This is a genomic window from Geothrix fermentans DSM 14018 (assembly GCF_000428885.1).
Taxonomy (GTDB): Bacteria; Acidobacteriota; Holophagae; order Holophagales; family Holophagaceae; genus Geothrix; species Geothrix fermentans.
Window position 1 is genome coordinate 1 of record NZ_AUAU01000006.1, and the last position, 56,440, is coordinate 56,440.

General features: G+C 69.0%; 49 protein-coding genes (1 of these 49 cut by a window edge). 24 read left to right on the forward strand and 25 right to left on the reverse strand.

Features of this window, described 5'->3' with window-relative positions; genetic code table 11:
* Positions 1-151 precede the first annotated feature (151 nt).
* The 3 genes from G398_RS20575 to G398_RS22150 form a co-directional block, all read right to left on the reverse strand.
* The gene (locus G398_RS20575) at positions 152-571 is read right to left on the reverse strand and encodes a DUF2147 domain-containing protein (protein WP_157492231.1); all 420 of its coding nucleotides are present in this window, start codon (positions 569-571) and stop codon (positions 152-154) included.
* Positions 572-742: 171 nt separating this feature from the next.
* Positions 743-1,030: a hypothetical protein gene (locus tag G398_RS0101030; RefSeq protein WP_026852203.1), complete on the reverse strand. Its 288-nt coding sequence runs from the start codon at positions 1,028-1,030 to the stop codon at positions 743-745.
* Between the two features lie 162 nt (positions 1,031-1,192).
* Positions 1,193-1,579 carry a pentapeptide repeat-containing protein gene (locus G398_RS22150; RefSeq protein ID WP_084511809.1) on the reverse strand — a complete coding sequence of 129 codons (387 nt, stop codon included), beginning with the start codon at positions 1,577-1,579 and terminating at the stop codon, positions 1,193-1,195.
* 1,115 nt (positions 1,580-2,694) lie between these two features.
* Here G398_RS22150 and G398_RS0101035 point away from each other — a divergent pair.
* The 3 genes from G398_RS0101035 (at position 2,695) to G398_RS15270 (ending at position 5,457) form a co-directional block, all read left to right on the forward strand.
* Positions 2,695-3,696, forward strand: a complete 1,002-nt coding sequence (locus G398_RS0101035) for an integron integrase (RefSeq protein WP_052571063.1) — start codon at positions 2,695-2,697, stop codon at positions 3,694-3,696.
* A 386-nt stretch (positions 3,697-4,082) separates the two neighbouring features.
* Entirely contained in the window at positions 4,083-4,475 is a 393-nt protein-coding gene (locus G398_RS0101045) for a metallopeptidase family protein (RefSeq protein ID WP_211229021.1), read from the forward strand.
* A gap of 85 nt (positions 4,476-4,560) precedes the next feature.
* Positions 4,561-5,457 (forward strand): acyltransferase, encoded by an 897-nt coding sequence (locus G398_RS15270; RefSeq protein ID WP_043482981.1) that lies wholly within the window; start codon positions 4,561-4,563, stop codon positions 5,455-5,457.
* Positions 5,458-5,509: 52 nt separating this feature from the next.
* Here G398_RS15270 and serC read toward each other — a convergent pair whose 3' ends face one another.
* From serC to G398_RS0101100, 10 genes are all read right to left on the reverse strand, one after another.
* Entirely contained in the window at positions 5,510-6,610 is a 1,101-nt protein-coding gene (gene serC, locus G398_RS0101055; RefSeq protein ID WP_026852207.1) for a 3-phosphoserine/phosphohydroxythreonine transaminase, read from the reverse strand.
* Between the two features lie 117 nt (positions 6,611-6,727).
* Positions 6,728-7,600 (reverse strand): NAD(P)-dependent oxidoreductase, encoded by an 873-nt coding sequence (locus tag G398_RS0101060; protein WP_026852208.1) that lies wholly within the window; start codon positions 7,598-7,600, stop codon positions 6,728-6,730.
* A gap of 147 nt (positions 7,601-7,747) precedes the next feature.
* A complete protein-coding gene (locus tag G398_RS0101065; protein ID WP_026852209.1) occupies positions 7,748-8,989 on the reverse strand; it encodes a DUF1015 domain-containing protein in 1,242 nt (413 codons plus the stop codon).
* 189 nt (positions 8,990-9,178) lie between these two features.
* Positions 9,179-10,108 carry an SGNH/GDSL hydrolase family protein gene (locus G398_RS21785; protein WP_026852210.1) on the reverse strand — a complete coding sequence of 310 codons (930 nt, stop codon included), beginning with the start codon at positions 10,106-10,108 and terminating at the stop codon, positions 9,179-9,181.
* Between the two features lie 19 nt (positions 10,109-10,127).
* Positions 10,128-11,471: an MBOAT family O-acyltransferase gene (locus G398_RS15275; protein ID WP_052571065.1), complete on the reverse strand. Its 1,344-nt coding sequence runs from the start codon at positions 11,469-11,471 to the stop codon at positions 10,128-10,130.
* A 54-nt stretch (positions 11,472-11,525) separates the two neighbouring features.
* Positions 11,526-12,251, reverse strand: a complete 726-nt coding sequence (locus G398_RS0101080) for a response regulator (protein WP_026852211.1) — start codon at positions 12,249-12,251, stop codon at positions 11,526-11,528.
* Between the two features lie 22 nt (positions 12,252-12,273).
* A complete protein-coding gene (locus G398_RS0101085) occupies positions 12,274-13,548 on the reverse strand; it encodes a glycoside hydrolase family 113 (protein WP_026852212.1) in 1,275 nt (424 codons plus the stop codon).
* A 381-nt stretch (positions 13,549-13,929) separates the two neighbouring features.
* Positions 13,930-15,174 carry a hemolysin family protein gene (locus G398_RS19040; protein WP_052571067.1) on the reverse strand — a complete coding sequence of 415 codons (1,245 nt, stop codon included), beginning with the start codon at positions 15,172-15,174 and terminating at the stop codon, positions 13,930-13,932.
* Positions 15,175-15,207: 33 nt separating this feature from the next.
* Positions 15,208-16,674: a heparan-alpha-glucosaminide N-acetyltransferase domain-containing protein gene (locus G398_RS0101095; RefSeq protein ID WP_026852213.1), complete on the reverse strand. Its 1,467-nt coding sequence runs from the start codon at positions 16,672-16,674 to the stop codon at positions 15,208-15,210.
* A 139-nt stretch (positions 16,675-16,813) separates the two neighbouring features.
* Complete coding sequence (locus G398_RS0101100; RefSeq protein ID WP_043482987.1) at positions 16,814-18,322, reverse strand: amino acid permease; 1,509 nt, start codon at positions 18,320-18,322, stop codon at positions 16,814-16,816.
* 112 nt (positions 18,323-18,434) lie between these two features.
* On the opposite strand from G398_RS0101100, the gene G398_RS19045 reads away from it, so the two are divergent.
* The gene (locus tag G398_RS19045; protein WP_052571070.1) at positions 18,435-19,139 is read left to right on the forward strand and encodes a ComFC family protein; all 705 of its coding nucleotides are present in this window, start codon (positions 18,435-18,437) and stop codon (positions 19,137-19,139) included.
* 23 nt (positions 19,140-19,162) lie between these two features.
* Here G398_RS19045 and G398_RS0101110 read toward each other — a convergent pair whose 3' ends face one another.
* The gene (locus G398_RS0101110) at positions 19,163-20,269 is read right to left on the reverse strand and encodes an NADH:flavin oxidoreductase/NADH oxidase (RefSeq protein ID WP_026852215.1); all 1,107 of its coding nucleotides are present in this window, start codon (positions 20,267-20,269) and stop codon (positions 19,163-19,165) included.
* 65 nt (positions 20,270-20,334) lie between these two features.
* On the opposite strand from G398_RS0101110, the gene G398_RS0101115 reads away from it, so the two are divergent.
* Complete coding sequence (locus tag G398_RS0101115) at positions 20,335-20,739, forward strand: helix-hairpin-helix domain-containing protein (RefSeq protein ID WP_084511811.1); 405 nt, start codon at positions 20,335-20,337, stop codon at positions 20,737-20,739.
* Positions 20,740-20,784: 45 nt separating this feature from the next.
* Here the strand turns inward: G398_RS0101115 and G398_RS0101120 are convergent, their stop codons facing one another.
* Positions 20,785-22,104 carry a cyclic 2,3-diphosphoglycerate synthase gene (locus G398_RS0101120; RefSeq protein WP_026852217.1) on the reverse strand — a complete coding sequence of 440 codons (1,320 nt, stop codon included), beginning with the start codon at positions 22,102-22,104 and terminating at the stop codon, positions 20,785-20,787.
* A gap of 154 nt (positions 22,105-22,258) precedes the next feature.
* Between G398_RS0101120 and G398_RS0101125 the strand changes: the two genes are divergently transcribed.
* Positions 22,259-25,129, forward strand: a complete 2,871-nt coding sequence (locus tag G398_RS0101125; RefSeq protein WP_026852218.1) for a DUF748 domain-containing protein — start codon at positions 22,259-22,261, stop codon at positions 25,127-25,129.
* Here the strand turns inward: G398_RS0101125 and G398_RS15290 are convergent.
* Entirely contained in the window at positions 25,116-25,730 is a 615-nt protein-coding gene (locus G398_RS15290; RefSeq protein ID WP_052571072.1) for a 1-acyl-sn-glycerol-3-phosphate acyltransferase, read from the reverse strand. The two genes, G398_RS0101125 and G398_RS15290, sit on opposite strands and share 14 nt — an antisense overlap.
* 561 nt (positions 25,731-26,291) lie before the next feature.
* Positions 26,292-26,873 (reverse strand): peroxiredoxin, encoded by a 582-nt coding sequence (locus tag G398_RS0101135; protein ID WP_026852219.1) that lies wholly within the window; start codon positions 26,871-26,873, stop codon positions 26,292-26,294.
* 196 nt (positions 26,874-27,069) lie between these two features.
* Between G398_RS0101135 and G398_RS0101140 the strand changes: the two genes are divergently transcribed.
* From G398_RS0101140 to G398_RS0101175, 8 genes are all read left to right on the forward strand, one after another.
* Complete coding sequence (locus tag G398_RS0101140; RefSeq protein ID WP_026852220.1) at positions 27,070-28,371, forward strand: arginine deiminase; 1,302 nt, start codon at positions 27,070-27,072, stop codon at positions 28,369-28,371.
* Between the two features lie 44 nt (positions 28,372-28,415).
* Complete coding sequence (locus G398_RS19050) at positions 28,416-29,510, forward strand: glycosyltransferase family 9 protein (RefSeq protein ID WP_026852221.1); 1,095 nt, start codon at positions 28,416-28,418, stop codon at positions 29,508-29,510.
* 58 nt (positions 29,511-29,568) lie between these two features.
* Complete coding sequence (locus G398_RS15300) at positions 29,569-30,552, forward strand: lysophospholipid acyltransferase family protein (RefSeq protein ID WP_043482990.1); 984 nt, start codon at positions 29,569-29,571, stop codon at positions 30,550-30,552.
* A 51-nt stretch (positions 30,553-30,603) separates the two neighbouring features.
* On the forward strand, positions 30,604-31,074 hold the full coding sequence (locus G398_RS0101155) for a GreA/GreB family elongation factor (RefSeq protein ID WP_026852222.1): 471 nt from the start codon (positions 30,604-30,606) through the stop codon (positions 31,072-31,074).
* Between the two features lie 19 nt (positions 31,075-31,093).
* Positions 31,094-32,338 carry an ATP-dependent Clp protease ATP-binding subunit ClpX gene (clpX, locus tag G398_RS0101160; protein WP_026852223.1) on the forward strand — a complete coding sequence of 415 codons (1,245 nt, stop codon included), beginning with the start codon at positions 31,094-31,096 and terminating at the stop codon, positions 32,336-32,338.
* A 152-nt stretch (positions 32,339-32,490) separates the two neighbouring features.
* Positions 32,491-35,007: an endopeptidase La gene (gene lon, locus G398_RS15305; protein ID WP_043482993.1), complete on the forward strand. Its 2,517-nt coding sequence runs from the start codon at positions 32,491-32,493 to the stop codon at positions 35,005-35,007.
* A 70-nt stretch (positions 35,008-35,077) separates the two neighbouring features.
* A complete protein-coding gene (locus G398_RS0101170; RefSeq protein WP_026852224.1) occupies positions 35,078-35,278 on the forward strand; it encodes a hypothetical protein in 201 nt (66 codons plus the stop codon).
* Positions 35,279-35,286: 8 nt separating this feature from the next.
* Complete coding sequence (locus G398_RS0101175) at positions 35,287-36,225, forward strand: YihY/virulence factor BrkB family protein (RefSeq protein ID WP_026852225.1); 939 nt, start codon at positions 35,287-35,289, stop codon at positions 36,223-36,225.
* Here G398_RS0101175 and G398_RS0101180 read toward each other — a convergent pair.
* A complete protein-coding gene (locus G398_RS0101180) occupies positions 36,222-36,542 on the reverse strand; it encodes a hypothetical protein (protein ID WP_026852226.1) in 321 nt (106 codons plus the stop codon). The genes G398_RS0101175 and G398_RS0101180 overlap by 4 nt on opposite strands.
* Positions 36,543-36,743: 201 nt before the next feature.
* Between G398_RS0101180 and G398_RS0101185 the strand changes: the two genes are divergently transcribed.
* The 4 genes from G398_RS0101185 (at position 36,744) to G398_RS19055 (ending at position 40,941) form a co-directional block, all read left to right on the forward strand.
* Positions 36,744-36,989 (forward strand): ArsR/SmtB family transcription factor, encoded by a 246-nt coding sequence (locus tag G398_RS0101185; protein ID WP_211229022.1) that lies wholly within the window; start codon positions 36,744-36,746, stop codon positions 36,987-36,989.
* Between the two features lie 82 nt (positions 36,990-37,071).
* Complete coding sequence (locus tag G398_RS15310) at positions 37,072-38,889, forward strand: DUF885 domain-containing protein (protein WP_084511817.1); 1,818 nt, start codon at positions 37,072-37,074, stop codon at positions 38,887-38,889.
* A gap of 70 nt (positions 38,890-38,959) precedes the next feature.
* The gene (locus tag G398_RS15315) at positions 38,960-40,147 is read left to right on the forward strand and encodes a transglutaminase-like domain-containing protein (RefSeq protein ID WP_052571076.1); all 1,188 of its coding nucleotides are present in this window, start codon (positions 38,960-38,962) and stop codon (positions 40,145-40,147) included.
* Positions 40,144-40,941, forward strand: a complete 798-nt coding sequence (locus G398_RS19055) for a transglutaminase-like domain-containing protein (RefSeq protein ID WP_052571078.1) — start codon at positions 40,144-40,146, stop codon at positions 40,939-40,941. The genes G398_RS15315 and G398_RS19055 overlap by 4 nt, the downstream gene beginning before the upstream one ends.
* Positions 40,942-40,948: 7 nt before the next feature.
* Here G398_RS19055 and G398_RS0101205 read toward each other — a convergent pair whose 3' ends face one another.
* The 5 genes from G398_RS0101205 to G398_RS15340 all read right to left on the reverse strand — a co-directional run bounded on the left by G398_RS0101205 (position 40,949) and on the right by G398_RS15340 (position 48,735).
* The gene (locus G398_RS0101205) at positions 40,949-41,518 is read right to left on the reverse strand and encodes a hypothetical protein (protein WP_026852228.1); all 570 of its coding nucleotides are present in this window, start codon (positions 41,516-41,518) and stop codon (positions 40,949-40,951) included.
* 23 nt (positions 41,519-41,541) lie between these two features.
* Positions 41,542-43,044: a sigma-54-dependent transcriptional regulator gene (locus G398_RS15325; protein ID WP_052571080.1), complete on the reverse strand. Its 1,503-nt coding sequence runs from the start codon at positions 43,042-43,044 to the stop codon at positions 41,542-41,544.
* A 39-nt stretch (positions 43,045-43,083) separates the two neighbouring features.
* Positions 43,084-43,803: a helix-turn-helix domain-containing protein gene (locus G398_RS19060; RefSeq protein ID WP_026852229.1), complete on the reverse strand. Its 720-nt coding sequence runs from the start codon at positions 43,801-43,803 to the stop codon at positions 43,084-43,086.
* A 14-nt stretch (positions 43,804-43,817) separates the two neighbouring features.
* A complete protein-coding gene (dnaE, locus tag G398_RS15335; protein WP_052571082.1) occupies positions 43,818-47,450 on the reverse strand; it encodes a DNA polymerase III subunit alpha in 3,633 nt (1,210 codons plus the stop codon).
* A 70-nt stretch (positions 47,451-47,520) separates the two neighbouring features.
* Complete coding sequence (locus tag G398_RS15340; protein ID WP_043482998.1) at positions 47,521-48,735, reverse strand: 7TM diverse intracellular signaling domain-containing protein; 1,215 nt, start codon at positions 48,733-48,735, stop codon at positions 47,521-47,523.
* Positions 48,736-48,848: 113 nt separating this feature from the next.
* On the opposite strand from G398_RS15340, the gene G398_RS15345 reads away from it, so the two are divergent.
* The 4 genes from G398_RS15345 to G398_RS0101245 all read left to right on the forward strand — a co-directional run bounded on the left by G398_RS15345 (position 48,849) and on the right by G398_RS0101245 (position 52,511).
* Positions 48,849-49,772, forward strand: a complete 924-nt coding sequence (locus G398_RS15345) for an ABC transporter ATP-binding protein (RefSeq protein ID WP_052571085.1) — start codon at positions 48,849-48,851, stop codon at positions 49,770-49,772.
* Positions 49,773-49,775: 3 nt separating this feature from the next.
* A complete protein-coding gene (locus G398_RS0101235) occupies positions 49,776-50,636 on the forward strand; it encodes a hypothetical protein (protein ID WP_026852230.1) in 861 nt (286 codons plus the stop codon).
* Positions 50,636-51,556: an ABC transporter ATP-binding protein gene (locus tag G398_RS0101240; protein WP_026852231.1), complete on the forward strand. Its 921-nt coding sequence runs from the start codon at positions 50,636-50,638 to the stop codon at positions 51,554-51,556. Before G398_RS0101235 ends, G398_RS0101240 begins: the two co-directional genes overlap by 1 nt.
* A gap of 166 nt (positions 51,557-51,722) precedes the next feature.
* Positions 51,723-52,511 carry an ABC-2 transporter permease gene (locus G398_RS0101245; RefSeq protein WP_026852232.1) on the forward strand — a complete coding sequence of 263 codons (789 nt, stop codon included), beginning with the start codon at positions 51,723-51,725 and terminating at the stop codon, positions 52,509-52,511.
* A 39-nt stretch (positions 52,512-52,550) separates the two neighbouring features.
* Here the strand turns inward: G398_RS0101245 and G398_RS0101250 are convergent, their stop codons facing one another.
* The gene (locus G398_RS0101250) at positions 52,551-53,537 is read right to left on the reverse strand and encodes a quinone oxidoreductase family protein (RefSeq protein ID WP_026852233.1); all 987 of its coding nucleotides are present in this window, start codon (positions 53,535-53,537) and stop codon (positions 52,551-52,553) included.
* Between the two features lie 133 nt (positions 53,538-53,670).
* On the opposite strand from G398_RS0101250, the gene G398_RS0101255 reads away from it, so the two are divergent.
* On the forward strand, positions 53,671-53,979 hold the full coding sequence (locus G398_RS0101255) for an ArsR/SmtB family transcription factor (RefSeq protein ID WP_026852234.1): 309 nt from the start codon (positions 53,671-53,673) through the stop codon (positions 53,977-53,979).
* 38 nt (positions 53,980-54,017) lie between these two features.
* The gene (locus G398_RS15350; protein ID WP_052571086.1) at positions 54,018-55,286 is read left to right on the forward strand and encodes a M16 family metallopeptidase; all 1,269 of its coding nucleotides are present in this window, start codon (positions 54,018-54,020) and stop codon (positions 55,284-55,286) included.
* A gap of 7 nt (positions 55,287-55,293) precedes the next feature.
* Here the strand turns inward: G398_RS15350 and pdxR are convergent, their stop codons facing one another.
* Positions 55,294-56,440: the 3' portion of a MocR-like pyridoxine biosynthesis transcription factor PdxR gene (pdxR, locus tag G398_RS0101265; protein WP_026852235.1), read on the reverse strand. The gene runs 302 nt beyond the window's last position; 1,147 of the gene's 1,449 nt are visible here — the last part of the coding sequence; the start codon falls outside the window, past its right edge; it ends in the stop codon at positions 55,294-55,296.

The window sequence follows — 56,440 nt, forward strand, 5'->3', positions numbered from 1 at the left end:
TCGGCACCATCCCCCCGTTTGAAACACGGACCTCCTTCCGGCCGTCAGATCCATCTGATGATCAGAAGGCGCCGGACGTGGGGGAAACATACAAGAGCGGGAGACAATGCAGGCGGGGTCCGAGTTGAGCGGAGGGTTAGACCGCGTGGGCTCACGATTTTTTGGCCACAACTTCGAAGTCAGAGAATGCTGGTGTGGAATCGAGAAAACGACGGACACCGCGCAGCGTGCCATTTTCATCGAGGACCAGTTTGTACCAGCAAGCGGTGCGACCACCGAGGGTTACAGCTTGACCTTTCAGAATCAAAGTTCGAGTGGCAGGGCGCCACTTGCCGTGGAGTTTTGGGAATGAGGTTTCGCCCTGAACGCTCACGGTGATATCACCATTGGCTGAGGCACTCACAATCCAGATGTAGGCCATGGCACCGGCTTTCGGTGGAACATCAAAATTGGTGTCGGCGGCCTGAGTAGACGTGACATTCCAGGTTCCAACCAGTTGTGCTGGTTGCTGTGCCATGGATATTTGAGAGAAGACAGCCGCGAGGAGAGTGAACAGCAATGCTCGTTTCATTTCCGCACTCCTTTGAAGTTTGGTTGGAAGAACATTCAGCGGGCTAACGAATGAAGCTAACCGGCCACGCCTGCACCGAGGCGACGAACGAAGCCGAGGAAGCGAGAAGAAGAGAAAGAGCGGAAGACAGGGCAGGCGGGGTCCGAGTTGAGCTAAGGGTTAGGCGCCCACTCAGGGATGTCGAAGTTTGCGCACGACCCATGGAATTGCGATGAACCACTGCCAGTACCCCAGGGCCACCACCACCACCCAGATTGGGATTAGGTCTGCGAAGGGATGGTAGGAGAGGCCGAACAGTGACGAAATGCCACCCCATAGTAAGCCGACCAGCGTTGAGCCAAAGAAACCGATGGGAAAGGTGAGCATGATGAGCAGCCAGATGAAGGCTTCGGGCATATCGTGAATATGCCGTTGCTTGAACGCGAAGACCAGGAGAACAACACAAGCCAGAAGCCACATGGCAGCTACGATGCGACCGATTAGGCTTTTGGGAACCATGGGCGACCTAACGAAGGAAGCTAACCGGCCACGCCTGCACCGAGGCGACGAGCGGAGCCGAGGAAGCGGGATGCTGAGAGAGAACGGAAGGCAATGCAGGCGGGGTCCGAGTTGAGCTAGGGGTTAGGCCGATGAAGGAAGCCATGGATTATTTTCTAAGCCCTTGCAATTTACCAGGTGACACTCGACCCACTTTGAGTCTTCAAAATGGCAAGGGGAACCAAGACCACTCTCGGTGAACGTGCAAGATTCGAAGGAACAGTCGATCAACCGGCAACCACGGAAAGATGAACCAGCGAAGGTGCATTGCTCAAATTTGCAATTGTAGAGAAATGGAACCATGAAATCTGACCAATAGAAGACGCAATTTTCGAAGAGGCACGAGAGGAATGTTGCATCAAGAAAGGTTAGGTTCTCTAGGTTTTCGAAAGTGCACGAGGAGAAGATGTGGCCATTGGATAGATCAGGCCCATCGATTATCGAGGTGTAGGTTTCAGCTTCGAAGAGCATTGAGAGGCCTAACGAATGAAGCTAACCGGACCCGCCTGTACCGAGGCGCTGAGCGGAGCCGAGGAAGCGGGAAGCTGAGAGAGAGCGGAAGGCAATGCAGGCGGGGTCCGAGTTGAGCTAGGGGTTAGGTGGCCCAGGTTGTGGATTCGACCCGACAGCCCAAGGAAACAGGCTGGGCCCCTGGTTGAATGCGGTGAAGCGCAACAGTGAGTTGCCATTGTTCACCTTGCCTGGATGGTAGTGCGTGGAGAAGGCATTGGGATTCTCGTTCGATTAGCTCGTAGGGTTCATCGTCAATTGGTGATGTTTGATAGCAATGAATGGTTACTGCCCATGAATTGACCTCAACCGAGGCTGTCACCAAACGAAACGGAAGCTTCGGAAGAATCCGGGAAGCAAACTCTTTCGCGAGGAGCTGTTCTGCCTGGGCGCTGTTCATTGGAGTGGAAGGACACCTAACGAATGAAGCTAACCGGCCCCGCCTGCACCGAGGCAATGAGCGGAGCCGAGGAAGCGAGAAGCTGAGAGAGAGCGGGAGGCAATGCAGGCGGGGTCCGAGTTGAGCTGAAGGTTAGGCCGAGCCCTAAGCATTGGCACCCCGAGCACACGGCGCGCCTGGGTTTGAGCCTGCTTGAGTGGGAGCGGAAATTCATGCCGACGACCCCAAAGGGGAAATGCCGGAGTTATCGCGTGAGAGTGAGGGCCGAAGCGGTGAAGTGACATCGATGATGGCAGAAATCCATGGGCCGACGGTTGATGAGTAAGCGATAACCCTATTCTGGAAAAGCTGAAGACTGAGAACTGGTAAGGCTTTGCCCTGAAGCAGTGGACCAACGATCGAACCTGCGGACCCCCACGCACACCCAGCAGACAGAAAGGGAAGGGCGAACGAGGCCTAACTTTAAATTGGGCGATTGGGAAAAAGAGGGTGGGATTACGTCTAGTTCGTAGGGGGGTGCCCGGGGGTGGTTGGGTCTTGGGGAGATGGGCGTACTGGGGATGGGGCTTGCGAGGCGAAAAAAAGGCGATAGATTGTGATATCCCCTGGGATGGTGGCGTGAGTGGCTGGGCAAGGTTAGCGCAATAGGCGGCCGGGGGCGATGGGAGTGTGGGCCATGGCCGGGTGGATTAGGCAGACGGGTGGCGAGCGGATCGGGGGGGCGCCGCGGTTCCTGGATCAGCTGCGGGAGTGCCTGCGGGCCCGGCACTACAGCCTGCGGACCGAGGACGCCTATGTGGACTGGGTGCGGCGGTTCATCCTCTTCCATGGCAAGCGCCATCCCCAGGAGATGGGGGCGCCGGAGGTGCAGGCTTTCCTCAGCCACCTGGCCGTGGACCGGCGGGTGTCGCCCTCCACCCAGAACCAGGCCAAGGCGGCCCTGCTGTTCCTCTACCGGCACCTGCTGGAGGTGGACCTGCCGTGGCTGTCCGAGGTGGTCCAGGCCAAGCGGCCGCCCAGGCTGCCGGTGGTGCTCACGCCGGGGGAGGTGCGGGCCCTGCTGGATCAGATGGAAGGCGGCATGAGCCTGGTGGCGCAGGTGCTCTACGGCACAGGCCTGCGCCTGATGGAGGGGCTGCGGCTGCGGGTGAAGGATCTGGAGTTCGAGCGCCGGGAGGTGGTGGTCCGGGACGGCAAGGGAGGCAAGGACCGGGTGACCATGCTGCCGGACCGCCTGGTCGCCCCACTCCACACGCACCTGGTGGCCGTGCGCGCCCTGCACGAGGCGGATCTGGCGGAGGGCTTCGGCGAGGTCTGGCTGCCGGATGCCCTGGGGGTGAAGGCAGCCTCCACCGCCCGGGCCTGGGGCTGGCAGTGGGTGTTCCCCTCGGTCCAGCGCTCGGCGGATCCCCGCACCGGGCGGATGCGGCGGCACCACCTCCATGCCGAGAGCGTCCAGAAGGCGGTGCGCCTGGCGGCCCGGGCCGCGGAGCTGGTGAAGCCCGTCACGCCGCACGTGCTGCGGCACAGCTTCGCCACGCATCTGCTGGCGGCGGGCCACGACATCCGTACGGTGCAGGAGCTGCTGGGGCACAGGGATGTGGCCACCACCATGATCTACACCCACGTGCTGAACCGGGGCGGGCGGGGCGTACCGAGCCCGCTGGACGGGCTGTGACGGCGCGTCCGGGCTGAACTGAAAGCTTTTCCTGCTCATCGGCCAAGCTCAGCCTGAGCGCTTCACGAGCCGACGCAAGGCGCGGGAAGGAAAAGCTGGTTTAGCCGGAGATGAACGGAGAGGGCAGAGATGGCCTCGGCGGCACCCACAGGGAGCCCACGCTTGCGAAGCGGCACCTCCAAACCAGCCACAGCCCCGTTCTCAATCGGCGTGAATCTGTGGATCTGAAGCCGTTTCTCCGCCATCTCCGGCTCCGCCTTTCATTTTGCGAACCCTGGGCTGAGCCAAGTCGATAAGCCGGGAGCCGCCTCTGGCGGGCCATGCGGAAGCCTTCGTCGCTTCATCACCGTCCATCACTGAAATCGGCGGCTGAAGGTTTCTGAGCCATGCGGCGGTACGATGGGGCCATGAACATCTCCCACCCGAGGTTCCGGCAGCTGGTGGACGAGGCGCTGGCCTTGGTGCCGGCGGAGTTCCGCCCTTACCTGGAGGGGGTGGCGGTGGTCGTCGAGGAGTGGGCGCCGGATGCGCTGCTGGACGACCTGGGCGTGCCCGAGGACGAGACGCTCTACGGCCTCTATTCGGGCCGGGCCCTGACGGAGGGGCCGGAGCAGTCCGGCGACCTGCCCCCCCGCATCACGATCTACCGGGGGCCGCTGCTGGAGGACTGCCGGGACGAGGAAGAGCTGCGGCGGGAGATCGCCACCACGGTCATCCACGAGATCGCGCACCACTTCGGCATCGGCGAGGACCGCTTGGAGGAGCTGGGCTGGGGCTAGGCTGGTTTTGCCTTCCGCGGGTTCAGGGGACCTTCCGATAAACTGGCTGGTCGGGCGCCCGGCGCCCGGCGGGTCGGAGTCGGGAATGTTCAAGCGTCTGTGGTCCACGGTCAAGGGAAGCGTCGCCGGTTCCATGCTGGTGGCCAACGTGCTGGCCATCTTCTCGGGCATGATCCCCGTGGCCCTGGTGAAGCTGGCCCTGCCCTTCGGGGCGGTCCGCCGGGGCACGGACCGGCTGCTGAACGGCATGGCGGAGGGCTGGATCGCCGTGAACGGCTGGTGGATGGCCCTGATGCACCGCATCCGGTGGGATGTGGCAGGCCACGAGAACCTGCGGCGCAAGGGGTGGTACCTGGTGAGCAGCAACCACCAGAGCTGGGTGGACATCCTGGTGCTGCAGAAGGTCTTCCATCGGAAGGTGCCCTTCCTGAAGTTCTTCCTCAAGCGGCAGCTGCTCTATGTTCCGGTGATGGGCCTGGCCTGGTGGGCGCTGGACTTCCCCTTCATGCGCCGCCGCAGCGGCAGCCGGTCGAAGGACCTGGCCACGGCGCGCCGGGCCTGCGAGAAGTTCCGGCAGATCCCCACCTCCGTGATGAACTTCCTGGAGGGAACGCGGTTCAGCCATGCGAAGAAGGCGGCCCAGCAGTCGCCCTACCGCCACCTGCTGAAGCCCAAGACCGGCGGCCTGGCGACGGCGCTGAGCGCCATGGGCGAGCGCTTCGACGCCCTGCTGGACGTCACCATCGTCTACCCCGAGGGCGTGCCCAGCTTCTGGGACTTCCTCTCGGGCAAGGTGAAGCAGGTGGTGGTGCGGGTGCGGGAGCTGGAGATCCCCAAGGATCTGCTGGGCGGCGACTACGAGGGCGACCCCGCCTTCCGTGCCCGCATGCAGGCCTGGCTGCACGAGGTCTGGGCCGAGAAGGACCGGAAGATCGAGGAGATCGTGGTGGGCATGCAGACTCGCTCGGAGGTCCGCTCCTGACGAAAAAGAGGCGCCGGAGCGCCTCTTTTTCGCAGAGGGGCTTCGCCCCGGACTACCCGTTCACCTTGACGAACTGCTCCATGAAGTCCACGAGGGTCTTCACATTGTCGACGGTGACGGCGTTGTAGGTGCTGACGCGGATGCCGCCGATGTCGCGGTAGCCCTTGAGGCCCACCATGCCGGCCTTCTTCGCCTCCTTCACGAACTGGTCGTCCAGCTCGGGGGTGGGCAGGAAGAAGTCCACGTTCATGACGCTGCGGTGGGCCTTCTCGGTGACGAAGCCCCGGTAGAAGCCGCTGTGCTTGTCGATGCAGCCGTAGAGCAGCTCGGCCTTCTTGAGGTTGGCCTGCTCGATGGCCTTGAGGCCGCCGATGCTCTTGTTGTAGGCCAGCACGTTCCGCAGGATGTAGATGCCAAACGTCGGCGGGGTGTTGTAGAGGCTGTTCTTCTCGGCATGGATCTTGTAGCGCAGGTAGCTGGGCAGGTCCTGGGCCTCGCACATCTCGAGGAAGTCCTCGCGGATGATGGTGAGGGTGACGCCGCTGGGGCCGAGGTTCTTCTGGGCGCCGCCGTAGATGAGGCCGAAGGGGCTCACATCAAACGGGCGCCACATGAAGTCCGAGCTCATGTCGCAGATGTAGGGCACGTTCCCGACCTTGGGGAACTCGTGCCACTGGGTGCCTTCGACCGTGTTGTTCGACGTGAAGTGCACGAAGGCGCTGTCGGGGCCGACCTTGATCTCGTCGGCGTGGGGCAGGCGGCTGAACTTCTGCTCCTTGGTGCTGGCGGCCACGCGCACGCGGTCCCCGGCGACCAGCTTGGCCTCCTTGGTGGCCTTCTCCGCCCAGTTGCCGGTGACGAGGTAGTCGGCCTTCTTGTCATTGCGCAGCAGGTTCAGGGGGATCATGCCGAAGCTGAGGTGCGCGCCGCCCTGGAGCAGCAGCACCTTGTAGTTGCTGGGCAGGCCCATCAGCTCCTTGGTGAGGGCGATGGCCTCCTCGTGCACCGCGTCGTACTCCTTCGACCGGTGGCTGACCTCCATGACGGACATGCCGGTGCCGGCGAAGTCCAGCAGCTCCTCCTGGGCGCGCTCGAGGGCCGGCAGGGGCAGCCCCGCGGGGCCGGCGTAGAAGTTGATCACGCGATGGGTCATGATGCGCTCCGTTGAAAAGAAAACCGATCACCACCAAGGCACCAAGGCACCAAGAACTGCAAAAGACGTTTTTCTTGGTGTCCTTTCTTGGTGACTTGGTGCCTTGGTGGTGAGATTTTACGCTTTGAAATCCTGAAGAATCGAAACGACTTCGTCGCCGATGCGGCCGAGGTTCTCCTTGGAGCTGGCGCCGAGGTGGGGGGCCATGAAGACGTTGGGGGCGTGGAGCAGGGGGCAGTCGGCGGGCGGGGGGTCGCTGGGCCACACGTCCGTGCCGTAGGCCCGCACTTTGCCGCTGTGCAGGGCGGCGGCGAGGTCGGCGTCCACCACGCACTTGCCGCGGCCCGTGTTGATGAGGATGACGCCGTCCTTCACCTTGGCCAGGAAGGCGGCGTTCACCATGCCGCGGGTCTCGTCCGTCAGGGGCAGATGGAAGCTGATGACGTCGGCCCTGGCGGCCAGCTCGTCCAGGCTCACCAGCTTGGCGATGGGGTGCTCCTTGAGGTAGGGATCGTAGGCGATCACCTCCATGCCGAAGGCCTGGGCGCGCTTGGCCACTTCGGTGGCGATGTTGCCGGCGCCGACGAGGCCCAGGGTCTTCTTGAAGAGCTCCGTGCGCTTCAGCTCGCTCTTGAGGAACTTGCCCTCCTTCATGGAGGTGTGGGCCTCGATGAGCCGGGCGGGGATGGCCACCATGAAGGCCATGGCCATCTCGGCCACGGCCACGCTGCTGGCCCTGGGCGTGTTCATGGCCTTCACGCCCTTCTCCGCGCAGAGCTTCTTGTCCACGTTGTCCATGCCCACGCCGCCGCGGATGACGAGCTTGAGGGCAGGGGCCTTGGCGAGGAGGTCGGCGTCCACCTTGGTCTTGGAGCGGACGAGGAGGACGTTGGCCTCTCCGAGGGTGGCCATGTCGGAGCTGACGGTGCCGAAGGGCGCGAGGCGCTCCGGCAGCTTGGCGTCGAAGGCGTCGGCGATGAGGGTGTGCATGGGTACTCCAGAGATTAAAGATTCACCACGGAGGCACGGAGATCACGGAGGAAGAACACGGAGAAAACACGAGGGAAAGCAGGTGAGGGAAACCGGGAGGCCTCCGTGTGCTTTTCTCAGTGCCCTCCGTGTCTCCGTGGTGGATCCCTAGCCTTCGTACATCCGCACCAGCAGGCCGGAGCGCAGCTTGGGTTCGAACCAGGTGGACTTGGGGGGCATCACTTCACCGGCGTCAGCCACGCTCATGAGCTGGTCGAGCGAGGTGGGGAAGAGGGAGAAGGCCACGGCGTAGCCGTTCTTCACGCGGCGCTCCAGCTCGTCCATGCCGCGGATGCCGCCCACGAAGTCGATGCGGGTGTTGGTGCGGGGATCGTCGATGCCGAGGATGGGCCCCAGCAGGTTCTCCTGGAGGATGCTCACGTCCAGGCCGCGCACGGGATCACTGGCGGGGTAGGTGCCGGGCTTGGCCTTCAGCTCGTACCAGGCGCCGCCCAGATACATGCCGAAGGTGGTGGGGGCCTTGGGGCTGCGGTGGGCGGCGGGGGCCACGTCGAACTTGTCGCGCACCTTGGCGAGGAAGGCGTCCGGGCTGAGGCCGTTGAGATCCTTCACCACGCGGTTGTAGTCCATGATCTTGAGCTGATCGTGGGGGAAGACCACGGCCATGAAGCTCTCGAAGGGCTCGTCGCCTGTGGCGGCTGCGCCCGCGGCGGTGCGGCGGGCCTGGCCGTAGCGGATGGCGGCGGCGGTGCGGTGGTGGCCGTCGGCGATGTAGAGGGCGGGCACGCCGTTGAAGAGGTTCACCAGCTCGCAGATCACGGGCTCGCCGGTGACGACCCACACGGTGTGGCCGATGCCGTCCGGCGTGACCACGTCGTAGACCGGCGGCAGCTTCCGGATGTCGTTGACGATGTGATCGATGTAGGGGACGGCCTTGTAGGTGAGGAAGACGGGCTCGGCGTTGGCGTTCTGCTCGGTGACGTGCCGGGTGCGGTCATCCTCCTTGTCCTTGCGGGTGAACTCGTGGCGCTTGATGGTGCCGTTCTCGTATTCCTGCACAGAGCAGAGGCCCACCAGGCCCGCCTGGACGTGGTCGCCCATGCGCTGCTGGTAGACGTAGAGGCTGGGCAGGCCCTCCTGCATGAGGGTGCCCGTCTCGATCATGCGCATGAGGTTCGCCACGCCCTTGGCGTACACCTCGTCGGCGTGGACGTCCGTGCCCGCGGGCAGGTCGATCTCGGGGCGGCCCACGTGGAGGAAGGAGTGGGGATTCCCCTTGGCCAGCTCGGCGGCCTCCTGGGTGTTCACCACGTCGTAGGGCACGGCGGCCACCTGGGCGGCGAGCTCGGGCCGCGGGCGGTAGGCGCGGAAGGGCTTCAGCTGGGACATGGACACCTGCCTGGGAAGGGGGCCCCTCGGGGCCGCACACGCGCCATTATTCCCCGGCGGGTGCCCTTTGGTGACCCCCTCGGGCCGGTTTTGACGAAAGTCCCAGACCTGCCCGCCAACGGGCACGAAGTGTCAAAGCCGGGAGGGGACCGCAGACGGGTCAGACCGGCCCGTCCCCGTGCCGGCCAGCTAGGGGGCCAGGTAGGGGGCCAGGCGCTCCGCCACGCGCCGCGAGAAGGCCGCGGCTCCGTCGGCGTTCAGGTGGGTGGCGTCGTAGTAGTCCGCGGCGGGCAGGGGGGTGCTCAGGTCGAGGACGCGGCCGTGGAAGATCCGTTCCACCTGGGCGCGGTAGAAGGCCAGGTCCGGGGCGAAGCGGGCCTCGTAGGCCGGCGCCAGCTCCGGGTGGAGGGGCAGGACGAGGTAGACCACCCGCGTGCCCCGGGCCTCCCAGTGGCGCACGAAGGTCTCTAGGGGGGCCAGGCGGGCGGCATCCAGGTAGCCCGGCTGGCTGGCCATGAAGCCCGGCAGCTTGGGGGGGGCGCCGGGGTTCTGGGCGCTGTGGCCGTAGAGCAGGGCCCCGTCGCTGTCGATGCGGAAGGAGCGGTCCCGGTCCTGGCGGGCCACCAGGGCGTCCAGGTGGTACTTCACCACCCGGGTGCCGGGGAAGAAGGCGATCTGGCTCAGGTTCAGGCGGTCATAGTAGCTCCGGAGGACGTCGCCCGGGCTGGGCCTGGGGGAGTCCAGGAAGGCCAGGTCCGATTCCGTGGGGCGGAACTGCTCGGGCAGCATGCTCAGGACGATGAGACGCGGGTGGCTGATGCCCAGCTGCCCGAGCTTGAGGTCCAGCTCCGGCAGCTCCACGCCCTGGAGGCCGGAGCGGGCCAGGTTCTGGGCCCGGGGGGCGATCAGGGAGGGGCGCAGGTCCCGGCTCATGGTGGAGTCGCCCAGGAAGAGGATCTCGGGGGGGGCGGGCAGGCGCCGGGCCGCGGCCTGCTTGTCGCGCCACTCCTGGTAGGCCCAGCGGCCGGTGTTGGCGGTGTGGAGGGACTCCCGGCGGCTGAAGGCCAGCCGGTCGAGGGCGAGGGCCGTGCCGAGCCCCAGGGCCAGCAGGAGCGCCACGCGGAGGAGCCGCAGGGGCCTAGAAGCGCTGGTAGATGAAGGTCGTGGCATTGCCGGCTCCGATGAGCACGATGAAGATCAGGATGCCGTAGGCGACGGCGAAGGCGGGGGCGGGGATCCTCGCGGTCCGTTTGACCAGGCCCGTGAAGCGCCGCTCCAGCGCCTGCTCCAGGTGGGCGAACAGGAGGATGGCCGCGAAGTACTTCAGGGCGTGGTCCGTGGCGGAGCCGAACCAGGCCGAGGACCGGGGCAGGGCGTGCCAGATGGCGGCCATGCTCGGCTCGCGGAAAGGGATCCAGGTGAGCATCACCAGCAGCTGGAAGAGGATGTACTTGGGCCAGCGGGCCCAGGCGCCCTGGGGGCTGGGCATCACCCGCTCCCAGATCAGGTAGGCCCCGTGCATGGCGCCCCAGAGGACGAAGTTCCAGCCCGCGCCGTGCCAGAGGCCGCCCACCAGCATCACCAGGAACAGGTTCACCAGGGTGCGCAGGTAGGTGCCCCGGTTGCCGCCCAGGGGGATGTAGACGAAGTCGCGCAGCCACTGGGAGAGCGTGACGTGCCAGCGCCGCCAGAACTCCGAGGCCCCGCGGGAGACGTAGGGCTGGTGGAAGTTGCGGTCGAACTTGAAGCCGAAGAAGCGGCCCATGCCCACGGCCATGTCCGAGTAGCCGGAGAAGTCGCCGTAGATCTGGATGCCGTACATCACCGCCAGGAAGACCAGGCTGCCCTCGCGGCCGCCGGAGTTGTGGAAGGTGAGGTAGGCCTCGTCCACCTTCGGCGCGATGAGGTCGGCGATCCAGACCTTCTTGAACAGGCCCCAAAGGAAGATGAGGAGGCCCGTCAGCATCCGCGACCGGAAGAAGGTGCGGGCCTGGTGGAAGCAGATGAGGAAGGCGTGGGGCCGCATGATGGGGCCCGCCTGGTGGTGCGGGAAGAAGAAGATGTAGAGGAAGAACTCCCAGAAGGAGCCGGTGCCCGTCACCTGGCCGCGCCGGATCTCCACCTGGTACGAGATCATCTGGAAGATGTAGAAGCTGATGCCCAGCGGGATCACCAGGGCGTAGCCGGGGTGCAGGCCCACCAGGCCGGACAGGAAGAGCCGGTACTTGAACCAGGCCAGGAAGCCGATGTTGGCCACCACCATGACGGCGGCGGCGCGGCGCCGGTCCGGCGCGGCGTAGGGCACCGCCCAGTTGGCGAAGACCGCGCCGAAGAGCAGGAGGAAGTCCGGGAGGCCCGCGGCCATGTAGACGATGAAGCTGAGGAGGATCAGCCAGTACTTCTGCAGGCCCTTCGGCATGAGCCAGAACGTCAGGACGAAGAGGGGCAGGGACAGGATGAAGTTGAAACTGCTGAAGGACATGGATCTCCTGGAACTGGGCGGACATCTCCAGCGCGAGCCGGCGACGGGTCAGGATCAGAGGGCTTCGGGCCCCAGCGAGTCGGTGATCATGGCCACGTTCAACAGGAGTTCCGTGAGGGGGAGGTCCATGGTCCGCTCGACCCGGCAGGTTTCCACGAACTCGATGTCCGGCCGGTCCCAAGTCAGGATCTCATAAACCGCCGGGAACCCCTCCTGGTCGCGGAAGGCGGCGTGGATCACCTCGCCCCGGCTGAGGTAGAGCAGGCCCATGCCGGCCTCGGACTTGACCGTGAGCGTGCAGGACTTCCGCTCCCAGGCCAGGAGCTGGAGGATGCTGCCGAGGCTCAGCCCGCGGATGACGCCCGGGGATTCCGCCTGCACCGTGGCCCGGATCACCTCCACGAGGAAGCCCAGGCGCAGAGGCTTGCTGAGGATGCGGATGGCCCCCAGGTCCAGCGGCGTGTTCAGGTGCTGGCTCTCGTCCAGACCGGTCATGACGATCACCGGGATCTGGGGGTAGAGGCGGCGCACCTTGGTGATCAGGTTGAAGCCGTCCATGACGGGCATGTCCAGATCCGTGATGAGCACATGGACGGGCTCCTGCCGGAGCACCTCCAGGGCCTCGCGGCCGTTGGAGGCCGAGAGGATGCGGAAGCCCTGGAGGCTCTTCAGGCCCGCCCGGTAGAGGCTGAGGGTGGCCCGGTCGTCCTCCACCACGAGCAGGGTGCGGGCGGGTGCCTCGGCATCGGGAAGGGCGCGGGGACGGGTGGGCGGGTTCATGGGGTCGCTCCCGAGGATACCGTCAGCGGGCCTCGCCCTTGGGGATTTTCCGTGCCGGGGCGGGTTCCCGGGCGAGGATGGCCCGGGCCTCGGCGGCGTCCCCGGGGTGCCGGGCCTCCCAGTCCAGCACCCAGGGGGGCAGCTCGGCGTCCTCGTAGTCCCGCACCTTGCGGTGCCAGCTCACGAGGGACTGCACCATGGCCTCGTGGAGGTTCTCGGCCTTGGGGGGGATGTGCCCCTCCCAGATGGGCTCCTTGAAGTACTTCCTCAGCGTGGCCTCGACGGGCTTGCCCCACACGGCATAGGTGCGGTCCAGGGGACCGCCGATGGGCTTCTGGTTGAGGTTCTCGCCGTAGAGGTAGTAGAAGACCGCGTCGCCGTCACTCCAGTGGCGCAGGACGCCGAAGGCCCCCTTCAGCAGCAGGTCCTGGAGGGCCAGGTCCACGGGCTTGTCCGTGCGGAAGTCCCAGGGCCCCACATGGGCGTGGGCCACGCTGGGATAGCCCACCTCGGTGATCATCACGGGCTTGGGCCCCTTGGCATCGGCGAACCGGGCCGAGAGCGTACGGGCCTTGTAGACGATCCACCACCAGGCGTCGCGGATCTGATCCGGCGTGGGGTACTCGTCGTACTTGGCGATGGGATCGTAGGTGTTGATGCCGATGACATCGAGGCAGTCGCCGAAGGTGAAGCTGTCGTGGCTGTCGAAGTTCACGCTGTAGACCAGCTTGCCCTTGAAGACCTTGCGGACCTCCGCGGCCAGCGCCCGCCAGCGGTCCGGGAAGGGGTGCGTGGAAGCCATCTCGGTGCCGAGGCTGTACCACTCTACGCCGCCCTCCTGGGCCAGGGCCGCCAGGCGGACGTTGAAGTCCGTGTAGTTCCGCCACCACAGGTCCCAGTCAGAAGGCTCGATGTTGCCCCGCCACCAGTCGGCGTTGTCGGCCTCGTCCCGCAGGTTGATGGTGGGGAAGAACATCATGCGCAGGCCCCGGTCCCGGGCCTGGCGGAAGGTGCGCCGCAGGCTCTCCTCCGTGGGGCTGGAGGTGGGATGGCGGCGGATCTCGGTGCTGTGGCCCGTGTCCATGCGGTAGATGGCCTGGAGGCTCACGCAGGTGGCGCCCGTGGCTGCGATGCGGTCCAGCTCCTCGTGATAGTCGTAGTCCGGCACCCCGGCATACAGCCCCAGCACCATGCCCCGGGGCTGAGGCACCAGGGCCTTCCGCTGCATGCGGCGGACGAGCAGCAGGGTGACCGGCAGGCCGAGGATGGCCAGGACGATGAGGATGCGACGGATCATGCGGTTGCTCCAATCTCCAGCCTAGCGGCGAGGAAGTCATAACAAAACCCGACGGGGCCGCGATGAAGCCAGGCGGGATGCACCGTAAGGAAGGGCCCACAGGGCAACGTGGTTCGTTGTTCAAGGGGCCTGACGCCACGGGGCGCCCGCCTGGTTTCATCCCTCCGGGCGAGGGGTGGCGGGCGTCGCGATGCCGCGTCGCGCTCGTCGCGCGTAGTACCCGCTACGCTTCGACTCGCGTTCCTCGCCTCGCTCGCCCGGCACCCCTCGCGCGGCGCCGTGGGGTTTTGTTATGGCTTCCACGATTGAAGTAAGGAACTGCTTCGCAGTTCCAAGTCTTTCCCCTACTCGCGGGGCGCAGCCCCGCGAGCCCGCCGCGGCCTAGGTCCGCTCGATCCGTACCTGCACGATCCGCGTGCCCTCCATCTTCAGCACCGTGAGGCGGGCGCCTTCGACGTCCACGGATTCCTGGGGACGGGGCACGCGGCCCAGGCGGGCCAGGACGAGGCCGGCCAGCGTGTCGAAGCCGTCCCGCTCCCAGGTGAGCTCCAGGCGCTGGGCCACGTCGTCCACATGGGCCTGGCCTGAGACGACGTAGACGCCCGGGGCCTGCACCACCAGGCCGGCGGGGGCCTCGTGCTCGTCCTGGATCTCGCCGAAGATCTCCTCCAGCAGGTCCTCCATGGAGGCCAGGCCCGAGAGGCCGCCGAACTCGTCCACCACGATGGCCAGCTGGGTGCGGGTCCGCTGCATCTCGCGCAGGAGATCCATCACGGGCTTGCTCTCGGGCACGAAGCGGGCGGGCTTCATGAGGGTGGACAGGGGCGGGCGGTCGCCGTCCGGCAGCTGGATGAGGTCCTTGAGCAGGAGGACGCCGCGGATGTGGTCGATGCTGCCTTCAAAGATGGGCAGGCGCGAGTGGCGGGTGCGCGTGAAGGCCTGCCAGGCTTCCGGGATGGAGGCGTCGAGCGACAGGGCGGCGATGCGGGTGCGGGGGGTCATGACCTCGCGCACGAGGATGTCGCGGAAGGTCACCACGTTCCGGATGAGCTCCCGGTCGCCGGCCTCCAGGATGCCCTCGGCCTCGCCCTCCTCCAGCAGGGCGGTGACGGCCTCCTCCGTGGCCTCCTCGGGCTCGGCCTCCTTGGCCCGCTCCTGGGTGTGGCGGTCGATGAGCCGCGCGATCGGATCCACCAGGGGGGCGAGCAGGGGCCGGACAGGGGCGTAGAGGGGGAAGAGGCGGATGAGCCAGGCGCCGGGATCGCCGGAGGTGAGGAGGGCCGGCAGGGCCAGGTCCAGGAACCAGAGCCCCGCCAGCACCAGGAGGCCCAGGCTCCAGCCGCCGCCCGGCAGGGCCAGGCGGAAGGGCCAGAGCAGGCCCAGGAGGATCAGCAGGAGGCCCTTGTTCCAGAACTCCAGGCCCATGCCCAGGGTCCGGGGCCGCTCCAGCAGGGCCGCCAGCTGTGGATCCCGGACGGTGTCCTCCTCCAGGAGCCGCCGGCGCTGAAGGGAGGGCAGGGCGTGGAAGGCCGAGAGCAGGGCCACGGTCGTGCCCCGGTAGAGGAGCAGCGCCAAGGCGGCGAGGAGGAGCCAGGATGGGGGGGCGCTGCCGCCGGGATCAGCCATGATCGGATTGATTCTACCGGGTTTCGCCCATCTCTAGTGGCTCCCGCCGCCGCGGGCCAGGATCTGGCGGGTCAGCTCCGCCTTCGCCTCGGCGCTGAGGTGCAGCTTCCGGCGCTCGGCCTCGCGGAAATACTCCTCCGGGTCCCGGCAGAGGCCGTCGGGCGTGGGGGGCAGGCCCTTGCGGACCCGGGCGGCGTTCAGGAAGCCGTAGGGCTCCTTGGCCAGCTCGGGGCTCTGGAGGAAGTGGCGGAACGTCCACCAGCCGCCCACCACGAACCAGAGGCCGAGGAGGACCACGGCCCGGTGCTGGAGGCGGCGCATGAGATCCGGCGTCTTCCGCACGGACTGCCACCAGACGCCCACGGCCAGGTTGAGGGCGATGATGGTGGCCGTCATCAGCAGGGTGCCGGTCCAGCCCAGGTCCCCCCAGCCCCAGCCAGTGAGGGCGACGACGGCGGGGGCCAGCAGCACGCTGAAGATCAGGTTGAGGTGCAGCATGTAGAGCAGCAGGGATTCGCGGCTGGCGGCGTCGATGGGGTTGGGGCCCTTCCAGCGGGGGCGGACGAGATCCACGGCGCCCATGAGCGCGCCGCCCAGCAGGATCCAGCCCAGGCGGGCCGCCACGCTGGGCAGGGTGGCGTTGGAGATGGCGCCCAGCTCGGCATAGGTGAAGGCGCCGGACTTGCTGTGCAGCAGCCATGTGCCGTTCTCCTGGACCCAGGTGCCGCCCCAGAGCCAGGCATGCTGGGCGGAGGCGCCCCAGGCCAGCAGGAGGGCGCCGAGGACCGCCAACCCGGCGAGGAAGCGGGCCTCGCTCCAGCGGGCGCTCCCCTCCACCGGCATGACGCGGAAGTGCCGGTACACCCCTCCCAGGAAGGCGCCGAAGGCCGGGAAGGCGAACCAGGGGAAGAGTGGGAACAGGGCCTGGACGCCCCGGTCGGGGTTGCCGTTGAAGAGGCCGCGGAGGGGCAGCCACAGGCCGTCGGCCACGCCCGTGGCCCAGAGGGAGGGCGCGATCAGGGGCACGAAGACGGCCAGGGCCAGCGCCAGGCCGGTGAACACCCGCGGGTTCCGCACCAGACGGGCCAGGCCCTGGAGGATGAGCAGGGAGAAGACGATGCACTGGAGCACGTCGATCTTGAACAGCTCCCGGGCCTTCTGGGCGGTGTTGAGCACCGTCCAGTCCGCGGCGGTGATGCCCGGGGCGTGCAGGGCGTAGGCGCACAGGAGGATGAAGCCCAGGCGCCGGGCCGTGTCCGGCCAGAAGGGGCGCAGGGTGCCGTCCGTGCGGAAGGTGGAGATCACCAGGCTGTAGCCCGCGGCCATGGTGAAGCTGGGCGCCACCAGGCCGTTGAGGTAGTTCAGCCAGTCCGGCCGGAGCCCCGCGTGCAGCCACACATTGACCGCATGCACCTCGATCATCACGATCACCGCCCACCCCCGAAGCTGGTCGATCCAGTCGCAGCGCTTCGAAGGCGTGAAGTCATTCCAGGCGGACATCGGAAACCTCAGGTACGGGAATGGGGCCAAACAGAAATGATCACCACCAAGGCACCAAGACACCAAGGAAAGAAGGAAGCCGTTCTTGGTGTCTTGGTGCCTTGGTGGTGAGTCTTTGCTTCTTGAGCCTCGGAGCGGCTCAGGCGCCCTGTTGGCGCATGACGCTGTGCTTCTTGCCGTAGAGGAAGTAGATGACGAAGCCGAGGGCCAGCCAGGCGATGAGGCGCCACCAGTTGGCCGTGGGCAGGGAGAACATCAGCAGCAGGCAGCTGAGGACGCCCATGACGGGCACGAAGGGCACCCAGGGGCAGCGGAAGGGCCGCTCGGCCTCGGGGTGCTTCTTGCGCATGATGAGCACGGCCGCGCAGACGATGACGAAGGCCAGCAGGGTGCCGATGTTGGCCAGGTGCAGCAGGGCGTCGATGGGCAGGAAGCCCGCCAGCGTGCCCACGAAGACGCCGATGAGGATGGTGGACTTCCAGGGCGTGCGGAACTTCGGGTGCACGTCGCCGAAGGTGGCCTTGGGGAGCAGGCCGTCCCGGGCCATGGCCAGGAACACACGCGGGCCGCTGAGCATCATCACCAACAGCACCGAGGTGATGCCGGCGACGCCCGCGGTGGCGATGATGCCCTCGGCCCAGCCCATGCCCTTCTGCCTGAAGGCGATGGAGACCGGCGCGTTGATGTCGAGCTGGTCGTACTTCACCATGCCCGTCAGCACGGCCACCACGGCGATGTAGAGCACCGTGCAGAGGATCAGCGAGACCACGATGCCGATGGGCACGTCGCGCTGGGGGTTCTTGGCCTCCTCGGTGTGGGTGGAGACGGAGTCGAAGCCGATGTAGGCGAAGAAGATGATGGCCGCGCCCGCCAGGGTCCCCAGCGGGGCTCCCGCAGGATCCGTCTGGCCTGCCACGTGGTGGCCGAAGAAGCTGAGGCCGGTCCAGCCGTAGGGCGCGAAGGGATGCCAGTTGGCCGTGTTGATGAAGAAGACACCCACGCCGATGACGAAGAGCACGGCGGCCACCTTGATGGCTACCATGGCGGCGTTGAAGTTGGCGCTCTCGTGGATGCCCTTCACCAGCACCGCCGTGACGATGGCCACGATGATGAGGGCCGGCAGGTTCATCACGGCGCCCGTGGAGGCGAAGTGGCCCGTGGCCGAGTCGTACTTCCAGGGGCTCTCGCTCAGCAGCTTGGGGATGTGGATGCCGACCTTGCTGATGGCGCTCTGGAAGTAGGCGGACCAGCCCGTGGCCACGGCGGCGCTGGACACGCCGTACTCGAGGATGAGGTCCCAGCCGATGATCCAGGCGAACAGCTCGCCCAGGGTGGCGTAGGCGTAGGTGTAGGCCGACCCCGCCACGGGCACCATGGAGGCGAACTCGGCGTAGCACAGCGCGGCGAAGATGCAGGTGATCCCCGCCACCACGTAGGAGAGCATCAGCGAGGGGCCCGCGATGTTGTGGGCGGCGGCGCCGGTGGCCACGAAGATGCCCGCGCCGATGATGGCGCCCACGCCCAGCGCCGTGAGTTGCACGGGGCCGAGGATGCGGCGGAGGCGGTTCTCGCCCCGGGCTTCCTCGAGCAGGAGGGCCAGGGGTTTGCGGGCGAAGATCTGGGAGGCGGGACGCGGGTCGTTCGACATGAACAAGACTCCATGCAGTCCGGGAACGGGGACCCGGAAGGGGATTCCAGGGGATGGCGGGCCAGGGGCTTCCGGCGATGCTACCACCAGGGACGGCTGGCTATGATTCCCCATGCTTCCGGCCGACCTCCTCCCCCGCCTCCGGGCGATCCGCGGGGACCTGCTGCCCTGCAGGGGCTGCCTGGGCCCCGTGGGCGAGGGGGCCCAGGCCGGGCTCTGCGCCCGCTGCTGGGAGGGCCTGCGGCCGCTCCAGGAGGGTCGCTGCCCCCGCTGCGCGCTGACGCATGCGGAGGAAGCCTGCCCCGAGGCCGTCGCCTGGGAGCGGGGGGATGCCCTCTGGGACTACCACGGCGGCCGGCCGCCCCTGGGGGCCCTGCTGGTGCCGGGCATCAAGCGGGGGGAGACCGGATGGCGGACGGCCCTCCTGGGCCGTCTGGCCCAGGCGCCCCTTCCGGAGTGGGCCCTGGAAGCGGACTGCGTGACCGCCGCCCCCAGCGCCCTCCCGCGCCGCCTGCTGCGGGGCTTCGACCTGGCTGCCGAGGCCGGCCGGGTGGTGGCAGGCCGGATCGAGCGCCCCTTCGCGCCCCTGCTGGCCAAGGACTGGCGCAGCGGCCGCCAGGCCTCCCGCACGGAGAGCGCCCGCCGCCGCCTGCCCCGGACGGCCATCGGTCTCCGCCGGGGCGCCCGGCCCGGGGGGATCGTGCTGCTGGTGGATGATGTCTGGACCACCGGCACCACCCTCCTCCGCTGCGCCCAGGCCCTGAAGGAGGGCGGAGCGGAGGAGGTTCGGGTGCTGGCGCTGTTCAGGGCGTTGTAGCTGTAGCTGTTGGCTATCAGCTGTCAGCGGCTGGTGGGCGGCAGGGGCTGGCGCGTGGGGACCTGGCCCTGGGCGGCGCGCAGGTACGAGGCGGGCCAGGAGATCTCGGCTCCCAGGGCCTGGGCGGCGTGCAGGGGCCAGCGGGGGTCGCGCAGCAGCTCGCGGCCCAGGAGCACCAGGTCCGCCGATCCCTGCGCCAGGATCTGCTCGGCCTGCTCGGCCCCGGTGATGAGGCCCACGGCGCCCGTGGGGAGGCCGGCCTCGGCCCGGATGCGGGCCGCGAAGGGCACCTGGTAGCCGGGGCCCAGGGGGATCTGGGCCCGGGGCACCAGGCCGCCGGAGGAACAGTCCACCAGATCCACGCCCAGGGCCCCGAGCTCCTTGGCCAGCGCCACGGACTCATCGGGGGTCCACCCTCCCTCCATCCAATCCGAGGCGGAGATCCTGACGAGGAGGGGCAGGTCCTCGGGCAGGATGTTGCGCAGGGCGCCCACCACCTCGCGGACCAGGCGCGTGCGGTTCTCGAAGGACCCGCCGTAGGCATCGGCGCGGTGGTTCGACAGGGGCGACAGGAACTGGTGCAGCAGGTACCCGTGGGCGGCGTGGACCTCGATGACGCGGAAGCCCGCGGCCACGGCACGGCGGGCCGCGTCCATGAAGGCCTCGATGACCGCCAGGATTCCGGGCTCATCCAGGGCCGTGGGCACGGTCCAGCCCTCGTCGAAGGGCAGGGCGCTGGGGGCCACGGGCGTCCAGCCGCCCGCGGCAAGGGGGATGCTGCCGCCGCCCTTCCAGGGCGCCGGGTTCGAGGCCTTGCGGCCGGCGTGGGCCAGCTGGATCCCGGGCACGGCGCCCTGGGAGGCGATGAAGTGCGCGATGCGGGCCAGGGCCTTGGCCTGGGCCTCGTTCCAGAGGCCCAGGTCATCCGGGCTGATGCGGCCCTCCGGAACCACCGCCGTGGCCTCCGTAATCACCAGCCCCGCGCCGCCCTGGGCCAGGCCGCCCAGGTGGACCAGGTGCCAGTCGTTGGCCAGCCCGTCCGTGGCCTGGTACTGGCACATGGGCGAGACCGCGATGCGGTTGGGCAGCGTGAGGCCGCGGAGGGGGAGGGGTTGGAAGAGGTGGGTCATGGCGGCACTCGGGTCGGAATGGGGCTCCTGCCCCATTCCGAGTAGGGTAGGGCGCAGGGTGGGTCATGGGCGAGGCAATTCGGATCTGGGTGGATGACCGGGAGAGTCGTTCCTCGGATCTCGGGAGAAGGCTTTCCGAGGTGGAGGGTGTGTCGGTGGTCGTGAAGCGGCTGCGGACGGGGGACTACCTCATCGAAGGCAAGGTGGTCCTGGAGCGGAAGCGGGTGCGGGATTTCCTTGAGAGTCTCAAGGAGGGCCGCCTGTTCGCCCAGGCGAGCATGCACATCCTGACCGGCATCCCGAAGGTCGGTCCCACCCGGGCGCGGCGGATGCTCGAGCATTTCGGTTCCATCGAGGCCATCGTGACAGCGACCCCGGAGGTCCTGGCCGCTGTGGAAGGCATCGGGCGCCGGACGGCCCAGCACATCCACTGGGCCGTCCACGAATCACCCGAGCCGTACCGCGCCTGATCCTTATCCCTACTCGGAACGCGCAGCATTCCGAGCCCGTCCAGGCTACATCCCCAGGACCTTCCGCACCTCGGCCTCCAGCACCCCCTCCCGGATCTCCGCCAGGTCGTAGCGGACGCGGGTCATGGGCTTGGTGACCTTGAGGACGCGGGTGAGGTCGATGGGGGTGCCGCTGAGGACCACGTCGCAGGGGGTGGCCTCGATGGTGGCCTCCAGGTCCTTCACCTGCTGGTCGCCGTAGCCCATGGCGGGCAGGATGCCCTGGGCGTTGGGGTACTTGCGGTAGGTGGCGGCGATGGAGGCCACGGCGTAGGGTGTGGGGTCCACGATCTCGTGGGCGCCCACGGCCTTGGCGGCCACCACGCCGGCGCCGTAGGTCATGGAGCCGTGGGTGAGCGTGGGCCCGTCCTCGATGACGAGGGCGCGCTTGCCCTTCACCCACTCGGGCTTGTCGCAGGTGACGGGGCTGTTCGCGCGGATGATGCGGGCCTTGGGGTTCACCCGGGCGGCGTTGTCCTCGATGGCCTTGATGTCGGCCTCCTTGGCGCTGTCGCACTTGTTGATGAGGATGATGTCGGCCATGCGGAAGTTGGCCTCGCCCGGATGGTAGGCCATCTCGTGACCGGAGCGCAGGGGATCGGCCACGCAGAGGTGCAGGTCGCTCTTGTAGAAGGGCAGGTCGTTGTTGCCGCCGTCCCAGAGGATGACGTCGGCCTCCTGCTCGGCGCTGCGGATGATCTGCTCGTAGTCCACGCCGGCGTAGACGATGAAGCCGTTGTCGATGTGCGGCTCGTACTCCTCGCGCTCCTCGATGGTGCACTCGTGCTTGTCCAGGTCGCTGTAGTCCGCGAAGCGCTGGCAGGCCTGCTTCGCCAGGTCGCCGTAGGGCATGGGGTGGCGGATGGCCACGACCTTCTTGCCGAGCTTCTTCAGGATGTTGCTGATGTAGCGGGTGGTCTGGCTCTTGCCCGCGCCCGTGCGCACGGCCGTGATGCCGATGACGGGCCTGGTGGAGCGGATCATGGTCTTGTCCGCCCCCAGCAGTTCGAAGTCGCAGCCGTTCGCGATGCACAGGCTGGCCAGGTGCATGACCGTGGCGTGGGTGACGTCGGAATACGAGAAGACGGCCACCTCCACCTTCTCGCGGTGGATGAGGTCCACCAGCTCCGATTCGTCGAAGATGGGGATGCCCTCGGGGTAGAGCTTCCCGGCGAGGACGGCCGGGTAGCGGCGGCCCTCGATGCCGGGGATCTGGGTGGCGGTGAAGGCCACCACCTGGTACGCGGGGTTGTCCCGGTACACGGTGTTGAAGTTGTGGAAGTCGCGTCCCGCGGCTCCCAGGATCACCACGCGTCGGATCGGCATGGTCCTATGCCTTTCGGTCCAGCGATGCGCCGACACGCTCGGGGGTGGCAGTCCTGGCGGCACCGCGACCCAGGGAGGATAGCCGTCCTCGCGGGTCCGTGAGAACCGGGAAGTGGCTTGAATCACACCACCGGGTCGGGACTATGCTTCTTCCATGCCCATTCCAGCCTCCCTCTCGGCCTTCCTCCGCCGGTGGCGCAGGACGCTCCTGGCGCTGGCGGCCCTTTACGGGCTCTGGATCCTGGCGGGCTTCTTCCTCGTTCCGGCCCTGGCCAGGCCCCGCCTCGAGCGCGAGGTTTCGGCCGCCCTGAAGCGCCCCGCCACCGTGGCGAAGGTGCGCTTCAACCCCTTCACCTTCGGCGCCACGGTCGAAGGGCTGCGCGTGGCCGAGCGGGGCGGCGGCGACTGGATCACCCTCCGGCGCCTCTACGTGAACCCCGATGTGCTGCGCCTCCTGCGCCGCACCGTGGGCTTCTCCCTCATCGAGGTGGATGGCCTCACGGTCCGCGCGGCCCTGGATCCCGAGGGGCGCCTCAACTTCCAGGACCTCCTGGAAGAGGACAAGACCGCTCCCGCCCAGGAGGCCGCGCCCTCGGCCTGGGTCCTGGACGTCCGCCGCTTCCAGCTGCAGGAGGGTCGGGTGGAGTTCACGGACCGCTCGGCGGGCTCGCCCTTCCACACCGTGCTGGGCCCCATCGCCTTCAGGCTGGAGAGCCTGCGGACGGAGGTGGGCCACCGCAGCGGCGTGGCCCTGGAGGCCTGGACCGAGGCCAAGGAGCATGTGGCCTGGAAGGGCGACCTGGGCTTCCAGCCCTTCGCCTCCAAGGGGACCCTGCTGGTGGAGAACCTCTCGCTGCCCAAGTACCGGCCCTACGAGCAGGAGCAGGTGTCCAGCGAGATCCGCAGCGGCACGGGCGCGGCCCGGGCCCAGTACCGGTTCGAGTGGTCCAAGGCCCGCCACCTGCTGGAGCTGTCAGGTCTGGAGCTGAGCGTGAAGGACCTGAAGGTGGCCGAGCGCGGGGCGGCCGAGCCCGCCATCGAGCTGCCCACCCTCGATCTCAAGGATGGAAAGGCGGACCTGCTGGTGCCGTCGGTGGAGCTGGGTTCCATCACGGCGGAGCAGGGCGTGGTCCGCGTCCAGGCCGCCAAGGACGGGGCCCTGAACCTGGCACGGCTCTTCGCGCCGCCCAGGCCCAAGGAGAAGAAGCCCGACGAGAAGCCCCTCCAGCTCCTGGTCCGGAACCTGGACCTGCGGGGCTTCCGCCTGGGCTGGGAGGACCTGGGCCCGGCCCGCCCCGTGAAGGTGGAGGCCACGGACGTGAACCTGCACTGGAAGGACCTGAGCCTGGATCCCAAGGCCTCCAGCCAGGCCTCCCTGGACCTGAAGCTGGGGACCGGCTCGCTGAAGGTCGAGGGCAGCCTGGCCCCCCTCCGGGCCACGGGCGACCTCCAGCTGAAGGCGGAGGGGCTGGAGCTGGCCCCCTGGGACCCCTACCTGGACACGGCCCTGGACCTGCGCCTCGCCTCGGGCAAGCTGGGGGCCGACGGCCGCATGCGCTTCGCCTTCGAGGGGCGGAGGACCGATGGCGTCACCTACCGGGGCGCCGCCTCGGTACTGGGGCTGGAGGCCCGGGACGCGGCCCTCAACGAGCCCTTCGTGCGCTGGAAGGCCCTGCGCCTGACCGGGGCGGACATCCGCACGGCGCCGATGACCGTGGCCGTCCAGGCCGTGGACTGGACCGAGCCCGAGGGCCGCCTGGTCATGCAGCCCGACGGCAGTACCAACGTGGCCCGGGCCCTGCGCCTGGCGGCCGAGGGCAAGCCCCCGGCCGTCACGGCCGCCGCAGTGCCGGCCACCCCCGCCGCCGCGCCGGACCTGGCCATCGAGAAGCTGGCCATCGCCGGCGGCCGCCTCAGCTTCATCGACCGCTCCGTGCAGCCCAATGCGGCCCTGGTGCTGAGCGATCTCGAAGGCAGCTACCTGGGCCTCTCCGGGCGCCCCGACGCCGTCTCGAAGGTGGACTTCAAGGGCCGGGCCGGCGGCCTGGCGCCCATCACCATCACGGGCCACGCCATGCCCCTTCGCCACGACCTGGACACGGACGTGGCCCTGAAGATCCAGGGCGCGGACCTCACGGACTTCACCCCCTACACGGGCAAGTACCTGGGCTACACCGTGCAGAAGGGCAAGCTGGACGTGGATGCCCGCCTGCGCATCGACCACCGCAACCTGAAGTCCGAGAACGCCGTGAAGATGGACCAGTTCTACCTGGGCGACAAGGTGCAGAGCCCCGACGCCACCCACCTGCCCGTGAAGCTGGGCCTGGCCATCCTGCGGGACCGCAGGGGTGTCATCGCCTTCGACCTGCCCATCGAGGGCAACCTCGACGATCCGGACGTGAAGTACGGAAAGCTCGTGTGGAAGGCCATCTTCAACCTGCTGGGGAAGATCGCCACCTCACCCTTCACGCTGATCGGAAAGCTCTTCGGCGGCAGCGACACGGGCGACCTCAGCAGCCTGGCTTTCGCCCCGGGTGCAAGTTCCCTGGACGCTCCCGCCACGGCCAAGCTCCAGGCCCTGGCCAAGGCCCTGCACGAGCGGCCTGAGCTGCGCCTGGAGGCCGAGGGGGCCGCGGACGAGGGCCAGGACGGGGGGGCCCTGCGCAAGGTGGCTCTGGAGGCCCTGCTGCGCCGCACCCGGGCCCAGGAGCTCAAGACGGAAGAGGCCGCCCTGCCGCCCGCGGAGCGGGAACGGTGGATCAAGGCCGCCTACGAGGCCGCCTTCCCCGCGCCCAAGCCTGCGAAGGGTGAGAAGCCCGCGCCGCCTCCGCCCCCCGCGGAGATGGAGCAGCGCCTGCTGGGCGTCCAGAAGGTGGATCCCGCCGACCTCGCCCAACTGGCGGACGCCCGGGCCAAGGGCGCCCTCGCCTGGCTCCTGGACACCGGTAAGGCCGACCCCGCCCGGATCTTCCAGGTCCGCACCGGCCAAGCCAAGGGCGCCGCCGTGGCGTTTACGCTGAAGTAGCGGTTTCCCGGGGCCTTTCCCGCAGGCCATGCACCCGGTCGAACAGGGCCTGGATGCGGGGAAGGTCCGCCTCCAGGTTTCCGCCGGGCCGGAACACGGGCATCAGGCGGATGACGTGGTCCCGGAAGTCGAAGCCCACGGGCCAGATGGGCACCTTGGAGGCGGTGGCGATCCAGTAGAAGCCGGATCGCCACTGGCTCACGCCCTTGCGGGTGCCTTCGGGGGCCAGGGCCAGCAATCGGGCGGGGACCCCCTCGAAGGCCTTCACGCAGGCGTCCACCACGCCATGGCTCACCTGGCGGTTCACGGGGATGCCGCCCAGCCAGAGGAAGAAGCGCCTGAGCGGCGTCTGGAAGAGGGAGTGCTTGCCCAGCCAGGACACCTTCAGCTCCAGGGCGAAGACGATGGCCACGCCCACCACGAAGTCCCAGTTCGAGGTGTGGGGGGCCACGATGGCGACGAACTTGGGCTCCTCGGGAAAGGCCCCCTCGATGCGCCAGCCGCCCAGGCGCAGGTAGGTCCGTCCGAGGACCCGCCACACCCAGCCCCGGGGCTGGTGGAGGACGGAGGGGAGGGGCGGGAATTCCAGGGACTTGGACAACGGGTTCCTCGGGAGCGGAGCGCGGCGTGGGAAGGATGGGCCCCACAGAGTAACCGGGCCCGGCCATTCCGCCTCGGCGTACACGCCGCGGGCGCCTCACGGCGCCCGCTTCGTCCGTTCTCTGCCGGTCTACTTGGCGGAGGCGTAGGCCTTGAGGCCATCGAAGGTCGGCCTGGCTCGGGCCTCCGGCCCTCGGGGCGAGACTACCCCCCGATCGCACAGCGCATCGCGCTGCGCTCCCGCTCGCGGCGCTCGCGGAGGGGGGCCCGTTGCCCCCGCCATCGGCTGCGCCGATGCGGCCCTATCCTCCCTGCACTTCGTTCCGGTCGGATGGTCATGGCCTGCGGCCATTCCGCCTCGGCGTACGCGCCGGGGGCGCCTGGCGGCGCCCCCTCCGTACGTTCTCCAGCGGTCTACTTCGTGGCAGCGTAGGCCTTCAAAACGACGCCCTATCCTCCCTGCACTTCGTTCCGGTCGGATGGTCATGGCCTGCGGCCATTCCGCCTCGGCGTACGCGCCGCGGGCGCCTTGCGGCGCCCGCTTCGTGCGTTCTCTGCCGGTCTACTTGGCGGAAGCGTAGGCCTTGAGGCCGTCGAAGGTCGGCTTCATGGCCTTTTCGCCCTTGTGCCAGTTGGCGGGGCAGACTTCGCCGTGTTCTTCGGTGAAGTCGATGGCGTCCAGGAGGCGGAGGACCTCCTCCACGCTGCGGCCCAGGTCGTTGTGGTTCACGGTGATGTGCTTGAGGATGCCCTCCTTGTTCACGATGAACAGGCCGCGCAGGGCGATGCCGGCGGGCAGCAGCACGTTGTAGTCCTGGGCGATGGTCTTGTTCAGGTCCGAAACCAGGGGGAAGGTCACACCCTGGATGCCGCCCTCCTTGCGGGGGGTGTTGACCCAGGCGTGATGGCTGAACTTGGAGTCCACGCTCACGCCGATGACCTGGGTATTGCGGGCCTCGAACTCCTTGAGGGCGTCGGCGAAGGCCAGGATCTCGGTGGGGCAGACGAAGGTGAAGTCGAGGGGGTAGAAGAACAGGACGACCTTCTTGCCCTTGTAGTCCGACAGCGAGATCTGCTTGAACTCGCCGTTGACCAGGGCATCGGCCTTGAAATCGGGTGCGGGCTGGGTGACGAACGCGGCCATGAAGCCTCCAGAAGGGGTCTTGCCCCGGGTTTCGTTGGGAATATTCAGGCTAGAGGTACCCACCCCGGGGTTCAAGAAAAAATCTGACTAAATCAGTAAAGTATATCAAACCCGTGGGTCAACTGAGGCACGCAGATGCAGATGGGGCGGGGCTTTCGTGCTACTCTGCGAGGTTCCGGCCCCCCCAAGGAACCCCATGCAGCCCATCCAGCTCTCTGTGTTCTCCGAGACCGCCCGGCTCCGCCAGGTGGTGGTCCACAACCCCGGCCCCGAGGTGGACCTCATGGTCCCCGGGATGATGGAGAAGCTGCTCTTCGACGACATCCTCTACGGCGACCTGGCCCGCCAGGAGCATGCCCAGTTCCGCCAGGTGCTGGCCCGGGTGGCCGACGAGGTGCTGGACATCCAGGACCTCTTCATCGCGGCCCTCCAGGATGAGGGTGTGAAGCTGGCCTTCATCGAGGACCTGCGGCGGCTGGTGGGCCTGCCGGACGACACCTGCAACCTGCTGCGGGACATGGGCGCGGCGGACGTGGCCCGCAGCGTCATCGGCGGCCTGCCCTGGGATGACATGCCGGCCCACACCCACTGGGAGGAGGAGTTCGACTACCGGGTGCGCCCCATCCCCAACCTGCTGTTCATGCGGGACCCGGCCTCGGTCATCGGCGACGGCTACAGCGTGAACTCCATGGCCACCTGGGCCCGGGAGCGGGAGCCGCTGATCCTCAGCTACGTCTTCCGGCACCACCCCCGGCTGCGGCACCACACCGAGCACGACAAGTGGTTCGACCAGGTGACGCCCCTCATCCGGGGCGAGATCAAGGCCCCGGTGAGCATGGAGGGCGGCGACATCCTGGTGCTGAGCCGCAAGGTGCTGGTGGTGGGCTGCTCCGAGCGAACCCAGACCGACGCCATCCAGCTGCTGGCGGAGAACCTCCGCTCCCACCGGGCCGAGGATGACAGCAGCTTCGACCACCTGCTCATGGTGCTCATGCCCAAGAAGCGCAGCGCCATGCACCTGGACACCATCTTCACCCGCACCAGCGAGGACGAGTGCCTGGTCTACCCGCCCTACTTCGTGGAGGGCAGCCGGGAGCTGCTGAACGTCACCAGCATCGACCTGCGCCATCCCGAGCTGCGCATGAGTACCCATCCCAGCCTGCTGAGGGCGCTGAAGGGCGTCGGCATCGACCTGCGGCCCATCTTCTGCGGCGGGGACGACTTCATCCTCCAGCAGCGGGAGCAGTGGACGGATGGGGCCAACGCCTTCTGCCTGGCGCCGGGCGTCATCACCAGCTACGGCCGGAACCTGGCCACCGCCGAGGCCCTGGACCGGGCCGGCTACCGGGTGCTCTCCGCCCGGGATGTCCTGGCGGACCCCGCCCTGGACCTGCTGGATGGCCGGAAGTACCTGGTGCAGATCGAGGCCAGCGAGCTGAGCCGCGCCCGGGGCGGCCCGCGCTGCATGACCATGCCCCTCGCCCGGGAGGGCGCGTGAACACCGGCCCGGGAGGGCGCGTGAACACCGGCCCGGGAGGGCGCGTGAGCGCCGACCGCCATCCCGGCCTGGCCCAGTTCGACCGGGCCCTGGCCGGAGGCGCCGCCCCGGAGGTGTGGATCCGCTTCCCACGCCAGCTGGGCGACGTGGTGATGACGCTGCCCTTCCTGAACACGCTCCAGCGCCACTGGAACGCCGTGGCGGCGGAGCGGGGCGTGCAGCTGCGCTGGATCGCGGTGGGGCACCACATCGGCGCCGCCCTGCTGTCCGAAGCCGACCCCGCCTTCATCGCCGAGGCCCACATCGAGGGTGGCGGCGCCGCCAAGCCCGACCCCTGGGCCCTGGTGCGGGGCTGGCGGAAGCGACCCCCGGCGGCCTTCCTGAACCTCTCCCAGAGCGCCCGCCTGCCCTTCGCCGCCTGGCTGAGCCGGGTGCCCCTGCGGGCGGGCATCGCCGACAACCACCTGCGCCTGCTGTACCACCACAGCATCCGCTACCGGAACCTGCCCCTCCACATCGCCACGCGCATCCAGCCCCTGCTCCAGGCCCTCACGGGGGACGACCGGGCCCTCTGGCTGCCCCTCACGCCGGCCCTCCTGGGCGGGCACCGGGGGCCGGACAAGCTGCGGGCGGAGGGCTGGGACGGCGAGTCCTATGCCACCCTGGCCTTCGGCACCCGGGGCTTCGGCAAGCGCTGGTTCCCCGAGGACCGCACCTGGCCGGAGCTCATGCGCCAGCTCCAGGCCCGGGACCTCCGGCCGGTCCTCCTGGGCGGGCCCGACGAGGTGGCCCTGGGCGAGGCCCTGGCAGGGGCGGTGCCCGGCGCCATCTGCCTGGCGGGAAAGACCACCCTCCCGGAGGCCTGCGCCATCCAGTCCGCGGCCTGGGGCAACGTGGCCATCGACACGGGCTTGGCCCACACGGCCGCCGCCACGGGCCGGCCCACGGTCACCCTCTTCGGGCCCAGTCCCGAGGTCTGGGTGAACCCCATCGGACCCCGGGCCCTGCCCCTGCGGGGGCCGGACGTGGACTGCGAGGCTTCGGCCCCGGCCGGCTTCCCCACCCACGGGTCCAGCGCCCACCGCATCAGCCCGGCAAGGGTGATGGAAATGCTGGAAATGCTGGTGAAGGAATCCTGAACCCGCTTCCTGCTAGACTGGTTCCCTGCGCCTCGTCTTCCGAGGCGCCCCTTTTTTTATGGCCACCTTGACCCCCACCCCCGCCCCGAGCCCCACCCTCCGCCACCGGCTGGAGTACGGCCTGTTCCGCCTGATGGACGGGATCCTGGGCCGGCTGCCCATGGCCACGGTCCAGACCCTGGGCGAGGGGGCCGGCTCCCTCTTCTATCTGGTGGATCCCCGGCACCGCCGGATCGTGCGGGAGAACCTGCGCTTCGCGGACCTGGGCCTCTCCGAGGCCGAGACCCGGGCCCTGTCCCACGCCTGCTTCCGCCACTTCGGGGGCCTCTTCGTGAGCCTCCTGCGCCTGCGCCACGCCACGCCCGAGGAGCTGGACCGCTGGATCAAGGTCGAGGGACTGGAACACTTCGATGCCGTCCAGGCCGCCGGCAAGGGCTTCATCCAGCTCACGGGCCACTACGGGAACTGGGAGGCCGTCGCCCTGGCCCAGAGCCGCTTGGGCCGTACCATAGACGCCATCGGGCGGGAGCTGGACAACCCGCTGCTGGAGCCCATCTCCCTGGGCTTCCGCACCCGGTTCGGCAACCGGGTCATCCTCAAGGACGGCGCCATGCGCGACACGCTGAAGGCCCTGAAGGCGGGGCGGGGCGTGGGCTTCCTCCTCGACCAGGACGCCCTCACCAGCGGCGTGTTCGTCCGGTTCCTGGGCCAGTGGGCCTCCACCTTCTCCACGGCCGGCAGCCTGGCCGCCCGCTACGACCTGCCGGTGCTGCCGGTCTTCAGCTGGCCCAACCCCGACGGCACCACCACCGTGCGCTTCGAGGCCCCCTTCCATGTGCCCGCCACGGGGGACGCGGCCAAGGATGCCTGGGTGGCCACCCAGCTCATGACCGCCCGCATCGAGGCCCAGATCCGCAAGGACCCCCGCTGGTGGTTCTGGATGCACCGCCGCTTCAAGACCCGGCCGGGGGAGGGCCACCCCCTCCCGGCTCCGCTTCCCCCCCAGGAGTGGGTAGAATCGATCCAACCACCCCTTTCCTGACCGGGCCCCTTCGGCCCGCCTTTTTTTGACCCCTCTTTCGAGGACAGCCCCATGCCCAAGCACGTGCTTGTGAAGCTCGAACAGGAACTCAAGGCCGTCAAGCAGGCCCTCCTGGTGGACATTCCCCAGGAGATCGCCCGGGCCGCCGGCCAGGGCGACCTGTCCGAGAACGCCGAATACGAACAGGCCCTGGCCAAGCGGGACATGTTCCAGAACAAGCTGGTGACCCTCGAGAAGCGCATCGCCGAGGTGGCCAGCCTGGACATCAGCCGCCTGCCCAAGACGCGGGCCGCCTACGGGTCCAAAGTCACCATCCTGGACCTGGATTCCGAGGAGGAGTTCACGTTCAAGCTGGTGCTCCCCGAGGAACTCGATGGCCATCCCCAGCATCTCAGCATCAGCTCCCCCATCGGCATGGCGCTGGTGGGCCAGGAGGAGGGCAACGAGGTGCGGGTCCAGATCCCCGCGGGCGTCCGGCGCTTCGAGATCCTGGAACTCAAGACCATTCACGATGTAGCCTAAGCTCCGGCGAGGTCCCGCCATGAACAAGTACAAGCGCGAGCAGAAATGCTCCTTCTGCGGCAAGGAGCCCCACGAGGTGGAGCAGCTCCTCGCGGGACCGGAGGCCTTCATCTGCAACGAGTGCCTGGAGGCGGGCCAGCTCCAGCTGCGCATGAGCCGCCAGGGCAAGCCCCTGGGCAAGCCCGATGCCCGGCTCAGCCGCCCCAAGGAGATCAAGGCCTTCCTGGATGACTACGTCATCGGCCAGGAATCCGCCAAGAAGCGCCTGAGCGTGGCGGTCTACAACCATTACAAGCGCATCGTCACCCCCCGGAAGGCCCTGGGCGGCCCCGAGGTGGAGCTGTCCAAGAGCAACATCCTGCTGCTGGGCCCCACGGGCACGGGCAAGACCCTGCTGGCCCAGACCCTGGCCCGCTTCCTGGACGTGCCCCTGGCCATGGCCGACGCCACCACGCTGACCGAAGCCGGCTACGTGGGCGAGGACGTGGAGAACATCCTCACCAAGCTGCTCCAGGCCGCCAACTACGACGTGGAGCGGGCCCAGCGCGGCATCGTCTTCATCGACGAGATCGACAAGGTGGGCCGCAAGAGCGAGAACCCCAGCATCACCCGCGATGTCAGTGGCGAGGGCGTGCAGCAGGCCCTGCTGAAGCTGGTGGAGGGCACCGTGGCCAATGTCCCCCCGCAGGGAGGACGCAAGCACCCGCACCAGGAGTTCATCCAGCTGGACACCAGCAACATCCTGTTCATCTGCGGCGGCGCCTTCGTGGGCATCGAGGACATCATCAAGCAGCGCATCCGGGCCAAGGCCGTGGGCTTCGGCTCCACGCCCTCGTCGAAGGAGGACAAGGAGAACCTGCTGCGCCTGGTGGAGCCCGAGGACATCATCAAGTTCGGCCTCATCCCCGAGCTGGTGGGCCGCCTGCCCGTGGTGGCGGGCCTCTCGCCCCTGGACCGGGAGGCGCTCGTCGCCATCCTCACCCAGCCCAAGAACGCCATCACCAAGCAGTTCGTGAAGCTGTTCGACATGGACGACGTGGACCTGAGCTTCGAGGAGGGCGCCATCGACGCCATCGCTGAGCAGGCCCTCACCCGCAAGCTGGGCGCCCGCGGGCTCCGCAGCCTGGTGGAGCAGATCCTGCTGGAGCCCATGTACGAGCTCCCCTCGGACAAGCGCACCTCGCGCGAGTCCCTGCGCATCACCCGCCAGAAGGTGGAGGAGGTGCTGGGCCTGCCCTCCCAGCCCATCTCTGCCGCGGGTTGAGCCTAAACAAAGACCACCACGGAGACACGGAGAGCACGGAGCTGTTCACGGAGAAAAAAATGGCCAGGTTTGATCACAGTCCTTCCTCCGTGTCTTTTCTCCGTGTCCTCTGTGCCTCCGTGGTGGATCTTTTCCTTTTCTAGGGCGCTCCGATGGCCGTTCCCAAGACCCTGACCCTGCCGGCCATTCCCATCCGGGACATGGTCCTGTTCCCCGGCGCGCGCGTGCCCTTCGTGGTGGGCCGGGCCCCGTCCGTGAAGACGCTGGAGCTGGCCATCAAGGCCGGCGACCACCTCCTGATGCTCACGCAGAAGGACGCCAAGGTGGAGTCGCCGGGCCAGGAGGACCTCTACGCCATCGGCACCCTGGCCCTGGTGGAGTCCGTCATCGCCCTGCCCAAGGACTACTACAAGGTGGGCGTGAAGGGTGTGGCCCGCGTGAACCTGCGCCGCTACGACGACAGCGGCGAGGTCATCCAGGCCGAGGCCTACCTGCTGGCGGAGCCCAGCCAGCCGCCCGGCGAGTCCCTCCAGCCCTTCCACCAGGCGGTGGAGGCCTTCCTGGGCCGGAACCCCGATGCCTCGCGGCTCCTGAGCATGGACCAGATCCGCGAGCTGCCCCTGGGCAAGGCCATCGACACCGTGGCCGGCCTCGTGCCCGCCGAGGTGAAGCAGAAGCAGGAGATCCTCGACCAGCTGGAGATCCTGCCCCGGCTCGAGGCCATGCTGCGCCTGCTGGAGCTGGACGCGGCGCGGTCGGAAGTGGACCGCACCCTGGACGAGAAGACCCGCCAGCGCCTGGACCAGGACCACAAGCAGTACGTGCTGAACGAGAAGATGCGGGTCATCCAGCAGGAACTGGGCAAGAAGGAGGAGAAGGACGAGTTCGCCCGGCTGAAGGACCAGATCGAGGCGGCCGGCATGAGCGCCGAGGCCAAGGCCAAGGCCCTGGAGGAGCTGGAGCGCCTGGAGGCCATGCCGCCCCAGAGCGCCGAGGCCACCGTGAGCCGCACCTACCTGGACTGGCTGCTGGCCCTGCCCTGGACGGCCATGGCCGACGAGCGCCTGGACCTCATGGGGGCCGAGCGGGTGCTGGACGAGGACCACTCCGGCCTCGACAAGATCAAGGCCCGCATCCTCGAGCACCTGGCCGTCATGGCGCGGCTGCAGGACCAGCACCAGGCCGGGGAGAGGCGCGAGGCCGAGGGGACGGCTTTGCCGGCCCCGAAGGCGGGGGGCCCGGGGGGGGCGCAGAGGCTCGAAGAGCCGGGTGGTCCCACCCGGACAGAATCCACCGCGCCGCTCCGTGGGCCCATCTTGTGTCTGGTCGGCCCTCCGGGCGTCGGCAAGACCTCGCTGGCCCGCAGCATCGCCCGGGCCCTGAACCGCCCCTTCGTGCGGCTGTCGCTCGGCGGCGTGCGCGACGAGGCCGAGATCCGCGGCCACCGGCGCACCTACATCGGCTCCATGCCCGGCCGCATCATCTCGCTGATGAAGAAGGCCAAGGTCCGCAACCCGCTCATGCTGCTGGACGAGATCGACAAGATGGCCTCGGACTTCCGCGGCGATCCCAGCTCCGCCCTGCTGGAGGTGCTGGATCCCGAGCAGAACGCCAGCTTCCAGGACCACTACCTGGACGTGGGCTTCGATCTGAGCCAGGTGCTCTTCCTGGCCACGGCCAACATCCGCCACCAGATCCCCGAGCCCCTGGAGGACCGCCTGGAGGTGCTGGAGCTCTCGGGCTACACCACCAAGGAGAAGCTGGCCATTGCCGAGCAGCACCTGCTGCCCCGGGCCCTGGAGGGCCACGGCATGAAGGATCTGGGCGTGCGCTTCGAGCCCGCGGCCCTGGAGAAGCTGGTGCAGGACTACACCCGCGAGGCCGGCGTCCGCCAGCTGGAGCGCGAGATCGCCAACATCCTCCGCAAGCTGGCCCGGCACACCCTCCAGCCCCACCTGTCGGACTCGGCGGGCGAGACCTTCGATCCCATCATCACCGCGGATCGCGTGCCCAAGCTCCTGGGCCCCGAGAAGTTCCTGGAGACCCGCGCCGAGGATACGGCCCCGCCGGGGCTCGTGAACGGTCTGGCCTGGACGCCCACGGGCGGGGACCTGCTCACCATCGAGGCCGCCGTGCTGCCCGGGAAGGGCATCCTCAAGCTCACGGGCAAGCTGGGCGAGGTCATGCAGGAGAGCGCCAACCTGGCCCTGAGCTACGTCCGCGCCCGCGCCGAGCGCCTGGGCCTGAAGCGGGACTTCCTGGATTCGGTGGATCTCCATGTCCACGTGCCTGAGGGTGCCATCCCCAAGGACGGCCCCAGCGCCGGCATCACCCTGGCCACGGCCCTCATCTCCGTGCTGACGGGCATCCCCGCCCGGGCCGACCTGGCCATGACTGGCGAGCTGACCCTGCGGGGCCGCGTTCTCCCCATCGGCGGCCTCAAGGAGAAGCTGCTGGCCGCCCATCGCCAGGGCCGCAAGGCCGTGCTCATCCCCAGCGAGAACGCGCGCCACCTGGAGGAGATCCCCGCCGAGGTCCGCGAGCAGCTGAGCATCCATCTCGTGAGCCACATGGACGAGGTCATCCAGCTGGCCCTCACCCGGGCGCCCCAGCCCCTGGGCGCCGAGCCCTCCGGGCCCGGCCGGGAGAACCCGGCGACGGCGCAATAGGGCTCTCAGCTATCAGCTATCAGTCACTGAGAGCCGACAGCTGACAGCCGATAGCTGATAGCCTGACTCCATGCGCTTTCTCTCCAGCCACGTCATCCACTTCGTCGTGATGGGCCTCGGCATCTCCCTGGTGCTGGGACTCCTGCATCCGACGACGCGGCCGGAGCGGACGCGGGCTTCCATCCTCAAGCACGCGGCGGGGCTCATCGGCATCGGACTGGTGCTGGCCTGGCTGATGTACTTGCTGCCCCGACACCCCGTCCGCTTCTAGGAGCCGCCGTGGTCGAGAAGGTCCTGGGCCACTGGGCGAACCTCGTCGCGACCCTGGAGCGGATCTGGCGCGAGGTCGCCCGGGCGGTGCCCCCCCTGGGCCGGGCTGGGGCCTTCACGGTGGAGGTGCTGGGCAAGTACCACAAGGACGACTGCCTGAGCTACGCCGCGGGGCTCAGCTTCTGGCTGATCGTCAGCCTGGTGCCCCTGTCCACCCTCCTCTTCAAGCTGCTGGGCGCCATCCTGGGCAGCCGGGCCTACAGCCCCGGAACCCTGCGCACCCTCCAGGAGATCGTGCCCTACCTGCCCAGCGACTTCGTCCGGGATGCCGTGGTGAACAGCCAGAAGATCGGCGGCATGGGCCTCTCCTGGGTGGTGCTGCTCTTCGGCAGCTACTGGGGCATCAGCCAGCTGGACACGAGCCTGGCCCACGTCTTCGGCTTGCGCATCAAGAAGCACCGCCAGACCCGCAAGAACCACCTGCTTCGCCAGGTGACGTTCCTGGTGGTGGGCCTGCTCACCCTGGTGATCTTCCTCGCGCTGCTGGTGGGCGGCGCCCTGCGGCGTTTCATGCCCTTCCGGCAGACGGACTTCCTGCCCTACCTGGCGCCCCTGCTGGGCCTGGTGGTGGTGACCGCTGTGCTGCAGCACCTTCCCCGGCTGCACGTGAAGTTCCGCCACGCCTTCCTGGGCGCGGCCGTGTCCGCGTCCCTCTGGTGGCTGGCCAAGTGGGGCTTCGGCGTCTACCTGCGCCACACCATGACCTGGGGCATCATGTACGGCTCGCTCCTGAGCATCGTGGCCGGCCTGACCTTCCTCTACTACAGCTGCGCCATCCTGTTGCTGGGCGCCGAGATCACCGCCGCCTTCTACCGCCACGAGACCGGCGCCACGCCCGTGCCGCCCTGGCTGCGGCCCGGGGCCGGACAGCCTGGGCAGCCCCGCTAGGGGACGCTTGGCCCGGCCTGGCCCACCACCTCCCAGTGGGCCACCGCGGGCTCGAACTCCAGCAGGAAGTCCCGGTCCTCGGGATAGTACTTGGCCGTCTCCACGGGTTCGCCGGCGAAGCGCCGGATGGCCTCGAAGTCCTCCCAGAAGGTGAGGGTGGTGAAGTGGGCGACGCCGCCCTCCTCGCGCTCCAGAATGAAGACGGCGCGGTTCCCGGGCGTGCCGCGGTAGTCGGGGATGGCCCGGGCGTTGAGGAAGGCCCGGTAGGCCTCCTTCCTGGAGAGGGGGACGCGGCCGTGCCACAGGCGGGCGATCATGGGGGCTCCTGGGGTTCTCCGATGTAAAGGTCCGGCCGGCCCGGCCGTCAACCCCCGGGTGCGCTCTGGAAGGGGTGGGGTGCCTCTTGACGGAGCACTTTTATATCGTAATATTGCGATATGAACCGAACCCGAGGGTCCATCCCGCCGCGCTGCTGCAACCTTGCCATCGGGGAGAAGGATGAGACCCGTTTCATCCGGATGATGAAGGCTGCCGGGAATCCGCTGCGTTTCCAGATCCTGAAGTTCCTGGTGACCCATCCTGGCTGCATCACGGGCGAGATCGTGGACCATCTGCCCATCGCCCAGGCCACGGTCTCCCAGCATCTGAAGGTCCTCCGGGAGGCCGGCTGGATCAAGGGTGAAGTGGATGGCCCGGCGGTGTGCTACGAACTCTCTACGGAGAACACGACCTGGTTCCGGACTCTGGTGGAGCGGGTGTTCTAGCCGTTCCTTTTTTTGGAATTTTTAATCGTATTTTTACGATAACAACAAAAAGCCTCATGAATCCCATCCGGAAGGAACCACCATGCATCCAAAATCTCTGTTTCTTGCCGCCCTCGCCCTTTCTGGCATCGCCTCCCAGGCTCAGGAGGCGGGTCTTTTCACCCGGGAGCGGCGTCCGCCCGCGGCCCCGGCGGCTGCCACGACGGATCTAGAGGGCCGCAGGAAGGCCCTGGACACGCTGCTCCGGGAGCACTGGGAACACCATCTGCGCACGCATCCGGAATTCGCGTCGATCATCGGGGACAAGCGATACAACGACAGGCTTACGGACTTCTCGCAGGCGGCCATCGACCGGGACCTCGCTCAGGCCGCGGATTTCCTCAAGCGATTCGAGGCCATCGATACCACGGGCTTTCCCGAGCAGGAGCGGCTGAACCAGGAGCTGATGGTGCGCCAGCTGCGCCTCGAGCTGGAAGGCGCACGGTTCAAGGACTGGGAAATGCCCGTGTTCCAGAACACGGGCATCCACCTTGATGCGCCCCAGCTGGTGTCGCAGCTTTCCTTCGAGACCGTGAAGGACTACGAGGACTACCTGGCCCGTCTCCACCAGCTGCCCCGCGCTTTCGATCAAACGGTGGCCCTGATGCGGAACGGGATGCGGGATGGCCTCATGCCGCCGGCCTTCCTCCTGCCCAAGATCGCCCAGCAGTGCGAGAACCTCATGGCCGTCAAACGGGAGGACTCACCCTTCCTTCAGCCGCTGGCCAAGCTTCCGGCCTCCTTCTCCGGTGCGGACAAGGCCCGGCTCAGGGAAAGCATCCTTCGCGCCGTGTCGGAGGAAGTCCTGCCCGCCTACCAGGCGTTTGCGGACTTCATCCGCAAAGAGTACGCAGACAAGGGGCGCGCCCATGAGGGGCTCTGGTCACTGCCGCTGGGCCAGGAACGCTATGCCCACCAGGTGAAGGTGTCCACCACGACTGGCCTGAGTCCGGATCAGATCCATGAGATCGGGTTGCGCGAAGTGCGTCGCATCGAAGGCCAGTTGCTCGATACGGCCAGGAAACTCGGGTTCCAGGACCTCAAGAGCTTCCACGCCTCGCTCCAGAACAACCCCACGGTTCGCCCGAAGTCCCGCCAGGAGATCGTGGACCTGTACGCCAGATACACGACCCAGATGAATGCGAAGCTGCCCCAATATTTCGGACCGCTGCCGAAGGCCGGCGTGGTGGTGATGCCTGTGCCGATGTTCCGGGAAAAGGAAGCGCCCGCCGCGGCCTACGATCAGGGCACGCCGGATGGCTCCCGCCCCGGCCACATCATGGTGAATACCGGCGATTTCGCCAACCGGCGCACCATGAGCATCGAGACCTCGGCGCTGCATGAAGGCGTTCCCGGGCACCACCTGCAGTTCGCCATCGCCCAGGAGCTTCCCGGGTTGCCGCCGTTCCGCCAGCAGGGCGACTACACCGCCTACATCGAGGGCTGGGCGCTGTACGCCGAGCAGCTGGGCGAGGAGGCGGGCTTCTACAAGGACCCCTACAGCTATTACGGCCACCTTCAGGATGAGATGCTCCGGGCCATCCGCCTGGTCGTGGACACCGGCCTCCACCACAAGAGATGGACACGCCAGCAGGCGGTGGATTTCTTCCATGCACATTCGGGCATCGAGGAGGTGGTCGTCCAGAGCGAGACGGACCGCTACATCTCGTGGGCCGGCCAGGCCCTGGGCTACAAGGTGGGCCAGCTCAAGATCCTCGAGCTGCGGGACTACGCCAAGCGCCAGCTTGGGGAGGCATTTGATATCCGCCAGTTCCACGACCAGCTGCTCGGCGCCGGGGCCTTGCCCCTGGATGTGCTTGATCGGCGCGTGAAGGATTGGGCGGCGGGCATGAAACGATGAGGCGCGTACCTAACCAGCAGTGCCCGCTCCCCCGTAATCCGCTCATCGGACCCATGAATGGGAGGACCCCATGCGCCGAATCCGGCGGGCCCTGCTGGGCCTGACCTTCGCTGTGCTCATCACGACCGCCCTTGGGGCCCAGGCGCCTCCGGCGACCCAGGAGCTTCAGGCGGAGAACGCCCGCATCCAGGAGCTTTGGAAGGGGAAGGGCTACGAGGAGGCCCTGAAAATCCTGGCCGTCCGGGTCCAGTCTCCCGGCTTCACCCAGCTCGCCGCCGAGATCCGGGCGGGGGTGCACTACAACATGGCCTGCGCGGCCTCGCTCCTCGGCCGTCGCGGGGAGGCCTTGGCCTACCTGGGCGTGGCCGTGGGCGAGGGACTCAAGGACTGGACCACCTTCAGCACGGACACGGACCTGGACCCCCTGCGCAAGGAGCCCGGCTTTCTGTGGCTGGAGGGGATTGTGCGCCAGCGGGGGGATTTCGTCGGCATCCTCCGGCGCTTCAAGGACTACGGACCCGCCCCGGCCCCCGGCACCGCCGCGGCGCCGGCCTTCGCCTACCAGGCGGCCGAGGCGCCGGACCTGGCGGCCTTCCGGAAGGCCTACCGCCTGGACGAGGTGGCGGGGAAGGGTCCGGAGGTCGAGCGCCTCGTGAACCTCATGCGCTGGGTCCACGCCCAGGTGCGCCACGACGGCAGCTCGAAGAACCCCGAGCCCATGAACGCCCCCCACCTGCTGGAGGTCTGCCGCGCCGAGAAGCGCGGGATCAACTGCCGCATGATGGCCACCATCCTCAATGAGGCCTACTTGGCCCTGGGCTTCAAGTCCCGCCAGGTCACCTGCCAGCCCCTGGACGAGAAGGATCCGGACTGCCACGTCATCACCACCGTGTGGTCCAACGACCTGGGGAAGTGGCTCTACATGGATCCCACCATGGAGGCCACCTTCACCGACGGCCAGGGCCGCCTGCTCTCCATCGCCGAGGTGCGCGAGCGGCTGATCTCGGGGGCACCCCTGGAGCTCTCCAAGGGCGCCAACTGGAACGGACGGCCCGAGAACCCGGCCACCTACAAGGCCTACATGGCCAAGAACCTGGTGCGGATCACCTGCCCCGTGGAGAGCGCCTTCGGCTACGAGTCCCGGCCCGAGCGGCGCTACGTGACCCTGGACGCCCTGGGCTTCCCGGCCCGGCCCGCCCGCGATGCGGCCGGGGGCCTCATCACCCACGACGCCGCCGCCTTCTGGGCCCAGCCATGAGAGGCCCGGGCCTGCTGCTGATCCCGGTGTTCCTGGTCGCCCAGGAGGTGCCTGCCCTCTCCCGGGCCGAGGCCCTGGCCATCCTGGCGCGCCCGGGGACAGGGGAAGCCCGGGTGCGGGCCCTGGTGGACCACCTCCACCGGCGCATGCCCTGGGTGGCCACGGACTACCGCACCCGGAGCGTGGACGAGATCCTGGCCCGGGGGGCGGGCAACTGTGCGGACCACGCGAGCGTGCTCATGAGCCTCCTGAAGGAGGGGGGCTTCGAGGTCCGCTGGGTGCAGGAGATCAACCTCCAGGCCCCCTCGGAGCGCCGCCAGACCTCGGCCCAGGCCAAGGTGGCCGAGGGTGGCAGGAGGTTCAGCGTCTTCGGCTACCGGCATAACGACCACCGCTGGCTGGAGGTGCGCGATCCCGCCAGCGGCGCCTGGTTCCCGGCGGATTCCTCCCTGGGCGTGGTGGGCGGGGAGGCCTGGATCGCCGCGAGGCTAGGATTCGGGCCGCGGCCCGCGGCCGTGGCCGACATGATCGCCCCGGTCTTCGTGGAGGCCGTCCAGCCGGGGCAACCCCCGGAAGCCCGCAGCGGGGCCTACCTCATCCAGGCCTTCGGGGCCATGGAGGGCGGGCGCCTCCGCACCCTGCCGGCCTGGCCCGCCTGGGAGAAGGCCGTGCGCGCCCTGGAGCCCCACGCCTCCGCCGCCTTCCGGGGAACGGAAGACCTCCACGGCCAGGCCGAGACGCTGGCGGCCCTGGCGGAGGCCTACGCGGCCCTGAGGGAAGCCGCGAGGCGATGATCGAGGTTCAGCGCCCGCCGGGCTTCGGGGTCCCGTGGTAGGTCATGTAGTTGCCGTCGTAGAGGTAGACCACGGCGGCGCCGCTGGGATTCGGGAGCCGACCCATGACCCAGTCCTTCCTCTCCTGGCCGTTCTGGAGCAGGATGCCGTCCCGGTGGGAGACCCAGCGCCCGCGGATGAGGCGGCCGTCCCAGGCGCTGTTCCACTCGTAGGTGCCATCGGGGTTCACGCGGAGGCTGCTCTTCGTGAGGGTGCCTGCGGCCACCACGCTGGTGCGGGTCTGGGTGGCGTGGTTGTCCCAGCTGTAGGCCACGCCCGGGACGGCGAGGCCGAAGGTGCCGAAGAAGGCGGAGGAGGCCGGGGCGGGGGCCGGCGACTCCCGGCGGGGAGAGGGCCCGGGTTGGACGGCGGCGGGTTCTGGGGCCCGGTAGGGCTTCACTTCCTGGGGGCGAGAGGGCTTCACCTCTTGGCCACTGTAGGGTTTCACCTCCTGGGCCCGGAAGGGCTGGATGTCCTGGGCGGTGGCGGGGAGGCCCGCGCCCAGGCAGAGGATCAGCAGGCTGGCAGGCTTGGGCATGGGGACTCCTGAGGGGTGCCGGGCTACTCGCCGCCGCGCTGGCTGGGCGGGATGGCGAAGCCGTCGGCCTTGTACTCGTTGATCTTGTTCCGCACGGTGCGCAGGGCGATGTCCAGCTGGGTCGCGGAGTGGGTGCGGTTGCCCTTGAGGGCGCTGAGGGTGGAGAGCAGCCAGAAGCGCTCCAGCTCCGGCAGACTCAGGCCCAGGGGCAGCACCACGGGCGTGCCGAGGGCCACGCCCACCAGGGGCTTGCGGGGATCAGCCACCACGGTGCCCTGCGGAAGGAGCTCCTCCCCCTGCGGGGCGCCCACAGCGGGCGGGGCCCAGGATCCGGCGGCGCTCTGGAAGGGATCTTCGGGCAGGCCCTCGAAGGCCTCCGGCGGCAGGAGCCAGTGGAGGTCCTGCTGGCTGAGGTGGTGGCCCTGGCTCAGGACCACGCACCGCTGGATGACGTTCTCCAGCTCGCGGAGGTTGCCGGTCCAGGGATGGCGGGCCAGGGCGGCGAAGAAGCTGGGCCCCAGGCTGGGCACCGCGCGGTCGTTCTCCCGGGCGTAGCGCTCGGCGAAGTGGGAGGCGAGCAGCTCCAGGTCGCTCAGTCGCTCGCGCAGGGGGGGCAGGTTCAGGGGGACGACGTTCAGGCGGTAGTAGAGGTCTTCGGCGAAGCGGCCGGCCTTCACGTCGGCCAGGAGGTCGCGGCTCGTGAGGGAGATCAGGCGCACATCCACGGGGATGGCCCGGCTGCCGCCCAGACGCTCCACGGTCCGGTCCTGGAGGACCCGCAGCAGCCGGCCCTGGAGGCCCGGGGGCAGGGCTTCGATGGCCTCCAGCACCAGGGTGCCGCCATTCGCCTGTTCGAAGGCGCCGGACTTCGCGGCGGAGCCGGGGCGGGCGCCCTTCTCCAGGCCGAACAGTTCGGCTTCGAGGAGGTCCTCCGCGAGGGCGGCGCAGTTGAGGGTGATGAATGGGCCGCTGCGGCGGGGGCTGGATCCGTGGATGAGGCGCGCCAGCATCTCCTTGCCGGCCCCGCGCTCGGCCTGGATGAGGATGGTGGCGCGGCTGTCGGCGGCGCGGCGGGCCAGGGCCAGGGTCTCGCCCAGGGCCCGGTCCCCGGTGAGGAGGAGGGGGGCTTCGGCGGGTTCGATGGCGCGGAGGTGGTCCTCGGAGATCAGGGTCTTCTGCATGGCGGCGGTGAGTTCCTCGGGAGTGAAGGGTTGCGGGAGGGTGTCGAAGGCGCCCAGGGCCAGAGCCTCTCCGGCCTCCCCGGGCTCGCCGGGGCCGGCGGTGAAGAGGACGGGCAGGGCGGGATCCACGGCCTTGAGGCGCGCCACGAACTGCGGGCCGCCCATGCCGGACAGGTGGAGGTTCGCCACCACGATGTCGTAGGCGCCCCGGTGGAGGCGGCGCAGGGCCTCCTCGCCGCTCCGGGACAGCTCCACGGGGAAGCCGGCCCGCTTCAGGCCCAGGACGAGGCTGTCCCGCAGCGCGGGATCATCATCCACCACCAGTACCCGAAGGGGAGTCGCCATGGCTGGTCATCCAGACGTGGCCGACCGGCCACGTCCCCGTTATCGGGTGTCGGTGTCCAGACTGGAGTTTTGTGCCGATCTCCGCTTCCGCAGGCGCTGGGGCAGGTCCCCGGCGGCCGGTTCCCCCCGGACGGGGTCGCCGTGGCGGCGGATGAGGAGGTAGAGCTGGCGCCGGCTCACGCCCAGGCGGACCGCGGCCTCGGCCCGGTTGCCGTAGGCCCGGCGCAGGGCCCGGTGCAGGAGGTAGCGCTCCAGGTCATGCAGGTTCGTGGCCAGGTCCTCGGCCTCGAAGTGGGGCGGGCCCGCGGGCTCGGGGCCCGGCACCTGGCCCAGGAGCTTCCAGCGCAGCAGCCGGTTCCGCAGCTCCCGGAGGTTGCCCGGACAGGGAAGAAGCCCCAGGGCCGGGGGCCAGGGGGCCGGGACATCCTCTTCCACCGCCAGGGCCATCACCAGGGCCGGGAGGCAGGCCGGGTCTTCCTCCAGGGCCGGGAGCCGGAGCTCCAGGCAGGCCAGCCCCGGGGGCATCGGGTGCCGGGCGGCCACCACGCCCCCCGGGTGGGCGGCGGCCCAGGCCGCCCCCTCCTCCGCCGTGCCGGCCTCGGTCCAGGCCGTCCCGCGGCGCCGGGCGAACTCCGCGGCGGTGGTCGAGACGCCCGAGCCCGCGGGTCCCTGGACCCACAGCCCTTCCGGCCGGGCCAGGAGGGCCTCCAGGTGGGCGCCCCAGCGGCCGAAGCCGGGCAGGAGGGAGAGGGGGATCACCGCGCCTCCGGGCCTCAGTAGGTCCAGGTGAGGGTGCAGCCCGTGTCTTTGGCGAGGCGCTCCGCCAGGTCGGGGTCGTGCTTCAGGCGCAGGTCGCGGCCGGCCCGCACCCGGGCCACCAGGCCCTCCTTCGAGCGGTACTCGAAGGTCACGGGCAGGTCGCCCCGGTGGTCCTTGAGGATGGCCTCCAGGCGGGGCGGGCACTCGCCCACGGGCAGGCGCACCAGGGCGCCCGTGAAGCCCTGGCCCTGGAAGGACTCCAGCGGCTCCAGCACCGTGGCGAAAACCTTCACCACCGTCTGTTCCTCCTCCTCTTCGGCCTCGCCGTTCCCGTTCCCGTTGGCTTGGATGGTCTCCACCCGCAACTCGCCCGTGATGCGCAGCATGGCCTCGGGCACGGCCAGGTGCCGGTAGCGGTCGAAGGGGCGGAGGGCGTCCTTCCGCTTGGTGACGGGATCCCACTTGCTGGCCATGAGGAGCACTTCCATCTTCCCGGCCAGGTCTTCCACCTGGAGGATGGCCCAGGGTTCGCCCTTCTGGTTGGTCTTGAAGGCCACGGTGCTGACCATGGCGCCCAGGGTGACCTCGCCGCGGTCCCGCAGGCGGCCCGAGGCCACGTCCTCCAGGATCTTGGCCAGGGTGCCGTGGGTGTGTACCTGGACGGCGTCCGCAAACTCCTCCAGCGGGTGGCCGCTGACGAAGAGGCCCAGCACCTCGCGCTCCGCGGCCAGGCGGGTGCGGCGGTCCCAGGGCTCGATGCCCTCGGGCACGCGCCAGTCGTCGCTGAGGCTGGCCAGCTCGGCGTCGTCGAAGAGGCTGGTCATGCCCGTGTCCCCGCCCCCGCGAGAGGCCGCGGACACGGCGTCGGGCAGGCCCTGGAGCAGGGCGGCCCGGTTGGGCTCCAGGCTGTCGAAGGCCCCGGCCTTGATGAGGGACTCCCACACCTTGCGGTTGGCCTTCTGGAGGTCCGTGCTCTTGAGGGCGTGGAAGAGGTCCTTGAATCCTCCTTCAGTTTCACGCGCCTCCAGGATGGCCTGCAGCGCGGCATCTCCCAGCCCTTTCACTGCGGCAAATCCGAAACGGATTTGCCGGTCTCCTGTGGCCGTGAAGTCCAGGGCGGACTGGTTGATGTCCGGGCCCAGCACCTCGATGCCGCGCTCCCGGCAGTTCTGCACGTACTTGGCCACGTCATCCGTGCGGCCGGACTTGGTGGAGAGCAGGCCGGCCATGAACTCCACGGGGTAGTTGGCCTTCAGGTAGGCGGTCTCGTAGGCCACCATGGCGTAGGCCGCGCTGTGGCTCTTGTTGAAGCCGTAGCCCGCGAAGTATTCGATGAGGTCGAAGAGCTCGGCCACCTTGGCCTTGTCGTACTTGCGCTCGGCGCCGCGCTCGATGAACTTGGTCTTCTCCTTCGCCATCTTCTCCTTGTCCTTCTTGCCCATGGCGCGGCGCAGCATGTCGGCCTCGCCCAGGGAGTACCCGGCCACGAGGCTGGCGATCTGCATGACCTGCTCCTGGTAGAGGATCACGCCGTAGGTGGGGGAGAGGATGGGTTCCAGGTCCGGGAACATGTAGGTCACAGGCTCGCGGCCATGGCGGCGCTCGACATAGGTCGTGCCCATGCCCGCGCCCAGCGGGCCCGGGCGGAAGAGGGCGTTGAGCGCGATGAGGTCGTCGAAGCGGTCCGGGCCCAGCTGGCGCAGCAGCTGCTTCATGCCGCCGGACTCGAACTGGAACACGCCGTCGGTGTCCCCGGCGGCGAAGAGTTCGAAGGTCTTCTTGTCGTCGAAGGTGCGGATGCTGGTCATGTCTTTCGGCGCGCCGTGGCGCCGGGTGATGACCTCCTGGGTCTTGGCGATCTGGGTGAGGGTCTCCAGGCCCAGGAAGTCCATCTTCAGCAGGCCCGCGCGCTCGGCCTCGGTCATGGTGTACTGCACCATCACCTTGTTGTCCTTGTCCTTCGAGAGCGGCGCGAACTTGGTGAGTTCGTCGGGCGCGATGATGACGCCCGCCGCGTGCACGCCGGTGTTGCGGGCCAGGCCCTCGAGCTTCGCCGAGATGTCGAGGATGTTCTTCACCTCGGGATCGGTGTCGTACAGCTCGCGCAGCTTGTCGCTCTTCTCCAGCGCCTCACCCACGGTGATGGGCTTGCCGGGCTCCTGGGGCACCAGCTTGGTGAGGTTGTTGGCGAAGGCGAAGTCCTTCTCGAAGACCCGCGCCACGTCCTTGATCACGGCCTTGGTCTTGAGCTGGTTGATGGTGACGATGTTGCTGACCTTGTCCTGGCCGTACTTCTCGGTGACGTAGTCGATGACCTTCTGGCGGCCGTCGCGGCAGAAGTCGATGTCCACGTCGGGCATGGAGATGCGCTCGGGGTTGAGGAAGCGCTCGAAGAGCAGGTCGTACTGCATGGGGTCGATGTCGGTGATCTTCATGGACCAGGCCACGATGCTGCCGGCGGCCGAGCCACGGCCCGGGCCCACGGGCACGCCCATCTCCCGGGCCTTGCGGATGAAGTCCCAGACCAGGAGGAAGTAGCCCGGGAAGCCCATCTTGAGGATCATGTCCAGTTCGAAGGCCAGGCGCTCCCGGTACTTTTCCTCAGGGTGCTTCAGCGTGCCCGCCTGCCAGCGCGGCCGGCACTCGGCCATGCGGGCCTCGAAGGTCTCCTTCGCGACATGGACGAAATAGCCTTCCAGGTCGTAGCCATCCGGCACCGGAAACTGGGGCGTGACGGGCTTCCGCGTGATGGGGAACAGGTCCACCTTGGCGGCGATCTCCAGGGTGCGCTCAAGGTACTCGGGATGGTCGGGGAAGACGGACCGCATCTCCTCGGGCGTCTTCACGAAGAACTGGTCCGTGGAGAAGCGCATGCGCTTCTCCTTGGCCTTGGTGGTCTTGGTGCCGATGCACAGCAGCGTGTCGTGCAGGTCGGCGTCCTCGTGGTTGAGGTAGTGGGCGTCGTTGGTGGCCACGAGGGGGATGCCCAGGCGGGCCGCCAGCTCCTGCTGGAAGGGGATGATCTCCTTCTCCTTGTCGAAGCCCTGGTCCTGGATCTCCAGGTAGAAGTCCTCGCCGAAGAGGTCGCGGAAGTCGCGGGCCACGCGCTCCGCCTGGTCCAGGCGGTTCTGGAGGATGCGGGCCTGCACCTCGCCGCCCAGGCAGGCGGAGAGCGCGATGAGGCCCTCGCTGTGCTCGCGGAGGATGTCCTTGTCGATGCGCGGCTTGTAGTAGAAGCCTTCCGTGAAGCCTGCGGACACCAGCTTCGACAGGTTGGCGAAGCCCGTGGGATTCTTGGCCAGCAGCACCAGGTGGTAGCCCGCATCGCGCGATCCGCTGGGATCCACGCAGTCCTCCAGGCCCTCCTCGCCCGTGAGGTTCTTGGCCTCCAGCTTGCGGTCGAAGCGGGTCTTGGGGGCCACGTAGACTTCGCAGCCCAGGATGGGCTTCACGGCCCAGTTGCCCTCGGCGTCCTTCGTCTTCTCGCAGGCGTCGTAGAGCTTCATCATCCCGAACATGTTCCCGTGGTCGGTCACGGCCACGGCGGGCATGCCGCTGGCCCGGCACTTCTTGATGAGGTCCGGGATGCGTGTCAGGCCGTCGAGCAGGGAATGTTCGGTGTGCAGGTGGAGATGGGCGAAGCTCATGCCCTCATTGTCCGACGGAACCCGCGTTCCTGGGCAAGTGCCGCGGACTCAAGGGCCGGATCCGGGGTGCTCAGTGCCGGGAGAGGAGCTCGCGCAGGGTCTCCCGCAGGCCGGTGGCCTCCAGGTCCACGTCCAGGCGGACGTGGGGGCCGGCGGTGGTGGGGCCGCCCAGCTGCACCCAGCGGGGCCGGCGGCGCAGGAGGTCGTCCTCCCGCCAGACGGCGAGGATGCTGGGTTCGCGGGCCCAGATGAGGACGCTGGGGTAGGGCCCCTCGCGGGGGGGCACCGTGCCCCAGAGCTGGACGTCCGCCCCCCAGCTGCGCAGCCACTCCTGGATCCGGACGCTGGCTGCGGGATCGTCCATGCCCAGGGCCACGGTCCATCCGGCCAGGAAGCCCCGGGGACCGGGCTGGCTGTCGTCCTCGCGCTCGTACCAGCCCAGCCGCTCGGAGTGGCCGAGCAGGCGCGTCCGCAGCCGGTAGGAGCCGCCGTCCAGGGCCACCAGGGGGGCCTCGGGGTTCTCGCGCACGCGGTCCGCCCAGCCTGTCCCGAAGAGCCCCTCCATGAGCGCCGAGGGCCGGTCCGTGCGGAAGGCGTTGCCGGGCACGAGGCTCCGCCAGACCTCCACCTCGGTCTCGGCCCGGTGGATGCGGGTCTCCATGGTCTGGACCACGAGGCGCTGCCAGGAGGTGCCGATGGCCATGGCCAGGATCACGAGGCTGAAGCCCGAGAGGCGGATCTTGATGCCGAAGAGGCTCTGGGCGGCGATCTCCACGACCACGGGCACGGTGAGGAGCAGGAAGGCCAGGAAGAGCCGGCGCCCCATGGGATCGCCGTCCTGGCGGGCCCGCAGGGACCAGTAGATGATGAGGACGCAGCCCACCAGGAACAGGAGGTTGTAGGCGAGGTGGGTCCAGACCTCGGCCTGGCTGGGGTGGACCAGCACGAGGTTGCGGACGTAGTTGGGGATCAGGGCCAGGGCGATCCAGGCCGGGAAGCGCCGGGGGATGTGGCGGGGGAACAGCTCGGTGATGGCCAGGCAGAGGGTGATGAACCCGAAGGCCACGAGGAGGCTCTGGGCCCGGTCCACCAGGTCCGGGTTCCAGGCGGGCTGGGATCCGGCGGCGAGCACGGTGTGCCGCAGGGCCACCAGCAGGCAGGTGAGGGCCATCCAGCCCATCATGCGGTCCCGCCGGGCGAGGGCGTCCATGCCGAAGCTGACGAACAGGGCCAGCAGAGCGCCCGCCTGGAGGGCGTCGAGGAAGGGCCAGTCCAGGAGTTGCATGCGGAGGTCCCCGGGGAGTGGGAGGATGATCCCGTCCAGCCTAATCCAAATCCCCCCGCCCCCCGTAGCCGCGGACATCCTGGAGAAGCCGTGACCACCCCCTGGAGGCCCCGTTGATCGCCTTCGAGAACCTGGAAGTGCGCTACGCCGCCACCGCGGCGCCCGCCCTGAAGGGCCTGACCCTGACCCTGGAGCGCGGCATCGTGGGCCTGCTGGGACCCAACGGCGCCGGCAAGTCCACCCTGCTGAAGGCCCTCCTGGGCCTGCTGCGGCCCTCCGCCGGAGGCGGCTCGGTCCTGGGTGTGGCCCTGGGGGCCCCCGAGTCGGCGAGGCTGCGGTCCCGCATCGGCTACATGCCCGAGTACGACGCCCTCATCGAGGACGCCTCCGCCTATGAGCAGGTGGCCTTCTGGGGCGAGCTGTCGGGCCTGGCGCCGGAGTCCGCCCGGGACCGGGCCCATGAGGTGCTCTACTTCGTGGGTCTGGACGAGGCCCGCTACCGGCCCGTCAGCGGCTACTCGACGGGCATGCGCCAGCGGGTGAAACTGGCCCAGGCCCTGGTGCACAGCCCCGAGCTGGTCTTCCTGGACGAGCCCACCAACGGCCTCGATCCCGACGGCCGGCGCCGCATGCTGGACCTGGTGCTGCGCGTCCACGCGGAACTGGGCACGGGTGTCATCCTGGCCTCCCACCTGCTGGGCGACGTGGAGCGCGTGGCGGACCAGCTGGTGATCCTCGACCAGGGCCAGATCAAGGCCGCGGGCTCCATGGCGGGCCTACGCAGGGCCCTGGCCCGGCGGGTGGAGCTGCGCTTCCTGGATCCGCTCGACGCCGGCCAGGAGGCATCCCTGGCGGAGCTGGGCACGGTGCTGGAGGCCCGCAACGGCCTCTACGACCTGGAGCTGGCGGAGGCCGATCCCACCGCCGCCTTCCGCTGGGCCGAATCCAAGGACGCCACCCTCATCCAGCTCACGCCGCGCCATGACCGTTTGGATGAAGTGCTGCTCCGGGCGCTTCATCCGCAGACGGGAGCCTAGCCCATGCCGATCTACGCCCCCACGCTTCCCCCCGCGCCGGACCTGGGCCACGGCCAGCCGCCGGCCCTGGTGCTGGCCCGTTTCGACCTGGCCCGGCTCTGGCGCCAGAAGATCGGCCGCTTCTTCGGCTTCGCCTTCCTGTTCCTGCTGCTCTGGAAGGTGGCCCGCATCTACGTGGACCACCTGCTCCAGACCAACCAGACCTTCAGGCCCATGCAGGACTTCGCGAAGACCATCCTCACCCAGGGCGCGGACTTCCAGGCGGACCTGCTGAACCCCGCCAGCTACCTGCTCTGGTTCCTGGTGGCCCTGGTGGGCGGCGGCCTGGTTGCGAGGGACACGCTCTACCGCGTGCGGCCCCTCATGTACGCCCACCCCGTGGCACCCCGGGACTACCTGCTCGCCAAGCTGGGCTTCGCCTCGGCGCTGCCCTTCGCCATCCTCCTGCCCTTCGCCCTGCTGCCCTGGCTCATGTCCCTGATCCTGGCCGGGGCCAGCGGCCCGGTGTGGGTGACGGCGCCCCTGCGGCTGCTGCCGGCCATGGCCATCAGCTCGGCCCTCATGGGCACCCTGGCCGCGGGCGCCTCCAGCATGGCCGCCACGCCCCGGGCGGGCATCGGCTGGGTGCTGGGCCTGGTGCTGGGCTCGGCCACCCTGGCCTCCATGATCCAGGGCCTGACGGGGTTCTCGGCCGTCCAGGCCATCAACCCGGTGCTGCTGGCGGAGACCTGGCCGCAGCTCTTCGTGGGGGTGGACCATCCCCTGATGGGCTGGGGCCCGGCGCTGCTCGGCACAGTCTTCCACCTGGGCCTGTGGACCTTCGTGGCCGCGAAGCGGACCATGCCTTCGGAGGCCGTCATCTGATGATCTCCCTCGACCGCGCCTCCCTCCGCTACGGCCCCATCCTGGGCCTGAGCCCCACCACCTTCGAGCTGCCCGAGGGCGGCGGCATCACGGGCTTGCTGGGCCCCAACGGCGCCGGGAAGTCCTCCCTGCTGCAGCTGCTCTCTGGCCTGCTGCCCCCCTCCGGCGGCGAGGTGAGGGTCTTCGGCGGAGCGCCCTTCCGCAATCCCGCCGTGCTCTCGCGTCTGGGCCTGGTGCCCGAGGGGGATCGCCTGCCCGCGGGCCTCCGCGCGGACCGCTGGCTGCGCATGATGGGAGAGCTGTCGGGTTTGTCGGGCCCCGGGCTGAAGGCCGCCGTGGCTCGGGCGCTCGCCACCGTGGGCATGGCCGACCGCGCCCACCTCACCTTCGCCCGCATGTCCAAGGGCATGCGCCAGCGCATCCGCCTGGCCCAGGCCCTGCTGCACGAGCCCCAGCTGCTCATCCTGGACGAGCCCTTCAACGGGCTCGATCCCGAGGCCCGCCTCACGCTCATGGCCCTGCTCCGCGACCTTGCGGCCAGGGGCACGCGGATCCTGGTGTCGAGCCACATCCTGGGCGAGATCGCCCAGCTTACGGACCGCATCCTCCTGCTGTTCCGGGGGCGCCTCTTGGCCGAGGGCTCGGTGACGGAAATCCGCCAGCTCCTGGACCGCCATCCCGTGGAGCTGCGCCTCACGGGCGAGGCCCAGGCGCTGGCCCGCTGGGCCGTGGAGCAACCGGAGCTGGCGGCCCTGCGCATGGAGGACGGGGCCGTGGTGCTCTCCGTGCGATCGCCCCGGGACATCCTGCCCCGCCTCCAGAAGGCCGCGGCCGAGGGGGGCATCCCCCTGCGGGCCCTGGATCCGCTGGACCTCAACCTGGATGCGGTCTTCCAGTATTTGACGAAGGACCACGCCTAATGCTGTCCGGGGGTTCCTCGCTGCGCGACTCCAGGTATCACGACGCTGCGCGTCGTTCCCGCGCGACGCTGTCGCGCGGACCCGTAGCCTCCCCCCGGGCCCCCGCGTTCGGAGCGGGCGGAGCCCGCTCCGAACTTGCACCCCTCTGCGACCGACCGAGGAATTCATGAACGCTGCAAGCCCCTCCCCTCTGGCGACGATCCGGGCCACGGCGCGGGGCTACGCGCCCCGTGTGCTCCAGGGCCGGGGCTGGGTGCTGGCGGCCCTGGTCATGGCGCCGGTGGGCCTCAGTGTCCTCATCTTCACCATCGGCCGGATGCGCGGACTGGATGCGAACCCGGGCGAGGCGCTCCGCATCTTCCACGAGGGCCTGGTGAAGATGATGCTGCCCATCATGGCCCTGGTGGCCGCGCCGGCGGGCATCCGCGAGGACCTGGAGCAGCGCACCCTGCCCCTGCTGCTGGTGCGGCCCGCGCCCGCCTGGGCCCTGCCCCTGGGCAAGGGGCTGCCCTGGTTCGCCTGGGGGGCCGCCTGGCTCATCCTCGGGGCCCTGGGCCTCCAGATGGTCGGGGGCGACCCCGCCCTGCTGCCGGGCCGCATCCTGGCCCTGGTGGGGGCCTGGTGGGGCGAGTTGGCCCTCATGACCCTCGTGGGCCTGCTCTTCAAGCGCGGCACCCTCTGGGGCGCCCTCTACTTCTTCCTCTGGGAGCCGCTGGTGCGGATCTTCCCGCCCTTCCTCCAGCGCCTCACCTTCACCCACCACGTCGAGAGCCTGGCAGGCAGCCGCGCCGCCCAGGTGGGGGCCCACCAGCTGCTGGCCCAGGAGCAGGTGACCACCCACCCCGCCCTAGCCCTCCTCGCCCTCCTCGCCTTCGGCGCACTCTGTTGGGCCCTCGCCGGCTGGAAGCTCCAGCGCACGCCCGTGGGGCTGGCAGGCGCCGAGGCGGAGGGCTGAGCTCCGCCTCCCCTTCCGCCGGCCCCTTCAGGAATGTTCTCAGGGGAGGAGCACCAGCGCGCCTCGCGTCGATCGGGATTCGAGCAGACCATGGGCTCGGGCAGCCTCTCTCAGAGGAACCGTGCCGTGGATGTGGGCCTGGATGAGCCCCTGCGCCTGCGCGGCGAACACCTCCGCGGCAGCGGCGCGGAGGGCCGCGGGGTCGGCGATGTGGTGGAAGATGCTGGGCCGCTGGATGGCCAGGGAGCCGCGCTTCCCCAGGTCGGCGGGATCCACCAGGGGCAGGGGGCCGCTGCTCCGGCCGAAGGAGGCCAGGAGCCCGAAGGGGGCCAGGCTGTCCAGGGAGGCCTCGAAGGTGTCGCGTCCCACCGAATCGAACACGGTGCCCACGCCGCGCCCGCCCGTGATCCGACGCACCTCGGAACGCACCTGGTCATAGGCGGCGCCCCGGGGCACCACCAGGACGGCCTCGGCACCTTCGGCCCGGACCGCCGCGGCCTTCTCCTCGCTGCCCACCACGCCGATGACCCGGCCGCCTTCGCGGGCCAGCCACCGGGTCAGGATGAGCCCCACGCCCCCGGCCGCCGCATGGACCAGGATCCAGGGCTCCGCCCCGGCGCGCCACACCCGCCGGACCAGCATGTGCGCCGTCAGGCCCTTGAAGAGGAGGGCCGCCGCCACTTCGTCCGACAGGTCCGCGGGCAGTGGCACCAGCCGGCTTGCGGGGTGGTTCCGGGCCTCCGAGTAGGCGCCCGGGGGTCCGTCCACGTAGGCGACCCGCTGGCCCACCGCCAGGCCCGTCACGCCGGGCCCCAGGGCTTCCACGACTCCGGCGGCTTCGAAGCCCGGCACCGCGGGCAGGGGCACCGGGTAGGCGCCGCTGCGGTGGTAGACGTCGATGTAGTTCACGCCGATGGCGGTGTGGCGCAGGCGGACCTCCCCGGGTCCCGGATCCGGGACGTCCGCCTCCACCCACTGGAGGACCTCGGGCCCGCCGGGCGCGGTGAACTGGATGCGATGGGTCATGGGACCTCCAATTGTTTGATTGTCGTCAAACAATAGATTGGTATATCTGCCCGATGGTGCCGGTCAAGCAAAATAGTTAGAAAACAATCAAAATATTTGACGGCATGGATCCGAACCCGGGCATCCTGGATCCATGCGGAGCCTCCATCATCCCGGTCGCGAGCAGCTAGACCTTCCCGCGGTGCTCTACGCGCTGAGCGATCCCACGCGCCTCGAGATCGTGCGCAGGCTGGCCGGAGACGGGGAGCTGGCCTGCGGGACCTTCGGCCTGCCTGCCACCAAGGCCACTCTGAGCCACCACTTCAAGGTCCTGCGGGAGGCCGGGATCATCCAGACGCGGGTGGAGGGTGTCCACCGCTACAACAGCCTGCGGAAGCAGGATCTGGACGCGCGCTTCCCGGGCCTGCTGAAGGCGGTCCTCAAGGCCTCCGGTCCCCGTTGAGAGGAGGCTGCGGGCCGACGGGACGGTAGACTGGGCGGATGGCCGAACCCTTCCGCACCACCACGCCCGCGGGCACCGAGATCCTCGTGGAGCCCATCCCCCATGTGCGGAGCTGCTCCGTGGGGTTCTGGGTGCGCCGGGGCTCGCGGCACGAGGGGCCTGCGGAGGAGGGCCTGGCCCACTTCCTGGAGCACACGGTGTTCAAGGGGACGGCCTCCTTCGCCACGCCCGACGAGATGGCCGCGGCCACGGACCGACTGGGCGGGCACGTGGACGCCTTCACGGGCAAGGAGGTGGCCTGCTTCTACGGCAAGGTGCTCTCCGACCAGCTGCCGGACCTGGTGAAGCTGCTGGGCGAGCTGGTGACCTCGCCGCGCTTCGACGCCGAGGAGCTGGCCCGTGAGCGGAGCGTGATCCTGGAGGAGATCGCCCAGAGCGAGGATCAGCCGGACGACTGGGTCAGCGAGCTCTTCTACGGCGGCTTCTGGGAGGGCACGCCCCTGGCCCATCCCATCCTGGGCCGCCGCGATCAGGTGTCGGCCTACGGGCCCGCCGAGGCCCGGGCCTTCTTCGACCACACCTACCGGGCGCCGAACCTCGTGGTGGCCGCCGCCGGCGCCCTGGAGCCGGGCCCCTTCCAGGACCTGCTCAAGCCCATCCTGGACCGCCTGCCGAAGGGCACGGGCCACGCTCCGGACGTCCGCGCCCGCACGCGGCCCTTCCTGTTGAACGTCCCGCGGAAGGACCTGCAGCAGGCCAACCTGGTGATGGGCTTCCCGGCGCCGGGCCACCGCTCGCCGGACCGCTCCGCGGCCAACCTGCTGAGCCATGTGCTGGGGGGCGGCATGGCGTCGCGCCTCTTCCTGGAGCTGCGGGAGCGCCGGGGCCTCTGCTATCAGGTGGGCACCTACCTCAGCCCCTACGCCGACACCGGCGCCCTCCAGATCAGCGCCAGCTGCGCGCCCGCCCAGCTCCGCGAGCTGGTGCAGCGCACCATGGCCGAGTGCGCGCGCGTCCGCAAGGCGGGCGTGGGGGCCGAGGAGCTGGAGCGCGCCAAGCTCCAGGCCCGCACGAGCCTCGTGTTCAGCCAGGAGAGCAGCAGCAGCCGCATGTTCAGCCTGGCCCACCAGGCCATCCACCAGGGCGAGCTGCGCAGCCTCGACCGGCAGATCGCGGAGATCGACGCCGTGACGCAGGAGGACCTCCAGCGCATGGCGCAGGCCCTGCTGGATCCCGCCAGCGTCGGCGTCAGCACCCTCGGCACGCGCCGCGGCTGCGACATCCGGCCCCAGGACCTGGTGGCCTGAGGTCGGATCAGCTCCTGAGGGCCTGCGCCAGCCGGCGCACGGCCTCCTCGAGCTCGCGCTCGTCGAGGGCGGAGAAACCCAGGCGCAGGCTGGGCCGCGGGCGGCCCCGGAAGTCGAAGGCCCGGCCCGTGGTGATGCCCACGCCGGCCCGCTGAGCCCGCGCCGCCCAGGCCTCCGTGTCGATGGCGGGATCCACGCGGAGCCAGAGGCTCATGCCGCCCGCCGGCAGGTCGAAGGCCACGGCCCCGGCCAGGTGCCGGCGCAGGGCCCGGGCCAGCGCCTCGCGGCGAACCTCGTAGATCCGCCGCATCTTGCGTGCGTGGCGCTGGAGCAGGCCGTCCTCCAGCAGCTCCGCCGCGGCCCGCTGCACCACCTGGTCTCCCTGCCCGTCCGCGGTCTCCCGGCGGGCGGCCAGGGCGTCCACCAGGACCCGGGGCCCGGCCACGAAGCCCAGGCGGAGCCCGGGGGCGAGGATCTTGGACAGGGTACCCAGGTAGACCACCACGCCCCCGGGATCGTCGCCGGCCAGGGGCAGCACCGGGCGGCACTCGAAGTGGAACTCGGCGTCGTAGTCGTCCTCCAGGACCGCGAGGCGATGCCGGCGCGCCAGGTCGAGCAACTTCAGGCGCCGGGAGGCGTTCATCGTGACCGTGGTGGGGAACTGGTGGTGGGGCGTCAGGTAGACCGCCCGGAGGGGGCCCTCCTCCAGCCGGCCAGCCAGGGATTCCACCTGCAGGCCCGCCTCGTCCACGGGAACGGGGACCAGCTCCGCGCCCGCCGCCCGCAGCGTGGCCCAGGCGGCGGGGTAGCCGGGATCCTCCACGGCCACGCGGTCGCCGGGCCGGATCAGCGTGCGGGCCACCAGGTCCAGGGCGCCCTGGCTGCCCCCCGCGACCATCAGGCGGTCCTCGGATACGGCCAGCCCCCGCGTCTCGGAGAGGAACCGGGCCAGGGCCGAGCGGAATCTCGCCTCCCCCCGGGCGTCCCCGTAGCCAAGGAGGTTCCGGCTGGCCAGGGCCCGGCGGTAGGCGCGGGCCAGGAGCTCGGTGGGCACGAGCCGCAGGTCCGGCAGGCCGCCCCCGAAGCAGAGCAGGTTGGGTTCCCGGGGGGCCCGCCGGGGACCGGGAGCCGCCAAGTCATAGCCCAGGCGGCCT

Bases quoted from the DNA above. Each gene is read 5' to 3' on its own strand.
- G398_RS20575 (WP_157492231.1), bottom strand. From the start codon at position 571: ATGAAACGAGCATTGCTGTTCACTCTCCTCGCGGCTGTCTTCTCTCAA.
- G398_RS0101030 (WP_026852203.1), bottom strand. From the start codon at position 1,030: ATGTGGCTTCTGGCTTGTGTTGTTCTCCTGGTCTTCGCGTTCAAGCAA.
- G398_RS22150 (WP_084511809.1), bottom strand. From the start codon at position 1,579: ATGCTCTTCGAAGCTGAAACCTACACCTCGATAATCGATGGGCCTGAT.
- G398_RS0101035 (WP_052571063.1), top strand. From the start codon at position 2,695: ATGGCCGGGTGGATTAGGCAGACGGGTGGCGAGCGGATCGGGGGGGCG.
- G398_RS0101045 (WP_211229021.1), top strand. From the start codon at position 4,083: ATGCGGCGGTACGATGGGGCCATGAACATCTCCCACCCGAGGTTCCGG.
- G398_RS15270 (WP_043482981.1), top strand. From the start codon at position 4,561: ATGTTCAAGCGTCTGTGGTCCACGGTCAAGGGAAGCGTCGCCGGTTCC.
- serC (WP_026852207.1), bottom strand. From the start codon at position 6,610: ATGACCCATCGCGTGATCAACTTCTACGCCGGCCCCGCGGGGCTGCCC.
- G398_RS0101060 (WP_026852208.1), bottom strand. From the start codon at position 7,600: ATGCACACCCTCATCGCCGACGCCTTCGACGCCAAGCTGCCGGAGCGC.
- G398_RS0101065 (WP_026852209.1), bottom strand. From the start codon at position 8,989: ATGTCCCAGCTGAAGCCCTTCCGCGCCTACCGCCCGCGGCCCGAGCTC.
- G398_RS15275 (WP_052571065.1), bottom strand. From the start codon at position 11,471: ATGTCCTTCAGCAGTTTCAACTTCATCCTGTCCCTGCCCCTCTTCGTC.
- G398_RS0101080 (WP_026852211.1), bottom strand. From the start codon at position 12,251: ATGAACCCGCCCACCCGTCCCCGCGCCCTTCCCGATGCCGAGGCACCC.
- G398_RS0101085 (WP_026852212.1), bottom strand. From the start codon at position 13,548: ATGATCCGTCGCATCCTCATCGTCCTGGCCATCCTCGGCCTGCCGGTC.
- G398_RS19040 (WP_052571067.1), bottom strand. From the start codon at position 15,174: ATGGCTGATCCCGGCGGCAGCGCCCCCCCATCCTGGCTCCTCCTCGCC.
- G398_RS0101095 (WP_026852213.1), bottom strand. From the start codon at position 16,674: ATGTCCGCCTGGAATGACTTCACGCCTTCGAAGCGCTGCGACTGGATC.
- G398_RS0101100 (WP_043482987.1), bottom strand. From the start codon at position 18,322: ATGTCGAACGACCCGCGTCCCGCCTCCCAGATCTTCGCCCGCAAACCC.
- G398_RS19045 (WP_052571070.1), top strand. From the start codon at position 18,435: ATGCTTCCGGCCGACCTCCTCCCCCGCCTCCGGGCGATCCGCGGGGAC.
- G398_RS0101110 (WP_026852215.1), bottom strand. From the start codon at position 20,269: ATGACCCACCTCTTCCAACCCCTCCCCCTCCGCGGCCTCACGCTGCCC.
- G398_RS0101115 (WP_084511811.1), top strand. From the start codon at position 20,335: ATGGGCGAGGCAATTCGGATCTGGGTGGATGACCGGGAGAGTCGTTCC.
- G398_RS0101120 (WP_026852217.1), bottom strand. From the start codon at position 22,104: ATGCCGATCCGACGCGTGGTGATCCTGGGAGCCGCGGGACGCGACTTC.
- G398_RS0101125 (WP_026852218.1), top strand. From the start codon at position 22,259: ATGCCCATTCCAGCCTCCCTCTCGGCCTTCCTCCGCCGGTGGCGCAGG.
- G398_RS0101135 (WP_026852219.1), bottom strand. From the start codon at position 26,873: ATGGCCGCGTTCGTCACCCAGCCCGCACCCGATTTCAAGGCCGATGCC.
- G398_RS0101140 (WP_026852220.1), top strand. From the start codon at position 27,070: ATGCAGCCCATCCAGCTCTCTGTGTTCTCCGAGACCGCCCGGCTCCGC.
- G398_RS15300 (WP_043482990.1), top strand. From the start codon at position 29,569: ATGGCCACCTTGACCCCCACCCCCGCCCCGAGCCCCACCCTCCGCCAC.
- G398_RS0101155 (WP_026852222.1), top strand. From the start codon at position 30,604: ATGCCCAAGCACGTGCTTGTGAAGCTCGAACAGGAACTCAAGGCCGTC.
- clpX (WP_026852223.1), top strand. From the start codon at position 31,094: ATGAACAAGTACAAGCGCGAGCAGAAATGCTCCTTCTGCGGCAAGGAG.
- lon (WP_043482993.1), top strand. From the start codon at position 32,491: ATGGCCGTTCCCAAGACCCTGACCCTGCCGGCCATTCCCATCCGGGAC.
- G398_RS0101170 (WP_026852224.1), top strand. From the start codon at position 35,078: ATGCGCTTTCTCTCCAGCCACGTCATCCACTTCGTCGTGATGGGCCTC.
- G398_RS0101180 (WP_026852226.1), bottom strand. From the start codon at position 36,542: ATGATCGCCCGCCTGTGGCACGGCCGCGTCCCCCTCTCCAGGAAGGAG.
- G398_RS0101185 (WP_211229022.1), top strand. From the start codon at position 36,744: ATGATGAAGGCTGCCGGGAATCCGCTGCGTTTCCAGATCCTGAAGTTC.
- G398_RS15310 (WP_084511817.1), top strand. From the start codon at position 37,072: ATGCATCCAAAATCTCTGTTTCTTGCCGCCCTCGCCCTTTCTGGCATC.
- G398_RS15315 (WP_052571076.1), top strand. From the start codon at position 38,960: ATGCGCCGAATCCGGCGGGCCCTGCTGGGCCTGACCTTCGCTGTGCTC.
- G398_RS19055 (WP_052571078.1), top strand. From the start codon at position 40,144: ATGAGAGGCCCGGGCCTGCTGCTGATCCCGGTGTTCCTGGTCGCCCAG.
- G398_RS0101205 (WP_026852228.1), bottom strand. From the start codon at position 41,518: ATGCCCAAGCCTGCCAGCCTGCTGATCCTCTGCCTGGGCGCGGGCCTC.
- G398_RS15325 (WP_052571080.1), bottom strand. From the start codon at position 43,044: ATGGCGACTCCCCTTCGGGTACTGGTGGTGGATGATGATCCCGCGCTG.
- dnaE (WP_052571082.1), bottom strand. From the start codon at position 47,450: ATGAGCTTCGCCCATCTCCACCTGCACACCGAACATTCCCTGCTCGAC.
- G398_RS15340 (WP_043482998.1), bottom strand. From the start codon at position 48,735: ATGCAACTCCTGGACTGGCCCTTCCTCGACGCCCTCCAGGCGGGCGCT.
- G398_RS0101235 (WP_026852230.1), top strand. From the start codon at position 49,776: ATGCCGATCTACGCCCCCACGCTTCCCCCCGCGCCGGACCTGGGCCAC.
- G398_RS0101240 (WP_026852231.1), top strand. From the start codon at position 50,636: ATGATCTCCCTCGACCGCGCCTCCCTCCGCTACGGCCCCATCCTGGGC.
- G398_RS0101245 (WP_026852232.1), top strand. From the start codon at position 51,723: ATGAACGCTGCAAGCCCCTCCCCTCTGGCGACGATCCGGGCCACGGCG.
- G398_RS0101250 (WP_026852233.1), bottom strand. From the start codon at position 53,537: ATGACCCATCGCATCCAGTTCACCGCGCCCGGCGGGCCCGAGGTCCTC.
- G398_RS0101255 (WP_026852234.1), top strand. From the start codon at position 53,671: ATGCGGAGCCTCCATCATCCCGGTCGCGAGCAGCTAGACCTTCCCGCG.
- G398_RS15350 (WP_052571086.1), top strand. From the start codon at position 54,018: ATGGCCGAACCCTTCCGCACCACCACGCCCGCGGGCACCGAGATCCTC.